The 57,671-nt window shown below is 56.5% G+C and carries 55 protein-coding genes (1 of these 55 running past the window's edge); 38 read left to right on the top strand and 17 right to left on the bottom strand.

The features are described from left to right. The 6 genes from mihF to CIK74_RS17760 all read left to right on the top strand — a co-directional run. Positions 1–16: the 3' end of an integration host factor, actinobacterial type gene (gene mihF / locus CIK74_RS17785; protein ID WP_096257752.1), read on the top strand. The gene continues 320 nt to the left of window position 1, outside the view; the window shows 16 of its 336 coding nt (coding positions 321–336); its start codon lies off the left edge, out of view; it ends in the stop codon at positions 14–16. Between the two features lie 3 nt (positions 17–19). Further along, positions 20–583: a guanylate kinase gene (gmk, locus tag CIK74_RS17780; RefSeq protein WP_096257751.1), complete on the top strand. Its 564-nt coding sequence runs from the start codon at positions 20–22 to the stop codon at positions 581–583. Beyond that, a complete protein-coding gene (rpoZ, locus tag CIK74_RS17775) occupies positions 576–854 on the top strand; it encodes a DNA-directed RNA polymerase subunit omega (RefSeq protein WP_096257750.1) in 279 nt (92 codons plus the stop codon). Before gmk ends, rpoZ begins: the two co-directional genes overlap by 8 nt. Before the next feature lie 81 nt (positions 855–935). After that, positions 936–2,159 carry a bifunctional phosphopantothenoylcysteine decarboxylase/phosphopantothenate--cysteine ligase CoaBC gene (gene coaBC, locus CIK74_RS17770; RefSeq protein ID WP_170947950.1) on the top strand — a complete coding sequence of 408 codons (1,224 nt, stop codon included), beginning with the start codon at positions 936–938 and terminating at the stop codon, positions 2,157–2,159. Positions 2,160–2,236: 77 nt separating this feature from the next. Further along, entirely contained in the window at positions 2,237–3,442 is a 1,206-nt protein-coding gene (metK, locus tag CIK74_RS17765; protein WP_096257748.1) for a methionine adenosyltransferase, read from the top strand. A gap of 8 nt (positions 3,443–3,450) precedes the next feature. Further along, positions 3,451–5,412, top strand: coding sequence for a primosomal protein PriA (locus CIK74_RS17760; RefSeq protein ID WP_096257747.1), 1,962 nt, complete (start codon positions 3,451–3,453; stop codon positions 5,410–5,412). A gap of 7 nt (positions 5,413–5,419) precedes the next feature. Here the strand turns inward: CIK74_RS17760 and CIK74_RS17755 are convergent, their stop codons facing one another. Together CIK74_RS17755 and CIK74_RS17750 are read right to left on the bottom strand one after the other, a co-directional pair. Continuing rightward, positions 5,420–6,286 carry an alpha/beta hydrolase gene (locus tag CIK74_RS17755; RefSeq protein WP_096257746.1) on the bottom strand — a complete coding sequence of 289 codons (867 nt, stop codon included), beginning with the start codon at positions 6,284–6,286 and terminating at the stop codon, positions 5,420–5,422. 10 nt (positions 6,287–6,296) lie between these two features. Further along, positions 6,297–7,250, bottom strand: coding sequence for a sugar-binding domain-containing protein (locus CIK74_RS17750; protein WP_229677130.1), 954 nt, complete (start codon positions 7,248–7,250; stop codon positions 6,297–6,299). Between the two features lie 162 nt (positions 7,251–7,412). Here CIK74_RS17750 and CIK74_RS17745 point away from each other — a divergent pair, with 162 nt between their 5' ends. The 3 genes from CIK74_RS17745 to glpK are packed head-to-tail and all read left to right on the top strand — an operon-like array spanning position 7,413 to position 11,416. After that, positions 7,413–9,092 (top strand): glycerol-3-phosphate dehydrogenase/oxidase, encoded by a 1,680-nt coding sequence (locus CIK74_RS17745; protein ID WP_229677129.1) that lies wholly within the window; start codon positions 7,413–7,415, stop codon positions 9,090–9,092. 54 nt (positions 9,093–9,146) lie between these two features. Continuing rightward, a complete protein-coding gene (locus CIK74_RS17740) occupies positions 9,147–9,878 on the top strand; it encodes an MIP/aquaporin family protein (protein WP_170947946.1) in 732 nt (243 codons plus the stop codon). A gap of 17 nt (positions 9,879–9,895) precedes the next feature. Further along, entirely contained in the window at positions 9,896–11,416 is a 1,521-nt protein-coding gene (gene glpK / locus CIK74_RS17735; protein ID WP_096257744.1) for a glycerol kinase GlpK, read from the top strand. 116 nt (positions 11,417–11,532) lie between these two features. On the opposite strand, the gene CIK74_RS17730 is transcribed toward glpK, so the two are convergent. Then, a complete protein-coding gene (locus CIK74_RS17730; protein WP_096257743.1) occupies positions 11,533–13,293 on the bottom strand; it encodes an HNH endonuclease in 1,761 nt (586 codons plus the stop codon). 317 nt (positions 13,294–13,610) lie between these two features. On the opposite strand from CIK74_RS17730, the gene leuS reads away from it, so the two are divergent. From leuS to holA, 5 genes are read left to right on the top strand one after another with little or no spacing between them, the layout of a single operon-like run. Then, on the top strand, positions 13,611–16,100 hold the full coding sequence (gene leuS, locus CIK74_RS17725; protein ID WP_170947944.1) for a leucine--tRNA ligase: 2,490 nt from the start codon (positions 13,611–13,613) through the stop codon (positions 16,098–16,100). Positions 16,101–16,109: 9 nt separating this feature from the next. Then, positions 16,110–17,042, top strand: coding sequence for a DegV family protein (locus tag CIK74_RS17720; protein ID WP_096257742.1), 933 nt, complete (start codon positions 16,110–16,112; stop codon positions 17,040–17,042). Between the two features lie 21 nt (positions 17,043–17,063). After that, positions 17,064–17,693: a ComEA family DNA-binding protein gene (locus CIK74_RS17715; protein WP_096257741.1), complete on the top strand. Its 630-nt coding sequence runs from the start codon at positions 17,064–17,066 to the stop codon at positions 17,691–17,693. Next, positions 17,690–19,960 carry a ComEC/Rec2 family competence protein gene (locus CIK74_RS17710; RefSeq protein WP_096257740.1) on the top strand — a complete coding sequence of 757 codons (2,271 nt, stop codon included), beginning with the start codon at positions 17,690–17,692 and terminating at the stop codon, positions 19,958–19,960. Before CIK74_RS17715 ends, CIK74_RS17710 begins: the two co-directional genes overlap by 4 nt. A gap of 34 nt (positions 19,961–19,994) precedes the next feature. After that, positions 19,995–20,987: a DNA polymerase III subunit delta gene (holA, locus tag CIK74_RS17705; protein ID WP_096257739.1), complete on the top strand. Its 993-nt coding sequence runs from the start codon at positions 19,995–19,997 to the stop codon at positions 20,985–20,987. Here the strand turns inward: holA and CIK74_RS17700 are convergent. The 3 genes from CIK74_RS17700 to CIK74_RS17690 all read right to left on the bottom strand — a co-directional run bounded on the left by CIK74_RS17700 (position 20,984) and on the right by CIK74_RS17690 (position 22,558). Then, positions 20,984–21,466 (bottom strand): SRPBCC domain-containing protein, encoded by a 483-nt coding sequence (locus CIK74_RS17700; RefSeq protein ID WP_096257738.1) that lies wholly within the window; start codon positions 21,464–21,466, stop codon positions 20,984–20,986. The genes holA and CIK74_RS17700 overlap by 4 nt on opposite strands. A gap of 94 nt (positions 21,467–21,560) precedes the next feature. After that, positions 21,561–21,821 (bottom strand): 30S ribosomal protein S20, encoded by a 261-nt coding sequence (gene rpsT, locus CIK74_RS17695; protein WP_096257737.1) that lies wholly within the window; start codon positions 21,819–21,821, stop codon positions 21,561–21,563. A gap of 170 nt (positions 21,822–21,991) precedes the next feature. Continuing rightward, entirely contained in the window at positions 21,992–22,558 is a 567-nt protein-coding gene (locus tag CIK74_RS17690; RefSeq protein WP_096257736.1) for a type II toxin-antitoxin system PemK/MazF family toxin, read from the bottom strand. A 112-nt stretch (positions 22,559–22,670) separates the two neighbouring features. Between CIK74_RS17690 and lepA the strand changes: the two genes are divergently transcribed. Both lepA and hemW read left to right on the top strand, forming a co-directional pair. After that, a complete protein-coding gene (gene lepA, locus CIK74_RS17685) occupies positions 22,671–24,515 on the top strand; it encodes a translation elongation factor 4 (protein ID WP_096257735.1) in 1,845 nt (614 codons plus the stop codon). Then, a complete protein-coding gene (gene hemW / locus CIK74_RS17680) occupies positions 24,516–25,745 on the top strand; it encodes a radical SAM family heme chaperone HemW (RefSeq protein WP_096257734.1) in 1,230 nt (409 codons plus the stop codon). A 16-nt stretch (positions 25,746–25,761) separates the two neighbouring features. Here hemW and CIK74_RS17675 read toward each other — a convergent pair whose 3' ends face one another. Next, positions 25,762–26,163: a DUF4870 domain-containing protein gene (locus CIK74_RS17675; protein ID WP_096257733.1), complete on the bottom strand. Its 402-nt coding sequence runs from the start codon at positions 26,161–26,163 to the stop codon at positions 25,762–25,764. An 89-nt stretch (positions 26,164–26,252) separates the two neighbouring features. Next, entirely contained in the window at positions 26,253–27,122 is an 870-nt protein-coding gene (locus tag CIK74_RS17670; protein WP_096257732.1) for a DUF3097 family protein, read from the bottom strand. 125 nt (positions 27,123–27,247) lie between these two features. Here CIK74_RS17670 and hrcA point away from each other — a divergent pair, with 125 nt between their 5' ends. Genes hrcA through CIK74_RS17655 form a run of 3 tightly spaced genes read left to right on the top strand, consistent with a single transcriptional unit; the run spans position 27,248 to position 30,216 of the window. After that, positions 27,248–28,261: a heat-inducible transcriptional repressor HrcA gene (hrcA, locus tag CIK74_RS17665; RefSeq protein WP_096257731.1), complete on the top strand. Its 1,014-nt coding sequence runs from the start codon at positions 27,248–27,250 to the stop codon at positions 28,259–28,261. A gap of 51 nt (positions 28,262–28,312) precedes the next feature. Further along, entirely contained in the window at positions 28,313–29,440 is a 1,128-nt protein-coding gene (gene dnaJ, locus CIK74_RS17660) for a molecular chaperone DnaJ (protein WP_096257730.1), read from the top strand. Positions 29,441–29,442: 2 nt separating this feature from the next. Beyond that, complete coding sequence (locus CIK74_RS17655) at positions 29,443–30,216, top strand: 16S rRNA (uracil(1498)-N(3))-methyltransferase (RefSeq protein ID WP_096257729.1); 774 nt, start codon at positions 29,443–29,445, stop codon at positions 30,214–30,216. 73 nt (positions 30,217–30,289) lie between these two features. On the opposite strand, the gene CIK74_RS17650 is transcribed toward CIK74_RS17655, so the two are convergent. Then, a complete protein-coding gene (locus CIK74_RS17650; protein ID WP_096257728.1) occupies positions 30,290–31,102 on the bottom strand; it encodes a GerMN domain-containing protein in 813 nt (270 codons plus the stop codon). Between the two features lie 398 nt (positions 31,103–31,500). Between CIK74_RS17650 and CIK74_RS17645 the strand changes: the two genes are divergently transcribed. From CIK74_RS17645 to era, 4 genes are read left to right on the top strand one after another with little or no spacing between them, the layout of a single operon-like run. Further along, positions 31,501–32,526, top strand: a complete 1,026-nt coding sequence (locus CIK74_RS17645) for a PhoH family protein (RefSeq protein ID WP_096257727.1) — start codon at positions 31,501–31,503, stop codon at positions 32,524–32,526. Then, positions 32,526–32,999, top strand: a complete 474-nt coding sequence (ybeY, locus tag CIK74_RS17640; protein ID WP_096257726.1) for an rRNA maturation RNase YbeY — start codon at positions 32,526–32,528, stop codon at positions 32,997–32,999. The genes CIK74_RS17645 and ybeY overlap by 1 nt, the downstream gene beginning before the upstream one ends. 3 nt (positions 33,000–33,002) lie before the next feature. Next, positions 33,003–34,295 (top strand): hemolysin family protein, encoded by a 1,293-nt coding sequence (locus tag CIK74_RS17635; RefSeq protein WP_096257725.1) that lies wholly within the window; start codon positions 33,003–33,005, stop codon positions 34,293–34,295. Next, positions 34,285–35,247: a GTPase Era gene (gene era, locus CIK74_RS17630; protein WP_170947942.1), complete on the top strand. Its 963-nt coding sequence runs from the start codon at positions 34,285–34,287 to the stop codon at positions 35,245–35,247. Before CIK74_RS17635 ends, era begins: the two co-directional genes overlap by 11 nt. A gap of 254 nt (positions 35,248–35,501) precedes the next feature. Here the strand turns inward: era and CIK74_RS17625 are convergent, their stop codons facing one another. After that, positions 35,502–36,116 (bottom strand): DUF4286 family protein, encoded by a 615-nt coding sequence (locus CIK74_RS17625; protein WP_096257724.1) that lies wholly within the window; start codon positions 36,114–36,116, stop codon positions 35,502–35,504. Positions 36,117–36,696: 580 nt separating this feature from the next. Between CIK74_RS17625 and leuA the strand changes: the two genes are divergently transcribed. From leuA to CIK74_RS17610, 3 genes are all read left to right on the top strand, one after another. Continuing rightward, positions 36,697–38,436 (top strand): 2-isopropylmalate synthase, encoded by a 1,740-nt coding sequence (gene leuA, locus CIK74_RS17620; protein WP_096257723.1) that lies wholly within the window; start codon positions 36,697–36,699, stop codon positions 38,434–38,436. A gap of 309 nt (positions 38,437–38,745) precedes the next feature. Next, the gene (gene recO / locus CIK74_RS17615; protein WP_096257722.1) at positions 38,746–39,495 is read left to right on the top strand and encodes a DNA repair protein RecO; all 750 of its coding nucleotides are present in this window, start codon (positions 38,746–38,748) and stop codon (positions 39,493–39,495) included. After that, the gene (locus CIK74_RS17610) at positions 39,492–40,298 is read left to right on the top strand and encodes an isoprenyl transferase (protein ID WP_096257721.1); all 807 of its coding nucleotides are present in this window, start codon (positions 39,492–39,494) and stop codon (positions 40,296–40,298) included. Before recO ends, CIK74_RS17610 begins: the two co-directional genes overlap by 4 nt. Here the strand turns inward: CIK74_RS17610 and CIK74_RS17605 are convergent. After that, positions 40,295–41,332 (bottom strand): alpha/beta hydrolase, encoded by a 1,038-nt coding sequence (locus CIK74_RS17605; RefSeq protein WP_205738305.1) that lies wholly within the window; start codon positions 41,330–41,332, stop codon positions 40,295–40,297. The two genes, CIK74_RS17610 and CIK74_RS17605, sit on opposite strands and share 4 nt — an antisense overlap. 61 nt (positions 41,333–41,393) lie before the next feature. Here CIK74_RS17605 and CIK74_RS17600 point away from each other — a divergent pair, with 61 nt between their 5' ends. After that, the gene (locus CIK74_RS17600; protein ID WP_096257720.1) at positions 41,394–42,458 is read left to right on the top strand and encodes a quinone-dependent dihydroorotate dehydrogenase; all 1,065 of its coding nucleotides are present in this window, start codon (positions 41,394–41,396) and stop codon (positions 42,456–42,458) included. Positions 42,459–42,820: 362 nt separating this feature from the next. Here the strand turns inward: CIK74_RS17600 and CIK74_RS17595 are convergent, their stop codons facing one another. Next, complete coding sequence (locus tag CIK74_RS17595; RefSeq protein WP_096257719.1) at positions 42,821–43,414, bottom strand: DUF3043 domain-containing protein; 594 nt, start codon at positions 43,412–43,414, stop codon at positions 42,821–42,823. Positions 43,415–43,483: 69 nt separating this feature from the next. On the opposite strand from CIK74_RS17595, the gene CIK74_RS17590 reads away from it, so the two are divergent. The 6 genes from CIK74_RS17590 (at position 43,484) to CIK74_RS17565 (ending at position 49,502) form a co-directional block, all read left to right on the top strand. Next, complete coding sequence (locus tag CIK74_RS17590) at positions 43,484–44,893, top strand: dipeptidase (RefSeq protein WP_096257718.1); 1,410 nt, start codon at positions 43,484–43,486, stop codon at positions 44,891–44,893. Positions 44,894–45,027: 134 nt separating this feature from the next. After that, positions 45,028–45,402, top strand: coding sequence for an iron-sulfur cluster assembly accessory protein (locus CIK74_RS17585; RefSeq protein ID WP_096257717.1), 375 nt, complete (start codon positions 45,028–45,030; stop codon positions 45,400–45,402). Positions 45,403–45,615: 213 nt separating this feature from the next. Further along, the gene (gene coxB, locus CIK74_RS17580; protein ID WP_096257716.1) at positions 45,616–46,506 is read left to right on the top strand and encodes a cytochrome c oxidase subunit II; all 891 of its coding nucleotides are present in this window, start codon (positions 45,616–45,618) and stop codon (positions 46,504–46,506) included. Positions 46,507–46,511: 5 nt separating this feature from the next. Beyond that, entirely contained in the window at positions 46,512–48,230 is a 1,719-nt protein-coding gene (gene ctaD / locus CIK74_RS17575) for a cytochrome c oxidase subunit I (RefSeq protein ID WP_096257715.1), read from the top strand. 2 nt (positions 48,231–48,232) lie between these two features. Next, complete coding sequence (locus CIK74_RS17570; RefSeq protein ID WP_096257714.1) at positions 48,233–48,634, top strand: cytochrome c oxidase subunit 4; 402 nt, start codon at positions 48,233–48,235, stop codon at positions 48,632–48,634. An 85-nt stretch (positions 48,635–48,719) separates the two neighbouring features. Then, positions 48,720–49,502: a GntR family transcriptional regulator gene (locus CIK74_RS17565; protein ID WP_096257713.1), complete on the top strand. Its 783-nt coding sequence runs from the start codon at positions 48,720–48,722 to the stop codon at positions 49,500–49,502. A 128-nt stretch (positions 49,503–49,630) separates the two neighbouring features. Here the strand turns inward: CIK74_RS17565 and CIK74_RS19110 are convergent, their stop codons facing one another. After that, entirely contained in the window at positions 49,631–50,062 is a 432-nt protein-coding gene (locus tag CIK74_RS19110; RefSeq protein ID WP_240520583.1) for a hypothetical protein, read from the bottom strand. A 414-nt stretch (positions 50,063–50,476) separates the two neighbouring features. Here CIK74_RS19110 and CIK74_RS18600 point away from each other — a divergent pair, with 414 nt between their 5' ends. Both CIK74_RS18600 and CIK74_RS17550 read left to right on the top strand, forming a co-directional pair. Next, complete coding sequence (locus CIK74_RS18600; RefSeq protein WP_141392997.1) at positions 50,477–50,971, top strand: hypothetical protein; 495 nt, start codon at positions 50,477–50,479, stop codon at positions 50,969–50,971. A gap of 230 nt (positions 50,972–51,201) precedes the next feature. Next, positions 51,202–51,522: a metalloregulator ArsR/SmtB family transcription factor gene (locus tag CIK74_RS17550; protein ID WP_240520582.1), complete on the top strand. Its 321-nt coding sequence runs from the start codon at positions 51,202–51,204 to the stop codon at positions 51,520–51,522. A 1,454-nt stretch (positions 51,523–52,976) separates the two neighbouring features. On the opposite strand, the gene CIK74_RS17540 is transcribed toward CIK74_RS17550, so the two are convergent. Continuing rightward, positions 52,977–53,717 carry an SDR family NAD(P)-dependent oxidoreductase gene (locus CIK74_RS17540; protein WP_240520581.1) on the bottom strand — a complete coding sequence of 247 codons (741 nt, stop codon included), beginning with the start codon at positions 53,715–53,717 and terminating at the stop codon, positions 52,977–52,979. Between the two features lie 119 nt (positions 53,718–53,836). Between CIK74_RS17540 and CIK74_RS17535 the strand changes: the two genes are divergently transcribed. The 3 genes from CIK74_RS17535 (at position 53,837) to CIK74_RS17525 (ending at position 55,460) form a co-directional block, all read left to right on the top strand. Further along, a complete protein-coding gene (locus CIK74_RS17535) occupies positions 53,837–54,241 on the top strand; it encodes a helix-turn-helix domain-containing protein (protein ID WP_096257709.1) in 405 nt (134 codons plus the stop codon). Positions 54,242–54,608: 367 nt separating this feature from the next. Further along, a complete protein-coding gene (locus CIK74_RS17530; RefSeq protein WP_096257708.1) occupies positions 54,609–54,953 on the top strand; it encodes a hypothetical protein in 345 nt (114 codons plus the stop codon). A 24-nt stretch (positions 54,954–54,977) separates the two neighbouring features. Beyond that, positions 54,978–55,460, top strand: a complete 483-nt coding sequence (locus tag CIK74_RS17525) for a hypothetical protein (protein ID WP_141392996.1) — start codon at positions 54,978–54,980, stop codon at positions 55,458–55,460. 604 nt (positions 55,461–56,064) lie between these two features. On the opposite strand, the gene CIK74_RS17515 is transcribed toward CIK74_RS17525, so the two are convergent. The 3 genes from CIK74_RS17515 to CIK74_RS17505 form a co-directional block, all read right to left on the bottom strand. Continuing rightward, complete coding sequence (locus tag CIK74_RS17515) at positions 56,065–56,481, bottom strand: hypothetical protein (protein ID WP_096257705.1); 417 nt, start codon at positions 56,479–56,481, stop codon at positions 56,065–56,067. Between the two features lie 282 nt (positions 56,482–56,763). Beyond that, the gene (locus CIK74_RS17510) at positions 56,764–56,979 is read right to left on the bottom strand and encodes a hypothetical protein (protein WP_096257704.1); all 216 of its coding nucleotides are present in this window, start codon (positions 56,977–56,979) and stop codon (positions 56,764–56,766) included. A 292-nt stretch (positions 56,980–57,271) separates the two neighbouring features. Further along, a partial coding sequence (locus tag CIK74_RS17505; RefSeq protein ID WP_205738304.1) for a hypothetical protein occupies positions 57,272–57,671 on the bottom strand: 400 nt, incomplete at its 5' end.

The raw sequence follows: 57,671 nt of genomic DNA, 5'->3' as shown, positions 1-57,671 counted from the left end.
AAAAACGAAAGTGTAGTCAATGACCGCTGCGTCGGTAACTGTACTAGCCGGCCCCACGGCTGTAGGTAAGGGCACCGTCTCTACCTACATCCGAGATAACTATCCTGATGTCTGGCTTTCGGTCTCGGCCACAACCCGAGACCCACGGCCAGGCGAAGAGGATGGAGTTCATTACTTCTTCGTCGGGCCTGAAAAGTTCCATCAACTGGTCGATGGCGGTGACATGTTGGAATGGGCTGTGGTGCACGGGCAGAATAGCTACGGGACCATCCGTTCCACGGTTGACGACGCGGTGGCCAATGGCAAGAAGGTCCTGCTGGAGATCGATCTGCAGGGTGCACGACAGGTTAAAGAGACGTTGCCTGAGGCAAAGTTCGTCTTTTTAGCCCCGCCAACTTGGGATGAATTGGTGCGCCGACTGATCGGCCGTGGTACCGAAACGGCCCAGGAGCAGCAGCGTCGCCTAGAAACCGCTAAACTAGAACTTGCGGCGGAATCAGAATTCGATGTCACCATCGTTAACGATGATGTTTCACGCGCCGCCGAAGAGCTTGTGGCCCTTATGGGCCTGAAGAATGACTAAAGGGAGTCCTGTGTCCAATCTAGAGGGAATCATTAACCCATCGATCGACTCGTTGCTTGAGACCAACGACTCGAAGTACGCGCTGGTGCTCAACGCATCAAAGCGCGCACGTCAGATCAACGCTTACTACGCGCAGCTAAATGAAGGCCTGTTCGAGTATGTTGGTCCATTGGTTGAGACCAAGTTGAACGAAAAGCCACTGACCATCGCATTGCGCGAACTGGACAGCCAGCTGCTCAAGGTCACTCGGGCTGAAGTTACCGAAGACTAATATGAGAGATGGCGCCCCGATCGGGCGCCATCTTTTTTCTTTAACCACCAGGTAATAAATCACCAAAGGATATTTCGCGTGTTGCGTATCGTTTTGGGCGTCTCGGCTGGGATCGCCGCCTACAAGTCCGTGTTGTTGCTGCGCCTGCTCAAAGAGGCCGGGCATCACGTCGACGTCATCCCGACCGCGAAGGTCGAAAACTTCGTTGGCAACGCCACCTGGGAAGCCCTGTCGGGCAATCGCGTGACCTCCAACGTTTTTGACGCGGTCGAATCGGTGAACCACGTGCGCTTAGGTCAGCAAGCCGACCTGGTGCTGATCGTGCCGGCGACGGCGGACCTGATGGCCAAGGCGGCGGCGGGGATCGCCGATGATTTATTGACCGGCACGCTGCTAGCGACCCGGGCCCCGGTAGTGATGGCTCCGGCAATGCACACCGAAATGTGGCAACACGAGGCCACCCGCGCCAACGTGGCCACCTTGCGCGCACGCGGGGTGACCATCATCGAACCGACTAGCGGGCGGTTGACCGGAAAAGACTCCGGACCGGGGCGACTTCCAGAACCCGAAGATATTTTTGCGCAGATCACCCCGTTGCTCAGCACCCCGATCCTGGCCGGCCAGCGAGTGTTGATCACCGCCGGCGGTACTCGCGAGCCTTTGGACCCGGTGCGCTTCTTGGGTAACCGTTCCTCCGGCCGCCAAGGTGTGGCACTGGCGCAGGCCGCCCGTGATGCCGGCGCCGAGGTGACGTTGCTGGCCACTCACCTCGAAGTTGCCCCACCGGCTGGGGTGCGTCTGGTGCATGCATCGAGCGCGTTAGAGTTGCGCGCGGCGGTTTTCGCCGAGGCTCCAGGTCACGATGTGCTGATCATGAACGCCGCGGTGGCCGACTTCCGCCCGGCAAACATCGAAAATTCGAAGATCAAAAAGCGCGACGAACACTCCGCTCCGGTGATCACCTTGGTGCGCAATCCAGACATTCTGGCCGAGATTGTGCAGGCACGTGCGCAGGATGCGACGCTGCCCTCACTGATCGTCGGGTTCGCCGCCGAAACCGGTGACGAGCAGGGCAGCGTGCTGGACTACGGGCGCTCGAAGTTGGCGCGTAAGGGCTGCGAAATGCTCGTGGTCAACGAGGTGGGCGCGCAGCTGACCTTTGGACAAGACACCAACAGCATTCAGGTGCTGTTTGCCTCGCAGGCTCCGAGTGTGCAGGCTACGGGAAGCAAACTCGAGGTGGCCCGGGTGGTCATAGAGCAGATCGCCAGCGCAATAATCGGACATCCGCACGTCACAAAGTGAGCCGCACCATATGGTGTTTGGTCACGTAACGTCGCAACTAAAGCCAATCGGTCGGTCAGACCAGATAGAGTAAAAAGGTGACTTCAACTACCCCCGAACTTCGTCTTTTCACCTCGGAATCCGTTACCGAGGGACACCCAGACAAAATTTGCGACCAGATCTCGGATGCGATCCTCGATGCCATGCTGGCGCAGGACCCGAACTCTAAGGTCGCCGTCGAAACGCTGACCACCACCGGACTGGTGCATGTGGCCGGCGAGGTGACCACCAACGGCTACGTAGAGATCCCCGAGATCGTGCGCAGTACCATCCTGGACATCGGCTACGACTCCTCGGCCAACGGCTTTGACGGGGCGCGCTGTGGTGTGTCGGTCTCGATCGGACAGCAGTCCCAGGAAATCCACGACGGCGTATTCAACTCGCTGGAAGCGCGTGAAGGTACCGCCAAGGACCCCCGCGATATGCAGGGCGCCGGCGACCAGGGCCTGATGTTTGGCTACGCCTCGGATGAAACCGATTCGCTGATGCCTACCCCGATCTTCTTGGCTCACCGTCTGTCCGAGCGACTGACCCAGGTGCGCAAGAATGGACGCATGCCGCTGCTGCGTCCGGACGGCAAGACTCAGGTCACTATCGGTTATGACGGGGACACACCGGTCTCCATCGACACCGTGGTCGTTTCCAGCCAGCACGCCTCGGAATACGAGTTGGCGACCTTGAAGGCAGACCTGCTCGAAGAGGTTGTCACCCCGATTCTTGAGCGTTCCAATCTGGACACCTCAGCCACCAACGTGATCCTGAACCCTTCGGGTCCTTTTGTGATCGGCGGACCGGTAGGCGATGCCGGGCTCACCGGACGCAAAATCATCGTGGACACCTACGGCGGCTTCGCCCGCCACGGTGGCGGCGCGTTCTCCGGCAAGGACCCTTCCAAGGTTGACCGTTCGGCCGCCTACGCGATGCGTTGGGTAGCGAAGAATGTGGTCGCCGCGGGGCTTGCTCGCCGCGCCGAGGTTCAGGTTGCCTACGCCATCGGCGTGGCTCGCCCGGTGGGTCTGTATGTGGAGACCTTCGGCACCGAAACCGTAGACCCGGCCAAAATCACCCGCGCCATCAACGAAATCTTTGACCTGCGCCCACTGGGCATCATCGAAGACCTGGATTTGCTACGTCCGATCTACCGTAAAACCGCCGCGCACGGCCACTTCGGACGTGACGACACCGACTTCACCTGGGAGCGTACCGACCGCGTGGATGCGCTGCGCAGCTGGTTTAACGCCTAGGACCTAGCGTGCAGCAAGACGCCCTCATATCAGCACCCGAGCCGGCCCGTATCAAGCGGGTTGCTCGGGTGCTGATTGATTCTTCCGTGCCACATCTGGACCGGCTCTTCGACTATCAGGTGCCCGAGTCGATGCTGTCCACCGCGGTGGCCGGCACACGCGTGAAGGTGCCTTTTGGGGCGCAACAACTGCCTGGCTTTATCACCGAGGTGCTTGAAGACTACGCCTCGCCGATCAAGCTCAAGACACTGTCTAAACTGGTCAGCGACAAGGTGGTGCTGCACCGCGAGGTTTATGAAGTCGCCGAACTAGTAGCACAGCGTTATGCCGGCACCGTCTGGGATGTGGTACGCCTAGCCGTCCCGGCACGCGCGGCCAAGGTCGAAAAGGAAAAACTGCAAGAGGTAGCCCCCACGCTGCCTGAGCATCCAAATCAGCTCGAACATTACGAGCTGGGTCCCGAGGCGCTCCAAGCCTGGGCCAACGGGGATACGCTGCGCGCGGTAGCCACCTGGGTGCCGAACTTTTATGGCTCGTGGCCCGGATTTTTGCTTGATGCCTGCCGTCCGGTGTTGGCCCGCGGGCAGCGCGTGCTCCTGCTGGTGCCCGACGCCAGCGATCTGGCTCGACTGGCCGAACACTTAGACGAGCACTTCGGTAAAGACAGTTATGCGCGGCTGCAGGCCGACGATGGGCCGACCCCACGGTACCGAAATTTCCTGCGCGCCATCGGCGGGCAGGTACAGATCGTCATCGGCACCCGATCCGCCGCGCAGTGTCATATACCGCAGCTGGGGCTGATCGTGCTCTGGCAAGATGCAGATCAATCCCACCGCGAACAGCGCGCGCCGTACCAGCATGCGCGTGAGGTGGCGTTGTTGCGCAGCACCCATAGCGATTGCTCGCTGCTCATTGCCTCACCTTCGCGTTCGGTCGAAGCCCAGCGCCTGGTGGCTACCGGATGGGCCACGGAGCTCAAGGTGCCCCGGGCGGTGCTGCGCGCGCAGACCCCGCGCGTGGTGGCTACCACCAATGACTTTGAAATGGAACGCGACCCGGTGCTTGCCCGTGCTCGGATCCCGTCGCTCGCCTGGCGTGAAGCAAGCAAGGCACTGGAAACCGGGCCGGTGCTGGTGCAAGTGGCGCGCACCGGTTTTATGCCCGCGCTGGCCTGTCAGGACTGCCGAACGTTGGCGCGCTGCCCGGCCTGTCAGGGTCCGTTACAACTTGGCGGGTCAACCCACCATATTTCCTGCAAATGGTGTGGTGAACAGTATCGCGAATACCGTTGTGCCGAATGTAATTCGCCACGGATCCGCGCGGCAAGCATTGGCGCGGATCGTACCGCGGACGAGTTGGGTCAGGCGTTTGCCAAGGTGCCGGTCATCTCTTCTACCGGGGCCAAACCGGTGCGCCGGCTGGAGCGCAAACCCGCGCTGGTGGTAGCAACCCCCGGGGTGGAGCCGGTGGTGGACGGAGGATACAGTGCCGTGCTGCTACTGGACGCGGACAAAATGATGGCCCATGACTCGCTTCGTAATACCGAGGAGGTGCTCAGCCGTTGGTTTAGCGCCGCCTCGTTGGCCTCGCACGATGGGGTAGTGGTGCTGACCGGCACGCCGAGCCCGGCCGGCGCGGCACTGGTGCGTTATGACCCGGCAAGTTTTGCCGAGCGTGAATTGGGGGAGCGTCGTGAACTGGGACTGCCTCCGGCGGTACGAAGCGCCGTGGTCTCCGGTCCCGGCGCCGAACGGCTAATCGCTGCCATGGCACCGCAACTGCGTGAAAAGCTGGCGGTGCACGGTCCGACAATTCTTGATGGCCCGCCGATCGAACACCGCTACGTGCTGTTCTTTTCCTACGCCGACGGGCACCTAGTTACCACCTCGCTGCGAGCCTTGCGGGCGCGGATGTCCGCGGCTAAAGATCCGGTAGTGACCATCGCGGTGGATCCCGACGAGGTGCTTTAACCCGAGATTAGTCCGGCAATTGCTGCAGAAATTTGTCGATCGCCGCCGCCGTGTCGCCGGCCTTTTCGTAGTGAATCAGGTGTCCGACGTTCCCCAGCATGACTAGCCGCGCGTCGCCAAAGCTTGCACGGAGCTTCTCTTGGGTTTCCGGGGTGCCTAACTCGTCGAGCATGCCGCCGACCAGGAGTACCGGAATGTGAATATCTGCGCTGTATTCGCCCACGGTGTGCGCGATAGATGCCTGATATGCCTGCGCAAGGGTTACTCGTGAATGAAAGCCACCAAAATAGGCGCGGTGCTGTTCGCGCACGTACTGGCGCACGGCGCGGTCTTTACTCTTGGTCATCACCACGCTCATTGCGTCGGAGAATAACTCCGAGCGCAGAACCGCCGAACCGAGGCGTTCGGGAAGTTTTGCGCAGACCTCGTAGTAAAATCCGGTGAGTTTGGCCATCAGTGCCTGCGAGGAATCCAACGCCAGCTCGGAGATCGGGTTCAGCAGCACAAGCCTGGAAAAGTGGCGTTCGGTAGCCAGCTTGGCGGCCACCAGCGAGCCAAAAGAATGTCCGAGCAAGATGGTGTTGGAAGGCAGGGCGAACTCGTCGGCCAACGTGGACAAGGCCGTCGCGTATCCGTCGACGTCATGGGGTAGGTCCATTGAGCTGGAGGAGCCGAAACCAGGTAGATCGGGCACGATGATGGTGTATTGCGGCAGCTGGTCCACGATGCGTTGCAGCCCATGATGATCGCCACGAAAACCGTGGATCGCAAAAATCGTTCCGGCGCTTGGCTTCCCGCTGGCCGGGTAACTGTAGACCTTGGTGGTGGATCCGTGCAGGGTATGGGTGGTGACCAGTTGGGTGCGTGGCGTCATGTATTTAACCCTACCCGTCGAGCAACGCCAGCGCGGTGCCCTCGTCGATGACCAGCTCGGTGATCAGCTTGCCATTCAGTGCCCCGCGGACGGCTTGTAATTTGCCGCGTCCCGAGACCACGCAGAAGCGTCTTGGGACCTTGCGTAGTTCTGCCAAGGTGGGGCCGGTGGCTCGAGCGTTGATTTCAATGTGCGCGTCGTCGCCGTTTTTGTCGAAAAAGACCGTCGCCACGTCGCCTACTACACCCATCTCACTGAGCTGTCTTGTCTCGGCCTTACTGAGGTAACCGCCGCGGTACACCTGCGAGGCGAGGTTTGAGTTGGCCGCTCCCAAGGAGAAGACCGCCAAATTCATTTCGCGTTGGATATTCAGCACACGATGTATGGAGGTTTCCTGCCACATCGCCTCGCGGGTGCTGGCCTTGTCGAAAAATGCCGGGACCGGGAACTGTTCGGTGCGGGCGGTAAAGGCTTGGCCGAAGCGGGTCAGGATTTCGCTGGCGTAGCGCACCCCGCTGGAGACCGGGTTGGCCGCCCCGTTTAGTTGCACGACCACCGAGTCGTGGGTGGGGTGGCCGGTCAGTGCCGCGGAGACGGCCTGCATGGTTTGGCCCCAGGCGACACCGATGGTCATTGAGGAGGACACGATCGTGCCCAGCAGATAGGCGGCATGTGCCGAGACACGTTGGAGTAGTTCGGTGTCATCCATCGACCCGTCGGTGGGTACTAGATGCACGTTGATCCCGTATTTTTCGGCTAACTGGTTGCTGACTAATGCCGACAGGTTAGCCGAGGGGTTGATCTTCACCGAGACCATTCCGGTGCGTTTGGCGTGGGCGAGCAGGCGAGAGACCGTGGATCGGGAAACGCCAAGTTCACGGGCGATCACTTCCATCTTGATGTCCTGCAGGTAATACAACTGTGCGGCGCGTAAGGCGTCCTTGGCTTTGGGGTTCGTATGCACGGATGTGTCAGGATTTGGCAGTTTATAGGGGCCGTTCCCGGGGGATATCTGCATCAATCAGACCATTTCTGCACGTTTGTGCATTTCGTTTGACCGTTTTGTTCCATGGTGACAAGACTAACTGTTGACAGACACCAACAGTCAAAAAAGGGGCATGTAATCGTGAATCGGGACCAGCTAGAGCAACTACGTGCACGGCCAAAGGCGCGGGTGCTCGTTGTCGGCGGTGGCATCAACGGTGTGGCGACTTTCCGCTACCTCGCGATGCAGGGAATCGATGTGGCACTGGTGGAGCGCGGCGACTACTGCCAAGGAGCCTCCGGGGCAAGCTCACATATGATCCACGGTGGGATCCGTTACCTCGAAAACGGTGAATTCCGCCTCGTCCACGAGTCGGTTCAGGAACGCAACTCGTTGCTGGAGATCGCTCCACACTACGTGAAGCCATTGCAGACCACGATCCCGATTTTTTCCACGTTCTCCGGCATGCTCAGCGCGCCGATGCGTTTCTTAACTCACAAGTCCGGCAAGCCGACCGAGCGCGGTGCGGCGCTCATTAAAGCCGGATTGATCATGTACGACGTGTTCGCCGGCATCGGCGGACGCAACACCCCATGGCACAATTTTAAAGGCACCAAGGCGGCCCGCAAGGATCTGCCCGAACTGCGCGAGGACGTCAAATACACCGCCACCTACTTCGACGCGTCGGTGCACAATCCCGAACGCCTAACCCTCGACGTACTGCGCGACGGTCTGGGTGCCAGCGATCAGGCGCGCGCTAGCAACTACGTGGAGCTAACCACCGTCACCGACGGCACCGCGACGCTACGCGACGTCCTGACCGGCGAACAGTTCGACTTTGAAGCCGAGGTCATCATCAACGCCACCGGCGCCTGGGTGGATCTGACCAACGCCGAGCTTGGTAAAAACACCAAATGGACCGGTGGCACCAAGGGCTCACACATCGTGCTTGATCACCCAGAGCTGCTGGCGGCGACCGGAGGACGTGAAATCTTCTTCGAAAACGAAGACGGTCGCATCGTACTGATCTACCCAATGCTTGGCCGGGTACTGGTGGGAACCACCGACCTAGAACACGACATGCGTGAACCAGCGGTGTGCACCGACGAGGAAGTCGCGTACTTCTTCGATTTGATCGGCCAGGTGTTCCCGCGGATTTCCGTGAGTGAAGAGCAGATCGTCTACAAGTTCTCCGGTGTGCGTCCACTGCCGAACCACGACGACACCGCCCCGGGCTTCGTCTCCCGTGATTACCAGGTGAAGGAAACCCGGCTGACCGATTCCACCATGATGCTTTCACTGATCGGTGGCAAATGGACCACCTTCCGCGCGTTGGCTGAAAACCTCGGAGGCAAGGCATTGGCCTTCCTTGGCGAGAGTGAAAAGCACAGCACGCAAGGTGTGGCTATTGGCGGCGGTAAAAACTTCCCCACCAATGAGGGCCAGCTGGCCGCCTGGTACGCGGCCCGTGAGGACCGTGCTCCGCATGCGCGGCTACGCGTCCTGCTCGAGCGTTATGGCACCGGAGCGGATCGGGTGCTTGCTGAAGTTGGCGAGCACGAAGAGCTGCTGACGCACAGCAGCGAACTGTCCGTTCAGGAACTTTCCTACCTGGTCGCGCACGAACAGGTCGGCCGCTTGATCGACGTGTTTATTCGCCGCACCAACCTCGCCTTCCGCGGGTTGGTCACCAAAGATTTGGTCACCGAGGTCGCCTCGCACCTCGCGGAACCAATGGGCTGGGATCAGACCCAGACCGCAGCCGAGATCGACCATTCGCTCTCGGTCCTTGCAGAAAGCCATGGGGTCATCCTCGCGTAACCTGCACCGGCCGGCGGTAGGTTGCCGCCGGCTTTCGAAACCACTAAGAGGTCAATGTTGTCCACTCACGTGTTTCTTGCCGAATTAGCCGGCACTTTCATTCTCATCCTCATGGGCTCGGGCGTATGCGCCAACGTAGCACTCAAGGGAACCCTTGGTAGCGCCGCCGGTTGGCTGGCGATCAGCTTCGGATGGGGCCTTGGTGTTTACTGCGGTGTCTGGATCGCCGGTATTTCCGGTGCGCACCTGAACCCTGCGGTCACCCTTGGGTTGCTGATCAACCCGGACGCCGCCGAATATGCCCCCGGTGTTGCCAAAACATTCGCCAACACCATGCTTTATTTCCTCGCTCAGCTTGTGGGTGCGTTCCTCGGTGCCGTTGGTACCTGGTTGGCTTACAAAAAGCACCTCGACGACAAGCAGAACGCCGGTAACCAGTTGGGCGTATTCGCCACCGGTCCTGCGATCCGCTCCTACGGCTGGAATGTGGTCTCCGAAATCTTCGGTACCTTCGTGCTCGTCTTTGTGATTGCCGGTTTCGGTAAGACACCACATGAGCTTGGCCCGCTAGCGGTCGCGTTGCTCGTGGTGGCCATCGGTCTATCCCTTGGTGGAGCGACCGGTTATGCAATCAACCCAACACGTGACCTCGGTCCACGACTGGCACACGCTATCCTTCCTATCAAGGGCAAGGGATCATCGGACTGGGCCTACGCCTGGGTTCCGATCGTTGGTCCTGTCATTGGTGGTCTACTTGGCGGCGTCGGCGCCGGCTTGCTGTTCTAGAAAGAGAGATGTGAATCATGAGTGAAAAATATGTTATCGCCATCGACCAGGGGACGACTAGTTCCCGAGCCATCGTCTTCGATCACGCCGGCGAGGTAGTCTCGGTCGGTCAGCTCGAGCACGAGCAGATCTTCCCGGCCGCCGGCTGGGTTGAGCATGATGCAGCTGAAATCTGGAACAACATCCGCGAAGTTATCGGCCAGGCGCTATCCAAGGCGAACCTGACCCGACACGACATCGAAGTAGTTGGCATCACTAACCAGCGTGAAACCGCCGTGGTGTGGGATAAGAACACCGGCGAACCGGTGTACAACGCGATTGTTTGGCAGGATACCCGTACCCAAGAGATCGTTGACGAACTGGCTGCCAATGGCGGAGTAGATCGTTACAAGGACCGGGTAGGACTGCCGCTGGCAACCTACTTCTCCGGAACTAAGATCAAGTGGATTCTGGACAACGTTGAAGGTGCACGCGAACGCGCCGAAGCTGGAGAATTGATCTTCGGCACCACCGATAGCTGGGTGCTATGGAACCTGACCGGTGGCATCGACGGTGGCGTGCACGTCACCGACGTAACCAACGCCTCGCGCACCTTGTTCATGGACCTGAAGACTCTGGCCTGGGATGAAGAAATCCTTGCCGACTTTGGTGTGCCGGTATCGATGATGCCGCAGATCCGTTCCTCCTCCGAGGTGTATGGCACCGTGGCTGGCAACCAGTTGCTACGCGAAGTGCCTGTGGCCGGCATTTTAGGTGACCAGCAGGCAGCCACCTTCGGACAGGCCGCGTTCACCGCGGGTACCGCGAAGAACACCTATGGCACCGGCTGCTTCTTGATCTTCAACACCGGCACCGAGATCGTGCATTCGTCCAACGGGCTGCTGACCACGATGGCCTACAAGCTGGGCGACGCCGCTCCGGTCTACGCGCTGGAAGGCTCTATCGCGGTAGCCGGTTCCCTGGTTCAGTGGCTACGAGACAATATCGGCATGATCGCTACCGCTCCAGAGATTGAAGAGCTGGCGGCCAAGGTCGATAACAACGGTGGCGTGTACATCGTGCCTGCTTTCTCCGGTCTCTTCGCACCTTATTGGCGGGCCGAAGCACGTGGCGCGATAGTGGGTTTGACCCGCTTTGCGAACAAAAACCACATCGCCCGTGCCGCCTTGGAAGCTACCGCATTCCAGACCCGCGAGGTGCTGGACGCAGTCAACGCCGACGCCGAGGTACCGCTGACCGAGTTGAAGGTCGACGGTGGCATGGTGGCCAACGAGGCATTGATGCAGTTCCAGGCCGACATTCTTGGGGTGCCTGTGGTTCGTCCAAAGGTCACCGAAACCACCGCACTGGGTGCCGCCTATGCGGCCGGGCTCGCGGTGGGCTTCTGGAAGGACCTTGGCGAACTGGAATCGAACTGGTCTGAGGACAAGCGGTGGGAGCCGGCGATGGAGGACGCAGAGCGCGAACGCAGCCTGCGCCTGTGGAAGAAGGCCGTGACTCGCACCTTTGACTGGGTGGACGAAGACACCAAAGCTTAGTCAGCCTCACCACGCACAAACGCAGACCTCGAACCCATGAGCAAAGGGTTCGGGGTCTGCGTTTTTTTCGGTGCCGGCCGGTGGGGGATTGGGGGTCGGCGGGCACGGTCTGCTGGTTAACTTTCCTCGGGTGAACCAGGCGGATCAGTTGAACCAGATGGATCGGGTGGAGCTACAGGTGCGGCCTCATGATCGGGCGCATCGCCTAATTGCAGGGCTCCCCAATAGGTGTTGCGCCGAGGTTTTTGCTCAGGGTCAAGATGCGCTGGCAGGATCACGTGGGGTAGGCCATCGACATCGACGATTTTAATCTGATCCACGTGGCGACTGTGGTGCCCATCGGGACACAATCCTGCCCCGGACTGCACGCTGGTAGTACCACCGTCGGCCCACGAGCGTTGATAGTGATCAATTTCTACGTGATCTGGCGGTGTAGTGCAGTCGGGCACGATGCAGCCGCGATCTCGGGCTAACACTGCCGCCCTGACGTACCCCTCGTGATAGCGCCTGGATCGACCTAGATCTAGTGGTTGGCTGTTGCCGCCTAGGACAACCGGAATGATGTTGGCTTCGGCTAACGTTCGTCGAAGTTCTCCAGGCGGTAAGTGCACCCCATTTGAGGTGACGGCGTGGGCTTCGGCGAGATTCTGTAGGTCACTTAGCCACATGTAAACAAAGATGCGTGGAATGACTGGTTTGATTTTGCCTCCGCTGGCAGGCGAGGTGAGGATGGCCATGAAGGCGTTCAGTGCGCGCAGCTCGGAAGTCACCGTCTCTTCGTGATTGCCCGTTGGTTCGGGCTTCGTGGTGCAGTTCGGGGTGCCATCGGCTTCAGATTGCTTGTCCGCCGGCTTAGCCCATGCGGGCATCGGGGTCTCGGGCTGTAACCATGTTGGGGTGCTGGGCGTTGCCGCGGGATGCGCAACTGGCTGCTGCGCTTTGGTTTCTGGCGACGGATCAGGAACGAAAGCGGCAGGCTCTGCGGTTGCGTGACGTGCGGCCTTGCCCGCTTGGGTGCGCCAGTCTGCGGATTGCACGCGGATCGAACGGATTACCTGAGCGTGGGCGGCCAAGGTGCGCAGGGTGAATTCATGAACGCCGTCGATGACCGGGCCGATGAATAGGCCCAGCGCCGGTGGTTGTTTTTCGCAGTGCAGTTCCTTGTAGATCCCGATCCGGGTACTGATCTCCTTACTCGCGGCATTGGGACCAAGCTGCGCTAAGGCGCGTGCGGCGTGGGTCTCTAAGAGTTGCCCGTCGGTGTCCCTGGCGGTGAGCTGCGCCGGTGTGCCGTCGAAGGTGGTGTCTTTGGGTTCGAGTTTTTCAAGTCTGCGGGCGGTCACCGTGATGCTGCGTCGGTTTGCGCCGCCGTCGGCATAGAGCCTGGCCAGCTGGGGCATGCGTGGTTCACAAGACTCGCCCTGGGCGGTGCGCCGGCCGATGAGCAGGTGGGCGTCGTCGATGCGCCGTTGTGCCTCGAAATAGTTCAGTCCTAACCAGGAGGCCAGCAAGTCCCCGGCAGATTTGTAACAGGTTCGGCCCACAGCGAGTTGCGGTTCACCCTCCAGAATGCAGGTGCCGGCGCGCAACTGATCGAAGCTTTCAAGGCTCAGCGCGTGTGCGCCGCTGAGCTCCGCATCAAGGGCGGTGGCCAGTTGTTCGTGGTGGATCTGCTGGGCGAATTTTTCCACGAGGTCGCAGTAGGCAAGCACGAGGCGTGGATCGCGATGCTGATGCACTAGCTGGCCAATGGCGGTGAACAGGGCCAGGGTCAGGGAGCCTAAACGCAGCATCATGTCACCGGTGAGCTGCGTCCCGAGCTGAAGCGGGGCGGCGCACAGGGTGTGCAAGGTGGCGATGAGCGCTGGCGTGTTCATGAAGCTATTCTTGACCCGGTAGCGAGGTGTGGGGCCATGGTGGGTGCCGGCTGTGGATAATCGCGCGCGAATTCATCGGACACCGGCGCGAGGGTTGTGAGCGATGACATTGGCTCGGTGGTGGAGCGAGCATTTCACGGATGCGCCGTTGCGAGTTGAACTGCGATAGAATCGGCGTATGCATTTTCAGCGCAACCTAGGCTAAGCACGGCCAATGGCCGTACCCCCGAGTGGTGATTTGGGGGCTTTTGTTGTGTCTGGACCCGAACCAAGTTTTCCGTCAGGAAATTTTTCCGCAAGTGTGTGAGAAGAGCTCAGTGACATCATCGACGAACGAACCCAGAACCTACGATTTTAAGGACCTCGAGTCCAAGTGGCTACCGGTATGGGATGAACTTGAAGTGTTCAAGCCCGCCGATGACGGCAGCCGCGAGCGTCGCTATGTGCTGGATATGTTCCCGTACCCCTCCGGTGACCTGCACATGGGTCACGCCGAGGCTTTTGCTATGGGCGATGTGGTGTCGCGTTACTGGCGGTTGCGTGGCTATGACGTGATGCATCCGATCGGCTGGGATTCCTTCGGCCTGCCGGCGGAAAACGCCGCTATTAAGCGCAATGCGCACCCGGCGGAGTGGACCTACAAAAACATTGACACCCAGGCGGAGAGCTTCAAGCGTTACGCGATCTCCGCCGACTGGGATCGCCGGTTGCACACCTCGGATCCGGAATACTACCGCTGGACCCAGTGGCTGTTTAATAAGTTTTACGAAAAGGGCTTGGCCTACCGCAAGGACCACCCGGTGAACTGGTGCCCGACGGACCAGACCGTGTTGGCTAATGAGCAGGTAGTTAACGGTGCCTGTGAGCGTTGTGGCACCGCGGTGACCAAGAAGAGCCTGAACCAGTGGTACTTCAAGATCACCGATTACGCGGATCGTCTGCTTGAAGATATGGACGGGCTCAAGGGTCACTGGCCTGAGCGCGTGTTGCTGATGCAGAAGAACTGGATCGGCCGTTCCGAGGGCGCCCAGGTGACCTTCGGCATCGCCGCGCAGGATCAGTTGGAAGAGGTGAAGATCCCGGTCTTCACCACCCGTCCGGACACCTTGTACGGTGCGACCTTCATGGTTGTTGCCGCCGACGCCGCGCTGGCTGGCGAGCTGGTCACCGATGAGCACCGCGCCGCCCTGGAAGAATACCAGGAGCAGGTTAAAGCGCTCTCCGAGATCGAACGTCAGTCTTCGGAACGTGAGAAGACCGGCGTGTTCTTGGGTCGTTACGCGATCAATCCACTCTCTGGCGAGAAGCTGCCGGTCTGGGCCGCGGACTATGTGCTGGCCGATTACGGTACCGGTGCAATTATGGCCGTGCCCGCGCACGACCAGCGTGACTTGGACTTTGCTCGCACCTTTGACCTGCCGGTGCGCGTGGTCGTCGAAACCGGTGAAGAGGATCCGGCAGTTTCCGGAACCGCGACCACCGGCGAGGGCCAACTGATCAACTCCGGTGAGCTCTCCGGTTTGACCAAGACCGAGGCCGTCGCGAAGGCGATCGAGATTGTTGAGGCCGCCGGCACCGGTGAGCACACGATCAACTACCGGCTGCGCGACTGGCTGCTCTCCCGCCAGCGCTTCTGGGGTACCCCGATCCCGATCATTCATTGTGCCGACTGCGGTGAGGTCCCGGTTCCCGATGACCAGCTACCGGTACGCCTGCCAGATAACCTGCGCGGCGAGCAGCTCGCTCCGAAGGGCACCAGTCCGCTGGCTGCCGTCGAAGAGTGGGTCAACGTGGACTGCCCGAAGTGTGGTGGCGCCGCCAAGCGTGACACCGACACCATGGATACCTTTGTCGATTCCTCCTGGTACTTCCTGCGTTTTGTTTCCCCGCACTACACCGAGGGTCCTTTTGACCCGCAGGCCGTGCGCGATTGGATGCCGGTAGGCCAGTACGTCGGCGGCGTGGAGCACGCGATTTTGCACCTGCTCTACTCGCGCTTCTTCACCAAGGTCATTTTTGATCTGGGCTTGATCGACGTGGACGAACCATTTAGCGCGCTGCTGAACCAGGGCCAGGTGCTCAACGGTGGCAAGGCGATGAGCAAGTCGCTGGGCAACGGTGTTGACTTGGGCGAGCAGCTGGACAAGTTTGGTGTGGACGCGGTGCGTCTGACGATGATCTTCGCCTCCCCACCGGAGGACGACGTGGACTGGGCCGATGTGTCCCCATCGGGCTCGCAGAAGTTCTTGGCGCGCGCCTGGCGTATCGCCCAGGACGTGCAAAGCGCACAGGGCGTGGATTACACCACCGGCGAGAAGTCCTTGCGTCAGGTCACTCACCGCACCGTGCACGAGGCCGCTCAGCTGCTGGACTCGGGCAAGTTTAACGTGGTGATCGCCAAGACCATGGAATTGGTCAACGCGGCGCGTAAAACCATCGATTCCGGTGCCGGCGCAAGTGACCCTGCGGTACGCGAGGCGGCGACGGTCACCGCGCAGCTGCTGAGCATGTTTGCGCCATACACCGCCGAAGATATGTGGTCCCAGCTGGGCTACGAGCCAAGCGTCGTAAATAGCGCCTGGCCGCAGGTTGACGAGTCGTTGCTGGTTGATGACACCGTCACCGCCGTGGTGCAGATCAAGGGCAAGGTCCGCGCGCGCTTAGAAGTTCCGCTGGACATTTCCGAGGACGATCTGCGTGCGCAGGCTCTGGCTCACGAAACGGTGATCCGCATGCTCGATGGCAAGGAGCCGCTGAAAGTGATCGTCCGTGCGCCGAAGCTCGTGAATGTGGTTCCGGCACCGTAGGCTCAACCCATGAGCGAACGCACAAAGAGTCCACGCGCGGGCTGGCTGCCTAAATGGCTGGCCCCGCGTGGGCTTTCGCGTACCCGGATCGGCGTGGTCACCGACTCCGCCGCCTGCCTGCCTAGTAGTTTGCTGCAAAGCGCCGACTTCGCCTGCGTGAATATCCCCATTATCGTCGACAACCATGTGCACGGTGATGATCTGAACGCGCTGATGATGGGCCTGGCAATGGGCAAATCGGTGAAGACCTCACGCCCAGCACCGGGGGAATTCACCCGGGTTTACCGGCAGTTGCAGGATGCTGGTTGTGAGTCAATTATCTCTATTCACATGTCCGGTCAGCTTTCGGGCACGGTGGACGCCGCCCGGCTGGCAGCAAATGATGTTCAGCTGCCGGTAACGGTGGTCGATACGCGTACCGTAGCGATGTCCCAAGGTTTTGCCGTCGCCGATGTGCTGGCCGCCCGGCAGGCCGGTGCGCCGCTCGAAATGTTGGCCCAGATCGCGCGTTCGGCCACACAAAATTCTGTCTATTTTGCGGTGCCCAGCCTAGAGCAGTTACGCCGTGGTGGGCGGATCAGCACGATGTCCTCGGTGCTTGGTAATCTGCTCAACGTTAAACCAATCCTGCACATCGATGATGGGCTGATTCAACCCATTGAAAAGCCGCGTTCTTTTGCTCGAGCCCAGGCTCGTCTCGTAGCGCTGGGTACCGACGCGGCCAGCAAGGCTGCCGGGCCGGTGCGCATCGGAGTGATGCATTTTGGGGCCGCGGAACTGGCCACCGAGGTGGCCAACGAGCTGGCTTCGCTGAGCGAGGAGCCGGTGCAGATCGAATCCTTACCCGCAGTGCTTGCCGCGCATACCGGGATTGGGGTCCTTGCGGTGGCCGTCGGGCCACTGAATCCACAGCCCGACACCGCGCAGCGCACCAACGACTAACTTTGGCGCAAACTGTGGCTCATGGGGCGCCACGACTTCTTCTCTAAATTTGCGCCACGGCCGACCCGTTTGCGCTTCGCCGTGTCGCGCGTGGCCGCGCTCGTATTGGTGCTTGTGGTGCTGGTTTGGGTCGCCTTCTCCATTATCTTTGCTCCACCACCGGCAGCCGAAGAATTAGAAGCAATCCCGCTGGTCGCCGATCCGCAACATCCTGCCGCGACCCAAGCGGTCAACATGATTACCGTGCATGTGGTCGGTGCGGTCAAAAAACCCGGAGTGTATGAACTAGCCGAGGGCTCGCGCATCATCGACGCCATTAATAAGGCCGGTGGGATGAGCAAAAAGGCTGCTCCCGAACTTCTCAATCTGGCGGCCAAACTCACCGACGGGCAACAAATCATCTTGCCCGGTGCCAGCAGCAGCTCTCCGGCCGAAGCTACGAAAGCCCCCGGCGCCGGCGCGAAGATCTCCTTGAACCAAGCCGACGAGCAAACGCTGATGACCTTGCCCGGGATCGGTCCGGCGTTAGCCAAACGCATCATCGACTTCCGCACCAAGAACGGCCCCTTTACCAGCGTGGAGCAACTAGACGCCGTCTCCGGTATCGGGCCGGTACTACTGGGTGAACTAACCGAGCTGGTGGTCCCATGAAAACGGATTTTCGGGGTCTGTGGGTGCTCGCAGGGGCGTGGCTGACCGCGTATTTGAAACCGGCCTTGCCAGTAATGCTGGTGGTGCTGGTGGTCTTCTTCGTGATTCTGGCATTTTTACTGCGCCAGCGTCACGACTCCCCCTCGTCGGCCCCCTGGTTTACCGGGCCGCTCTTATTGCTTTTAGCCGCGATCAGCGTCAGCGCGCTCGGCTCTGGGAACAATGAATGTTTATTGCCCGGCGAAGCCGAACAGCAACGCAAGGTGATCATTGCCTTCGACGGGCAACCCAGACTTGGCGCAGACGAGGTCAGCCAAGGAGCTGCGCAGATACTCAAATACTGGCACGAAGAACAATGGGTTAGCTGTCCTATTGAGGTGTATCTGAGCGTACCCTACAGTCTCGAAGTCACCGCCGATAACTTTGAAACAATCCTTGCTCTGCAAGCCACCGATTCAAACGGCTCGTTTGCCTGGTGGGCTCGAGCGCAGAGTCAGCCGGTAGTTCTCAGTTCGCAAGATCCTAACGCCGCCGATTACCTAAAAACACGGTTTGCATCCAGCTTGCAAGGTCTAAGCCATGAAGCTCAGGGGCTACTGCCTGGAATGCTTTATGGGGATCGCTCGGGGCAGAGCGAAGAGCTTTCGACAGCTATGAAAAATAGTGGCTTGAGCCATCTGACCGCGGTCAGCGGTTCAAATGTGGCGTTGCTCGGGGCGATGGTGTTGGTGCTCCTGCGACTTTTTACCGTTCCCAGAATCCCTGCCGCCATCTTGAGTATCGCTTTTTTGGGGTTGTTTATTTGGTTTGTGGGGCCAGATCCCAGCGTACTTCGGGCCGGACTGATGGGAATGATCGCCACCATTTCGTTGCTGCTCGGCCGTGGCAGGGGATCGCTGGGCATCCTAAGCTTGTCCGCGACGATCTTGCTACATCTGGATTCCTCGCTCGCGGTAGATCCGGCATTCGCATTATCGGTGCTGGCAACACTAGGTATTATCGTGCTGAGTCCGGCGCTCACCGAGATTTTCTCGCGTATTTTCCCGCCATGGTTTGCACAGCTCACCGCAATTTGTTGTGCCGCCCAGTTCACCTGCCTTCCGGTGATTATCGCGTTGAACTCAAACTTTAGTTTGTACTCATTGCCGGCGAACCTCGTAGTTGCCCCATTATTGCCGCTGATCACCACCGTCGGGGTGCTTTGTTTATTGCTGTGTACCGCTTTGCCGGGTCTAATACAGGTGCTGGTGTGGGTGCCTGGGCTACCGGCCGGGTGGATCGGGAAAATAGCGTTATGGGTGGTCGAGTTACCTGGTGCTTCGCGCCCGTGGCCAGCGGGCGTTGCCGGTATCAGTCTGGCTATTGGATTCTCTGTCGTCTTCACCGTATTACTTGTGACCGGCCGTGAAAGTGAACATCTGGCCGTGCACCGAGTCGCTGCCGGAGGCTTGACCGTAGCATTGGTGGCGATGTCTGCGATTGTTGTGCCGGCGACCTTGTTCTATCGTCCCGATCTTGGCGGAGAATGGAACGTTGCAATGTGTGATGTCGGGCAGGGGGACGCTTTTATGATCCATACCGGTCCAGGAGAAGCCTGGCTGCTGGATTCGGGCCCGCCCGATGGGGACGTGGAATCTTGCGTGAAACGATTAGGAATCACGAAGCTGTCCAAGGTGTTTATTACCCACGAGCATGCCGATCATTTTGGCGGAATACCTGAAATTGAGGCTTCCGGAATCGAGATCGGCGAGCGACTAGTGTCCTCTGGTTTTGGTCCGGATCTCTGGCAAGGTGCGCAAGCTATCGCACCGGGGGATAGCGGGGGCAGCGACGTGGTGCGGTATCGGGTGATCGGCCCTGATGAGGTCAGTGCGCGCTATGCAGAGCCCAATGACACTTCTTTGGTGATCGTCTTCGACTTTATTTTGGATGGGGGAGTAGTCAGCTTCTTTACTGCCGGAGACTTAGAAGAAGCTGCGATGCACCAGTTGCTGGCGAGCCAACCACAACCACCGGTACAAGTGCTCAAAGCATCGCATCATGGGGCGAAAAACGGTGGAGTCGAAGTCATCGAGAAGCTCAAGCCTCAAGTGATTTTGGTGTCCGTGGGCGAAGACAACTCATACGGTCATCCACATCAAAAAATTCTTGACGCCGCAAAACACGTTGGCTCAAAAGTTATCAGGACGGATCAGGAAGGTAGTGTTCTGCTCACATTCGAAGCGGACAAGGTGCTGGCCAAGGCGATTGGAGCTGTAGTTCGGTAGGATCAAGGTACCGCACGACGCATAAAGGAGCTCGATGGCACGCGCGCAAGCATCCCCGGGAATATCGTGGAGGGATTTAACTCCTCAACCACTGATCCTACTGACCGGATCCGAGCAATATCTGGCTTCCCGGGCGTTCGAACTATTGCGTAGCCAAGCGGCAACACGCGAAGACATTCAACATACGCGGCTCAACGCGGCCACCTATGAGCCCGGAGAACTATTGCTTGCAACGAGCTCCTCGTTGTTCTCTAGCGCCAATCTGGTCGAAGTCCATGACCTCGCCAGCATGAATGAGTACTTCCTCAAAGACGCCTTGAACTACCTCAAAGATCAGGCCCCAGAGAACGTGCTGATTCTGCATTATTCAGGTGGCACTCGAGGCAAAAAATTATTGGACGCCATCAAGGCTGCCGGAGCGCTGATCGTCAATTGCCAACCGATCAAACGAGACGCTGAAAAAATCGATTTTGTGCAGGCCGAGTTTAAGTCCGCCAAACGCCGAATCACTAATGATGCGGTGAAGTCGTTGGTTGCAGCGGTGGGTAATTCGCTGGCAGAGCTTGGATCGAGCTGTCATCAACTAATTCAAGACACCACTGGGACCATCGACCAAGAAGTAGTGGATCGCTATTACGGCGGACGTATTGAAGCGACAGCCTTCAAAGTGGCTGATGCGGCGCTGGCAGGAAATGCGCAGCTCGCCTTAACTACCCTGCGTCATTCGCTGGATACCGGAACTGATCCAATCCCAATTGTTGCAACGTTGGCGATGAAAATTCGTCAATTGGCTAAGGTGCTGGGTGTCAATGAGCCTGCGGCATCGTTAGCTTCAGAACTTGGTATGGCGCCGTGGCAGGTGCAGGCTGCACAGCAGCAAGCCCGCGGGTGGAAGCGTGCGGATGTTGCCTTGTGCATTGAAAATATTGCGCAAACGGATCGCATGGTTAAAGGTGGTGGCCGTTCTCCAGGTTATGCCTTAGAACGTGCCATCTTGTTCATTGCGTCCAAGGCCCCGCAACGTTAGTTCGCCTGCTTGGCGTCTGCGGCTAATTTCTCGTAAAAGGACCAAAAGTCTGTCATTGGACGAGGTGTCCCGCAGAGTAGATCTTCTAGATACTGCAGGTGTGCCTGCCATCCGGTCAGATAATTAGTGGCTTGATCCGACAGCTGACTGTGTACGAGTGATAACTTGGTACCCGTTGAGTTGCCGGTGAGTCGTAATTCCAGCATTGAAAGGTTCTCGTCGGGGAACTTCCAAGTCATGATCAAAAGTTTCCCTGGTTCGCACCGTTGGATTAGGCAAGTGCACCAGTAGTCTGGGGCGTGTTGAATTTCCACAACCTGTCCGACTTCGAAGTTAGCCAAGCGAGGTTCGCCAAGCCACTTGCTTAGCTGGGCACCTTGAGTCCATGCGTGCCATACCTGGTCAGTCGTGACCGGAAACTGCCAGTGATGGATGACCGAGGAGTTCTCGGATCCGATCCAGCTATTGAGTTGAGGCATGCTCACAGGCTAGCGCACGGATGAAAATGGCGGTTAAAACGCAAGATCCCCGAATCCCAAAGGATTCGAGGATCTTGCTGAAGTTTAGCGGTGCTTAGAGGGCGTTAACCTTCTTGGCGATTGCCGACTTACGGTTAGCAGCGTTCTTCTTGTGAAGAACACCCTTGCTAACTGCCTTGTCGAGCTTCTTGCTAGCCAAACGCAGTGCGTCAGTTGCCTTCTCCTTGTCAGCGGTGGCGACTGCCTCGCTGACGTTACGGATAAGGGTCTTGACCTCCGAGCGGACTGCTACGTTACGTAGACGAGCCTTTTCGTTGGTAAGGTTACGCTTCTTCTGGGACTTGATGTTTGCCACTTTAATAAACTCTCTCGTTTATCGTCAAATACGGTCGGTAGAGGGTTCATCCTTCGGGCCATCGACTGAGCGGTGTGGGGCACCTATGGCGACCCAAAGGGGGCGTGTCACCCAACCTGCGTGACACACAAGAATTAACTCTAGCAGAATGGCCGTCTAACAACTAACGCTTAGCGCTGCTTGTTTAGGGTGTTCACCACATTGTTAAAACGCTGCTCATCAAGGAATGCACCCTCACGACGCACCGAACTTTGGCTGAGTCGAATAATTCGATCTAGCTTGACCTCGCTGGGCCGCCGTTCCCGATCCCAATCACCGGTACCGATATCCATGTAGTCCGAATTTCGGTGGCCCTCAAAATTCTTGTCCTTGCTGGTCAGCATCAAGCCTAGGAGCCACTTTCCATCGCGTCCGATAATCAATACCGGGCGGTCCTTGCCTTGGCTGTGATCTTCCTCGTAAGGAACCCAGCCCCAGACAACCTCACCGGGATCTGCTTGGCCGTCAAGATTCGGGTTGTACTCGTAGTGCACGGTGCCTCGAAAGTCTCCGGGATATGCAGAACCGGGCTGAGTAGCTGAGCCGTTGGATGCTGCTTGCGGATGCCGAGATCGGCTTGGTGCCTGAGTTGGCTGACGGGTAGTAGTTGTGCCGGTTGCTCCGTTGCTACGTGAGGAGTTAAAAAGTTTAACCGCACGCAGTGCAAGGGAAAGAATCTTCTGTGCATTCAAAGCCATGATCGACAAACTATCAGGGCGCGCGCTTCCAAATAGGTAGTGACGCGTAAATCATGACAGAATGGAGCCTAATTCCGCGTAAATTCTTAGTTAGTAAATGAGGTCTGTTTAGGTGTCTCCATTGGCCCGCACCGCCCAGGTGCCAGCCGCGACCGATCCGTCGCTCATCCGTAACTTCTGCATTATTGCCCACATCGACCACGGTAAATCAACCTTGGCCGACCGCATGCTGCAGTCCACCGGCGTGGTTTCTTCGCGCGATATGAAGGCCCAGTATCTGGACCGCATGGATATTGAGCGCGAGCGCGGTATCACCATTAAATCGCAGGCAGTGCGCATGCCGTGGGAAGTCGACGGCGTGACCTATGCGCTGAATATGATCGACACGCCAGGACACGTTGACTTCACCTACGAGGTTTCGCGCTCCTTGGCAGCCTGCGAAGGCGCCATTTTGTTGGTTGACGCGGCCCAAGGCATCGAAGCGCAGACCCTGGCTAACCTTTACTTGGCTATCGAGAGTGATCTGAACATCATTCCGGTGCTAAACAAGATCGATTTGCCTAACGCCCAGCCGGAAAAGTATGCCTTAGAATTGGCTAACTTGATCGGTTGCGAAGTTGAAGACGTGCTGAAGGTCTCGGGTAAAACCGGTGAAGGCGTAGAAGACTTGTTAGACGAAGTAATCAAGCAGCTGCCTGCGCCTAAGGGCGTGGCTGACGCTCCGGCTCGAGCAATGATTTTCGACTCGGTGTATGACACCTATCGTGGTGTGGTTACCTATGTTCGTGTGGTTGACGGCATGCTTCGTCCGCGCGAGCGTATTCAGATGATGTCCACCGGCACTACTCACGAACTACTTGAAATCGGCGTTTCAGCACCTAACCCGGTTCCGAGTAAAGGCTTGGGTGTGGGTGAAGTAGGCTACCTGATCACCGGCGTGAAGGACGTCCGCCAGTCCAAGGTTGGCGATACGATCACCAATAGCATCAAGCCTGCCACCGAATCTTTGGGCGGCTATGAGGACCCGAAGCCAATGGTCTTCTCGGGCTTGTATCCGATGGATGGCAGTGACTACCCGGCGCTGCGTGATGCGTTGGATAAGCTCCAGCTCAACGACGCTGCACTGGTTTATGAACCAGAAACGTCGGTAGCACTAGGCTTCGGCTTCCGTGTTGGTTTCTTGGGCCTTTTGCACTTGGAAATCACCCGTGAACGCTTGGAAGCCGAGTTTAATCTCGATCTGATTTCCACCGCTCCAAACGTGGTGTACGAGGTCATGCGTGAAGACAAGGTCATGATCACCGTGACCAACCCATCGGAGTTCCCAGAAGGCAAGATTCTTGAGGTTCATGAACCTCTGGTTTCTGCGACTATCCTTGCACCAGCTGAATTTATTGGTTCGGTGATGGAACTGTGCCAGGGCCGTCGTGGCACGTTGCGCGGTATGGACTACCTCAGCGAGGAGCGCGTAGAAATGCGCTACACCTTGCCACTGGCGGAGATCGTGTTCGACTTCTTCGATCACCTCAAGTCCCGCACCCGCGGATATGCCTCCTTGGATTGGAAGGCCGACGGCCAGCAAATTGCTGACCTAGTCAAGGTCGATATCTTGTTGCAAGGTGAGCAGGTCGACGCTTTCAGTGCGATCACCCACCGCGACAAGGCCTACGCATACGGTGTCATGATGACCGGAAAGCTGCGTGAACTGATCCCGCGCCAACAGTTTGAGGTGCCAATTCAGGCAGCTATCGGCTCACGCATTATTGCTCGTGAATCCATTCGAGCTATTCGCAAGGACGTGCTAGCCAAGTGCTACGGTGGCGATATTAGCCGTAAGCGCAAGCTGCTTGAAAAGCAGAAGGCCGGTAAGAAGCGTATGAAGATGGTCGGTCGTGTGGAGGTTCCGCAGGAAGCCTTCATCGCCGCCCTATCCACTGGTGAAGAGAAAAAGAAGTAAATGCCCTCAGTTTTGCCTGACGGCGATCCGGCTCCGGCCGATGGTCTGCTCCCCGCATTATGCTCGCACAATGCGCAGGAGCGGACCATGTCCTTCTACGTGCATATTCCGTTTTGCACTGTGCGTTGCGGTTATTGCGACTTCAACACCTATACAGCGAAGGAACTTGGTTCTGGCTCCAGCCAGGCCAGCTATGCTGCCACGGTCAGCCAGGAAATCAGTTTCGCCCGCGGCGTGATGGACAAGTCTGACATTGCGCATCGCGAGATTGAAACCGTATTTTTCGGGGGTGGCACCCCGACCTTGCTACCCGCTAGTGACCTTGTTTCGGTATTAGGACGCATTAGCAGTGAATTCGGGCTCAAACCCGGTGCCGAGGTCACCACCGAGGCGAACCCCGATTCGGTGACCCGTGAAAGTCTTCAAGAGCTTAAAGATGGCGGATTTACTCGAGTCTCCTTTGGGATGCAGTCTGCAGTTCCCCATGTGTTGGCGGTCCTAGAACGTACCCATGACCCCAAGCGCGTTCCACAGGTAGTTCAGTGGGCACGCGAGGTGGGCTTGGACGTGAGCGTGGATTTGATCTATGGAACGCCGGGGGAGTCGGTGGAGGACTGGCGTGCCAGTATCGAGGCGGCGCTATCCTACGAACCTGATCATATTTCTGCCTACGCGCTCATCATCGAAGAGGGAACTAAACTGGCGGCGCAAATTCGGCGCGGACAGGTTCCTAATATTGATGATGATGATCATGCCGAAAAGTATCAGCTAGCCGATGAGATGTTCGCTGCAGCCGGTTACCAATGGTACGAAGTCAGCAACTGGGCCAAGGGTGACGAGCATGCTTGTCGTCATAACGTTGCGTACTGGCAAGGTGGTGACTGGTGGGGCGCAGGCCCTGGAGCGCACTCGCACGTGGGCGGATTGCGCTGGTGGAATGTGAAGCATCCTGCCGCTTACCAACAGCGTGTCGACGGTGGCATCTCTCCGGGACACGGTCGCGAGTTCCCTGACGCCGAAGCAGTCCAGTTAGAGCGAACGATGCTCCTGACCCGACTCAGCAGCGGAATGCTTATCGCAGAGCTTGATGAGCATGGCCGGAAGGCTGTGGCAGGTTTAATCGCCGATGAGTTGATTGATCCGAAAGCTGCTTTTGCTGGATCTGTGGTGTTAACGCAACGAGGCCGGCTCTTGGCCGACCTGGTTGTTCGTGAGTTGTTAGATTTCTAAAACATAGAAAAGTTAGTTACTTCATCAACCGCAGGTTAACGAGATAACGGTATGGGCGTCCCTTATTGACCTGAATGGCGGCATGGGCGCCCATTAGCGTCATGTAGACCCACAGTGCCACGGTGAGTACAGCGAAGATCCAACCGATGCCCGGGATCAGGGTGAGCACGTTCAGAATGATTGCCAAGATAGTCAACGGGAACGTGAAGTTGAACGCTTCCTTTGACTCCTGAGAAGTGAAGGGCCCGCGGTCGCGGTACACCGCAAAGATGATGGCCGCTGGGATGCAACCTAGTATGGCGCCGAAGTGCGACATCATTGCCCATTGGCGGTCCTCGGAAGGAGACAAGGGTAAAGCTGAGACCTTGGAACCTTCGAAACGTGAATTCTCCGGCGGTACGGTCTTGCGTGTTGTCACGTGGCTCTTCCTTGTCTCGATAGGGTGATGCTCCAATTCTATCGAGGTTCTAGCGATGTAAAGGCCAACCCGCCCTGAAACTCCAACTATTAGTCAATCGTTAGGAAACCGTAATCTTCACTGGTGAGGAAATCGATCAGCTCCTCAACCTTGCCTAACAGCTGTGGTTCTAGCTGAGAATAGTGGTCAACGTGGGAAAGGATGCGTTGCCAGCCCAGACCAATATCCTCTGCTGTGGAGTGTGGCCAACCGAACTCCCGTAATATTCCGGTTTTCCAGTCGGTGCCGCGCGCAATGACCGGCCATTTCGTAATATTAAGCGCCGAGGGTTTAACCGCCTGCCAGACATCGACGTACGGATGGCCCAGGATCAGCACATGTTGCGCTGCTCCGGGGACCCGCATTGCTTCCTTGACGATGTGTTCTTCTTTGGTTCCAGAAATAAGGTGATCCACTAGGATCCCCAAGCGCCGTTCCGGTGAAGGATTAAACGCTCGGATTGCTCCGGCAAGATCATCAACTCCGTGTAAGGGCTCCACCACAATGCCTTCAACGCGCAGGTCATGGCCCCAGACTTTTTCGACCAACTCTGCGTCGTGTTTACCTTCGACCCAAATACGACTGGCCCGGGCGGTACGAGCTTTCAGGTCAGTGACCGCACGAGAACCGGATGCCGAAACTAACTTCTTAGGTGCTGCCGCTTTAGGCTGCGGTTCTACGATCTCGACCGGTTCTCCTTCGAGCAGGAATCCGAACCCGGCCTGGAATGAACGTGTCTTGCCGCGACGGTCCTCCAGCACGATGACACGCATTCCTCCGGACTTTTCGGTGCGAACCACTTCACCGACCCATCCGCTGTCCACGTCTTCCAATAACAAACCGACGGACACCGGAATTTGACGCAGTTTTTTGGGTGCTGGTGCACTGAGGTCTTGCGCTCCCCAGGAGTAATTGGACACGTACTGCCTTTCGCTGTGATCGAATACGCTCGAAATCCAATGCTAGCAACCGATGAACGTATTAGACTTGGCACTTGATAGGTTCGAGTGCCAAAACCTTGCGTGGTTTCATAGGAGGTGTTGAGGTGAGTGAGTTTCGACGGCTAGACGTCTTGCGCGCCATTGTGGAGGACTACGTCCAGTCGCATGAACCAGTTGGGTCCAAGGCATTGCTCGATCGTCATAACCTCGGAGTCTCCGCGGCGACGATCCGTAACGACATGGCATTGCTGGAAGAAGAAGGGCTGATCGCGGCTCCGCACACCTCTTCAGGGCGTATTCCCACGGAGAAGGGCTACCGCCGTTTTGTTGATCAGATAGGTGAGCTGAAGCCGCTGTCTAGGGCCGAACGCGAAGCGATCAATAAGATCTTAGATAGCTCCCAAGATCTCGACGAGGTACTCCATAGCACCGTTCGGTTGTTGGCACGCCTGACAAACCAAGTCGCCCTAATTCAAGTGCCACACTATGACACTGCGTCGTTGCGAAATTTGGATCTTGTGGGATTAGGCTCCGCGCAGGTGTTGATGGTGATGATTGCCTCTAATGGGACCGTAGATCAGCGAATGATCTCGACCGCGAGAGCTTATAGCGACGAGGAACTGCACGCGCTGAAGCTGACTTTGCTTAACGCTCTGGGCGGAAGGCAACTTGCTGAGCTCGTGGGAAGCCTAAAGTTGGACACAGTCCCGCCACAGCTTCACGAAGATCCTTTGTTCGAATCGATCGTCGATAGCTTGCAGGAAATGGCACGAGCCGCGAATGCACAGCGCATCGTGATGGCCGGTACTGCTAATCTGGCGCGTTCCTCGGGTGACTTCCCGCTGACGCTGACCCCAGTTCTGGAAGCCTTAGAAGAGCAGGTAGTTTTGCTTAAGCTATTTTCCGAGCTGGAAGCTGACTCACGTGGTGTAGCGGTGACCATTGGTACCGAACATCATTACGGACAGTTATCCGATGCAACGGTGATTGCCACAACCTATGGTTCGGACGCACGTAGCAAACTGGGCGTACTTGGACCGACCAGAATGAATTACCCTTCATCGATGGCATCGGTACGCGCGGTAGCGCGCTACCTATCGAAGATTTTGACGAATTAGTTTTCGTCGCCACTAAAATTTTTATTTTTACGAAAGGACACGGCGAATATCGTGAGCTCGCATTACGAGACGCTGGGTGTTGCTAAGGATGCGACCCCGCAGGAAATCAAGAGTGCCTACCGCAAACTGGCACGCAAGTTGCACCCCGATGTGAACCCCAGTGAAGGTGCTGCTGAGCAATTTAAGCTGGTCACCCGCGCCTACGAGGTCCTTTCAGATGAAAAGAAGCGCGCCAACTTTGACGCGACCGGGGACCTCAATGGCAACGGTCAGCAAGGTTTCGGTGGTGGCGGCGGTCAGAACTTCGGTGGTTTTGGCGATATCTTCGAACAGTTCTTTGGCGGGGGACAAGCCCAGGGGCCGGCCTCACGTACGCAGGCTGGCCGCGACGCGCTGATCACCATCACCATTGATTTGGAAGACGCGGTCAAGGGCACCGTCTACCCGCTGGAAATGGAAACCGCTGTTACCTGTAAGGCCTGTGACGGTTCATGCTGCCGCCCAGGCACCAGCCCGGTCACCTGTGAAACCTGCCATGGTGCGGGTCAGATCCAGCGGCCGGTGCGTTCCTTCCTCGGACAGATGATGACCGTTGAAACTTGCCCTGCCTGCCGCGGGTTCGGTACCACTATCCCTGATCCATGTAATGAATGTAATGGTGAAGGCCGCGTGCGCGAGCACGTGTCGAAGTCGCTGAATATTCCTGCTGGTGTTGATTCGGGAACCCGAATTCAGCTCCGTGGTCAGGGCGAAGCCGGTCCTGGTGGGGGACCGAACGGTAACCTCTTCGTTGAGGTTGATGTTCGTCGCCACAAGGTGTTTGAGCGCGCACAAACCGATCTGCATGCGAAGATGACCATTCCTATGACCGCTGCCGCCTTGGGCTGTGAACTGAAGCTTGAAACCTTCGATGGCGAGCAGCAGATCAATGTCGAGTCCGGTGCCCAAGATGGGGATACCATGACGCTTCCAGGCCTTGGTGTACCACGCCTACGCGGTGGCAAGCGTGGTGACGTAATCGTGCACTTGCAGGTGGAAACCCCAACCAAGTTGGATGCTGCACAGCGTGAGCTGCTTGAACAGCTCGCAGAACTTCGTGGGGAAAAGCTCACCTCGGGTCGCGTTGAGCAGTCCGGCGGGATGTTCTCCCGGTTGCGCGATAAGTTGAACCAGCGCTAACCATGAGCAATCACAGCTTTGTGATCTCCGCGGAGCAAGGTGCACTAGCCCTGGTGGGGGAAACTCTAGAACTCACCGGTGCTGAAGCCCATCATGCGGTGGCCGTGAAACGTGTGTCTTCCGGCGAAGAGCTTGATCTGCTCGATGGTACCGGTTTGCGTTTGCGCGTTAAAGTGTTGGACGCGTCCAAGGAGTTGTTGCGCGTCATCGTGCTTGAACGTTTACAGGAAGTTCCTCCGGCACACCGAATTGGACTGGTTCAGGCTTTAGCTAAGGGTGACCGTGACCTGCAGGCCGTGGAGTCAGCCGTGGAGCTCGGTGTGTTTACGGTCCGTCCGTGGCAGGCAGATCGGTCCATCGTGCGATGGAGCGGAAGTAAGACCGAGAAGGCAATGGCTAAGTGGCGTTCGCTAGTGCGTTCGGCGCAGAAGCAATCACGTCGTGCTTTTGAACCTGAAGTCTTGGAACCGGTTAATACCAAGACTCTGAGTACCCAGATTCGCCACTTGTGCGAATCCGGTGAGTTAGTTTTGATTCTTCATGAGGCAGCACAACTATCTGTCGCGCAAGAAACGCAGAACTGGCTAAGCCAGGCGTCCAAGCAGGCCGGTGTCACCTTGGTGGTCGGACCCGAAGGCGGTATAAGTGACGCTGAGCTTGAACAGTTTGTTGCTGCTGGTGCCCGCCCAGCCTTGCTAGGGCAGCATGTCTTGCGTGCTTCGACCGCAGGACCTGCAGCCTTGGTCCTGGTTCGGCACCTGCTGGGTGAGTTGTAAACCGTTAAACAAAAAATGTTCAGTACAACCAAGTGGTTGTGCTGAACATTTTTGTGGCTCAACGAGCCGAAATTTACTTGATGGTGAACTCACTGGACACCGAAGCGATTTTCTTCGTGGACCCGTTTTCCTGTCCCCAGAAGGTCAGCTTGTAGGAGCCCACTCCTAGTTGAGTGGTGAAGCTGAATGAGCCATCTTGTTTGATCGACGATGCTTCGATAGCCTCAGCAGCGGTCAACACGGTCAGCTTGCCTGTTTTGTCCTTGCTTTCCAGACTGTAGTAGACGCCGTCGGTAAAGTTGGCGGTTCGCCCGGAGAATTTGATTTGCCCGGCCTTATTCGTGGCGCCAAATTGCGGATCGATAATCCAAATTGGCGCCATGAAGCTTGCATCTCGTTCGTATGAATCTGCGAGTCGTAAGTCTCCGAAAACCGTTGCATTAGCTTGACCGTCAACCAGGATTTTTACCTTCGGAGGCAATGTGCCAATGAACAGACCCGCGTTAGAAGCGGCAGCGGTTGAAGTGAAGACTAGTTGCTGAATGCTGCGCTCGGACAGTCCGCGGTCGAGTTTAGCGCTGAAGACCTTAGCCGGAAGATCAAGGGTAATGACGTTTTCCTTGTTCATGGACACGCCAACTTCGCTTGATGGTTTCAGATGTGTGTACCACTCAGGATTTACTGACTTTTCATTAAGCAGGTAGGAGATGGAATCTCCAATGGGCTCACCAGTCATATTTTTTGCAGCGTATTCACGGTAGAGATATACGCCAAGATCCGTGTTTTCTAGCCAATAGATAGGCAACCGGTCAATTGATGAATGATGTTCAACCGAGTCGCTTGCAGCGGGTAGGGACAGCGACGTGGCGGTCGAGCTAATCGGCATCTGGTGTGATTCCTCGCGCGAAGCAAGACCACAGCCGGCTGCCGCGACGAGACTTAGGCTGACTCCAATAACGGCAACCCGCTTTGAAACCATTCTCGTGAATCTACCCTGCACTACTTACCAATCCGTTGATCAATCGTTTAACGTCGGGGCATTAAATGCCCTGACGCTCAAATAGTTTGGCACACGAAGCTGAGCAAAAAAGCGGAAATCTGGCGTTTCGACGCATTCTTAACCAAATCTATACCTTGGCCACCAGTGATACTTAAGAAACACTTCAGATGCATTGAGCCCTTGCTCATGGCGAAAATCTTCCCGAAGGCTGACCGTCATGGATAGACTGTAAGGTACGAGAACGAACCATCGCCAAGCTTTATAAAAGGGGCACTAAGCACTGCATGCAGGTTGAACATAATAAGGTACCGGCCGAGTCAGACTCCGCGTCCATGACCATCACCTTCGAGACTCCCGAACTTATGGTCGCGACGCTAGGTCCTAGTGATGAATTATTGCGCATCCTGACAGGTGCTTATCCTTTGGTGCAGTTCCGCCCTAGCGGTGCCACCTTGACCTTGATCGGCGAACCTATCCAGGTACGTAAAGCGCAGCGGGTTACCGAAGAAGCACGGGCCTTAGCCAGCCGCGGTTCGCGGATGAGCGCAGATACGATCGAGCAAATCATTAAGATGCTCTCTGCCGGCGGTGGTGATACACCCACCGACGTGCTGGGCCTGAAGATCCTTTCTGGACGTGGCCGATCGATTCGACCTAAGACGCTGAATCAAAAAGGTTATGTCGACGCGATCGAGGACAACACCATCACCTTTGGTGTGGGTCCAGCCGGTACCGGTAAAACTTTCCTTGCGATGGCCATGGCGGTGGCAGCCTTGCAAGCCAAGGAAGTGAGTCGAATTATCTTGACCCGCCCGGCGGTAGAAGCGGGGGAGAAGCTAGGCTTCCTTCCCGGAAGCTTGACCGAAAAAATTGACCCGTACCTGCGTCCGCTTTACGACGCTTTGCACGAGATGATCGACCCGGAGACCATTCCGCGTCTTATCGAAGCTGGAACGATTGAGGTGGCCCCGCTCGCTTACATGCGCGGGCGCACACTCAATGATGCATTTGTCATTCTGGACGAGGCGCAGAACACCACCAGCGAGCAAATGAAAATGTTCCTCACTCGTTTGGGCTTCGGATCCAAAATGGTGATCACTGGGGACGTGACTCAAGTGGATCTGCCAGGAAACGCGGTCTCCGGATTAGCCATGGTCATCGAAGTGCTCGAAGATATTGATGACATCAAGCTGTGCCGGCTGGATGCCGGGGACGTGGTGCGTCATCGACTGATCGCAGACATTGTCACGGCTTATGACCGTTGGGATACCAAAAAACGTGAACAACACTCTCGGGGACGGACCAAGTAATGAGCGTGGAAGTAAACAACGAAACCGACTATGAGGTGGACCTGCACGATGTGCAGAAACTCGCCGACTCGATTACCGAGGTGATGTTCATCCACCCGGAAACCGAAGTTTCTATCGTCTTCATTGATGAAGATGCGATGAGCGAATTGCACGTGGAGTGGATGGACCTAGAAGGTCCCACCGACGTGATGAGCTTCCCCATGGATGAACTTCGGCCAGGTTCCGAAACCGCTCCGTCGGAAAGCGGGATCTTAGGCGACATCGTGATCTGCCCAACCATCGCCGAGGCTCAGGCGAAGGCTGGCGGGCATGCGGTCCATGATGAGATTTTGCTGCTCACCACTCACGGCATGTTGCACCTGATGGGCTTCGACCACGAAGAACCAGAGGAAAAGGCCGAAATGTTCACCCTGCAGCGCCGACTACTCGAAGGCTACACCGGCCGCCCAGCACCGAAAGAAACGGTGGAATAGCCGGTGGGCGCAGTACTACTCATTTTGGCATTGGTCTTCATGGCCAGCGCCGCAATTTTAACGGCCGCCGACTCAGCTTTCTACGCATTGTCGCGTAATGCGGCCGAGCGGTTGCGCAGCGAATCAGACTCAAAGTCGCTGAGTCGCATCCTTGACGACACCGAGTCCCACGCCCAAGCAATCCGCTTCTGGCGTATCTGGTTTGAAACCGCCTCCGCGGTGGCGGTAGCCCTACTGGCGGCCCGCTGGATCGAAAACCTCTGGCTAGCCGGACTACTGGCCACCGTGGTGATGGCGGCCATCGGTTTTGTGCTGGTGAGCGTGTCACCTCGGCGTTATGGACGTTCCAATGCTCGCAACGTGGTTCGTACGACGGCACCAATGGTGCGCCTGTTGCGCCTATTATTGGGTCCGATCACCAATTGGCTGGCCAGCATCGGTACCGCGATGAGCCCGGGAACGGGTAACGACGAAGACGGTTACCTTGGCAAAGAACGCCTACGCGACATGGTGGATCGCGCCAGCGAAGGCGAAGACCTTGACGAAGAATCTGCCGAACTAATCTCCTCGGTAATGGACCTGGAAGAAACCAACGTGCGTGCGGTCATGGTGCCGCGCACCGACATGGTGGTGCTCACCGGGGAACACACGATTAACAGTGCGCTGGAACTGTTTATGGCCTCCGGCTATTCACGGATCCCACTGATCGGCGAAGATACCGACGACATTCAAGGCATCATCTACCTCAAGGACGTGATCTCCGAGATCCACGGCCTGCAGCAGGCGGAGCGTCTGGAAGATCTGGCCCGGCCGGTACGCTTTGTGCCCGAATCAAAAAATGCCGCAGACCTTCTTCAAGAACTGCAGCAAGAAGCCATTCACCTCGCGGTGGTGATTGATGAGTATGGTGGCACCGCCGGGTTGGTCACACTTGAAGATCTGATCGAAGAGATCGTCGGCGAAATTGACGACGAATATGACCGCTCACGTAACGAGATCATCGAGAATCCAGACGGTTCGCTGTTCGCCATGGCCTCGGTGTCCATCGATGATGTGGCAGATCACTTCGACGTGCTGATCGATGATGAAGATGTTGACACCGTCGGTGGGTTACTCTCGAAGGTGCTGGAATCCGTTCCAGTACTCGGCTCCACCGCCGATGTTCACGGACTGCGGCTGACCGTGGTGGCCCTCGCGGGTCGCCGAAACCGTATTGGCAAAATCCATGTAGAGCGTCTGGAAACGGACGCATCCGACCATAATGAGAACAACGAGGTATCCGCCGATGAGCGATAACGAGAAAATGATGCCCACCAGTGGCTGGCCCGAGAACTTCCGTTCGGGTTTCACCTCTTTTGTGGGACGCCCGAATGCCGGCAAATCGACGCTAACCAACGCGCTAGTCGGCCAGAAAGTCGCGATCACCTCGGCTAAGCCGCAGACCACGCGGCACACCATCCGCGGTATCGTGCACCGCGAAGACGCCCAGCTGATCCTGGTTGATACCCCCGGCTTGCACCGTCCGCGCACCTTGCTAGGTCAGCGCCTCAACGACTTGGTCGCACAGACGCTATCTGAGGTGGATGCCATTGGTTTCTGCTTGCCGGCCAATGAGAAGATCGGCCCCGGTGACCGCTTTATCGCCACCCAGCTGGCGCAATTGCAGCGCAAGCCAATCATCGCCCTAGTCACCAAGGCGGACCTGGTTGACCGCGAACAGCTCGCCGCGCAGCTAATGTCGGTGGCCGAACTGGGTGTGGAACAGTTTGGCGAAGATGGTTTTGCAGCCATCATCCCGGTTTCCGCAGTCAAGGAATTCCAGGTTCAAGAGGTCGCAAACGTGCTCGTGGAGCACCTGCCGAAGGGCCCACCACTGTACCCGGACGGTGAACTCACCGACGAGCCTGAGCTGAAGATGGTCGCCGAACTTATTCGTGAGGCTGCCCTTGAAGGTGTACACGACGAGCTGCCACACTCTTTGGCTGTAGTGGTCGAAGAAATGATCCCACGCGAGGGACGCAGCGAAGACAAGCAGTTGATCGACATTCACGTCTCGTTGTTTGTGGAACGTTCAAGCCAGAAGGCGATCATCATCGGCAAGGGCGGATCACGCCTGCGCGAGGTGGGATCCAACGCGCGCCAGGGCATTGAAAAGCTTTTGGGTACCAAGGTCTTCTTGGACCTGCACGTGAAGGTTGCCAAGGACTGGCAGCGCGACCCGAAGCAGCTTGGCCGTTTGGGCTTCTAAGCACAGCCTGGCATGAGCCGCCGGCCCCCGGATCACCTCAGCTCGAGGAGATCCGGGGGCCGGTTTTTTAGCCGGCCGAGGGTGGCGGATACCGCAAAAAACCATAACCTGACTGGGCTTCGTGTGCCGGTGTGTGGCGAGCTGGGCGCACGTCCCGTTGTTTCACCGTGTTTAAGCAGCGCGCCAAGACGCAACTGCGTAGCCTGGCTCGGAGTGCTTACCCGCGTGCATCAGTGTCTCGTCTGTGCGAGCCGCTAGCGCAGTCGCTTGAGCATGAGCCGACGTGGTTTGACGAACTTCTGGTGGATCCGATCGCGCCACGGCGTTGCGACGGCATCACGCCACGCATCATTGCCGTGCACGTCTTCACTGCTCAAGTCATAGCCGGCGAGATATCGCGGGGAGCCATCGGTCCGGCAGCGGGCTGCGTGCGCGGTGCCCGTGACCGCGGCCAGGCGCGGCAGGTGCTCGCGATCGAACCACTGGTTGAACTCGTCTTCGTCATCTACCGGGATGTCCGTTTGTGACGTGTAGTGCCAGGGTTGGAGCCCGCCCTGTGCTGCGTCCCCGATCGAGAGCAGAGCCTGTAGACGGCGAAGACGGAACGCCTGGGTGGCATTGTCGCTGGTCCCTAGGAGCCTGGCCAGGAACGCCGCCGGGTCACCCGGGGTGCCCAAATCACTCACCTGTTGCCGGGAAACGTAGATCCACGTTTCGCGCTCCGAGATGGCGGTGAGGATATCGACTGGCACCTCTGGTACCGCTTGCCGCGCCCGACGCGCGTCTGCCTCGGTCCACCGTAGCCCCGGGATCTCAAATAGCAGGGTTTGTTCGGCGGGGTCCGGCGCTCCGGTTTGGTTCAGGTCCAAGGGAATTTCCTTTCTAGGATGGGTTACTGTCTGCGATGACATCCTGTTCACCCTATCGAGTGAGCCTCCTGGATTGTCCGAGGTGGTTCAGGCGCCTTCGGCGAGGTGGCGGATTACGTCGGCGGCGGAGCCTGTCAGGGCGTTGCGCCATCTGGGTGCAGATCGGTGAACCCTTTGCGTAGCGATCGGGCCGGCCGCCACAAGCCCGGCAATTCCTGCCCTGATGATGATCGTCTTCATCCGTTGCCTTCCTCAGCCTGGTTGCCCCGGCCGGTGTGCAATTCGCCCTGAGCTCCTATTGTTCGCGCATTTCACCCGAAGTGTCCATGGATATCGAGCCGATCCCGAGGATCGCTTCCCCGCCTGATGTCCACTATTTGACACAATTGAGTAGCAAATCACGGTGCTCAACAAACCGGTGTTATGCTCAAAATGTGCATTTCGAGCTTCTACTTCTAATCTGCCGCTGCGAGGATCCAAGAGACCGTTAGTGGTCAATTCGGCCGACCTTCTCGCCGCGGAGTAGCTCACGTCTGGCCCCACACAACTAAGCACCAACATTGTCTAGGGGATAACCGAAATGCAGAACATGCAAAAATCTTCGAACATGCCAGTCCACAAGTATGTTCCATTCCAGGATCAGATCGAAGTCAACCTTCCAGATCGCACCTGGCCAGATAAGTACATTACGAAGGCTCCACGCTGGTGCGCGGTTGACCTGCGTGATGGAAACCAGGCGCTCATCGACCCGATGAGTCCAGAGCGCAAGCACAAGATGTTTGACCTGTTGGTCCAAATGGGTTTCAAGGAAATCGAAGTCGGTTTCCCTTCCGCTTCGCAGACCGACTTTGACTTTGTCCGTCAGCTGATCGAACGCGGCATCCCTGATGACGTCACCATCCAGGTGTTGACCCAATCCCGCGAACACCTGATCGAGCGCACCTATGAGGCGCTCGAGGGCGCCAAGCAGGCAATCGTTCACCTGTACAATTCCACCTCGATCCTGCAGCGCGAAGTTGTCTTCCGCCAAGACGAGGATGGCATCGTTGATATCGCGGTACAGGGTGCACGCCTGTGCAAGAAGTACGAAGAGCAGCTGACCGGTACCAAGATCACCTATGAGTACTCACCAGAGTCCTACACTGGCACCGAACTGGCATTCGCCAAGCGAATTTCCGAGGCTGTAGCCGAAGTTTTGGAAGCCAGCCCGGAGAACAAGATGATCTTGAATCTGCCGGCCACCGTAGAAATGGCTACCCCGAACGTGTACGCGGATTCGATCGAGTGGATGCACCGCAACTTGGCGAACCGTGACTCGATTATCTTGTCGCTGCACCCACACAATGACCGTGGAACCGGTGTTGCTGCCGCTGAGCTGGGTTACCTGGCTGGCGCGGATCGCATCGAAGGCTGCCTGTTCGGCAACGGTGAACGTACCGGCAACGTCGACCTGGTAACCCTGGGCATGAACATGTTCGGTCAGGGCGTGGATCCACAGATCGATTTCTCCGATATGGACCACATCCGCCGCACCGTCGAATACTGTAACCAGTTGCCAGTTCCAGAACGCAGCCCATACGGTGGCGACCTGGTCTTCACTGCTTTCTCCGGATCCCACCAGGATGCGATCAAGAAGGGCTTGGAGGCGATGGGCGCAAAGGCCACCGCCGCGGGCAAGGAACTGAACGATATGGTCTGGGCCGTCCCATACCTGCCGATCGATCCGATGGATATTGGTCGTTCCTACGAAGCAGTGATCCGCGTGAACTCACAGTCCGGCAAGGGCGGTGTGGCTTACCTGCTGAAAAACGATTACAACTTGGATCTGCCACGTCGTGCGCAAATCGAGTTCTCCGGAGTAATTCAGAAGAAGACCGAAACCGAAGGCGGCGAGGTTTCCTCGTCCACTATTTGGAACGTCTTCCAGGACGAGTACCTGCCAGTCAGCGAAGACTCTGGATTGGATGCCTGGGGTTATTACCAGATTGCGTCGGCGACCGCTGCCTCGGCCGAAGACGGAAGCTTCCAGTTGGACGTGAAGCTGATCATCGATGGGGTAGCGCATGAGCGTAGCGCCCAAGGCAACGGTCCCTTGTCCGCTTTGGTCAAGATGCTCAACGACGATGGAGTAGACCTGCGCGTCTTGGACTACACCGAGCACGCAATGAGCGAAGGCGGCAACGCGCGTGCTGCTTCATTTGTTGAATGCGCCGTCGGCGATCGCATCCTGTGGGGCGTGGGGATGGACACCAATACCAACATCTCGGCTCTGAAGGCAGTGGTATCTGCCGTCAACCGCGCGATTCGCGACGCTGCTTAGCTACCTACCGCAAGCATCAAAATGCCAGGAACCCTTTGGTTCCTGGCATTTTTGTTTTCCGCTGACGCGAAAGAGAGCCACGATCCCTTTAGTTCGCCTCTGCGCTCGAGAACGATCAGGATGAGGAACAGACCGACAGCCGTCAAAAAGTTCCATGGGGTTGGTGACTGGCGAAGCCAACCATCCGGCACCTGGTTGCGTGCGAGAAATACCCGGCGTGGACTCCGACGTAGCCACTGGCAGCGCTGAGCGAAGGATCCACGGTGGTGAATTGCGATTTTTCCAGTTTCAAGTGGGAGAATTGAAGACGTGTCACGTTCCGGCTTTGCTTCACGCAGTTACCACACCCGTGGGTTAGTGCTGCGTACCCATAAACTGGGCGAAGCAGATCGCATCATCACCCTGATCACTCCCAAGGGACTGGTACGGGCGGTGGCCAAGGGCGTGCGCCGCACTTCATCGCGGCTCGGCGCCACCTTGGAACCATTTATGGAAGTTGACGCGCTGATCGTGATGGGGCGAAATCTTGATGTCGTCTCGCAGGCTCAGCTACGCCATCCTTATGGGCAACAGCTAGTGAGCGACTACACGAGTTATACGGTGGGTACGGCGATGGTTGAAATTGCCGAGAGACTGCTCGAAGCCGATGCGGATTCCACCGGCAAACAGTACTTGCTGCTTCATGGTGCTATCGCGCTGTTGTCAAAACATCGGGTTGATTCCGGAGCAGTCCTTGACTCCTACATTCTCCGGGCGCTTTCTATTGCTGGTTGGGCTCCGTCATTTACCCACTGTGTTAAGTGTGGGAAGCCTGGTCCGCACGAAGCTTTGCACGTCCAGTTGGGCGGAGTGGTGTGTGCCGACTGCCGGCCTCCGGGATCTTTGGCACCCCATCCGATTACCCTTGGTTACCTACAGGCGTTACTCACCGGCGACTGGGACTCGGTGGCTGAAGCCGGACCGCGAGCCAAAAAACAGGCAGCCGACATTGTTGCCAATTACCTGCAGTGGCACCTGGAGCGTGCCGTGAAATCGCTGAAACACGTGGAGAGAACATGAGCAAGCTTCGCCCGATTACCGGCCGACCTGGTCCAGCCAAGCCTTACCCGCACCCGGATAACCCGGTGATGCCCAGCATCCCCGCAGCCTTAGTGCCTGAGCATGTAGCGATCGTTATGGACGGCAACGGACGTTGGGCCAATCAGCGCGGATTGCCTCGCACCGAGGGGCACCGGGCCGGCGAAGCTGCGCTGCTGGATGTGATGGCCGGAGCGGTGGAGCTGGGAATCAAGCATGTCTCCGTCTACGCCTTCTCCACCGAGAACTGGAAACGAAGCCCCGAGGAAGTACGTTTTCTGATGGGATTCTCACGAGACGTGCTGCGGCGCCAGCGCGATACGCTCAACTCGTGGGGAGTGCGAATTCGCTGGTCTGGTCGCGAACCGCGATTGTGGAAGTCGGTGATTAACGAGCTGCGAGCCGCCGAAGAACTGACAAAAGATAATCTCGGCTGCCAGCTGACCATGTGTGTCAACTATGGTGGGCGAGCCGAAATTGGTGATGCGATGTCAGCGATCGCGGCAGATGTTGCCGCCGGCAGGTTGAAGGCTTCCTCGGTAGGAGAGAAGACTTTGGGCAAGTACCTCTACGCGCCGGAACTGCCAGATGTAGATCTTTTCTTGCGTACCAGCGGCGAGCAGCGTACGAGTAATTTCCTGCTGTGGCAGTCAGCGTACGCAGAAATGGTGTTCCTTGACCAGCTGTGGCCCGATGTAGACCGTACTACGCTGTTTACCGCCGTACAGCAGTATGCACAACGCGATCGCCGCTACGGCGGAGCCGTAGACAAGCCAAAGAGCTAGCGCTTGCGCTGGAACATCTTCAGCCACAATGTGAGATCTCGATAGGCCGCGGCCCTGGTTGGTTCTGCAGAGGTGAACACGTCGTGCATGGCCCCAGGGATTTGTGACAGAGTGACAAAATTGCCCAGTTTGATGGCCCGCAAGCGGGTCTGCTGCACATCGATCACGGAGTCAGAGTTCTGCATAATGGGGGAGTAGTTGGTACTCAGATGCGACGCATTTGAACTGAGCACCAGAATTGGTTGGGATAGATCCAAGCCTTTGGCGACGAGGGCGTGCCCATCGAGGATGGTTTTCATCCAGGCGGTAGTTGGCTGGAATGCGTAGCGCGGCCGCCACAGCCGGTGGATGTCCCACTCGCCGACTCCTTGATCACTCAATGAATGCCAGTAGTGATCGCGTTCGGGCAGCACGAGTTTGCGCCGCCCGTTATTACGACCAATAGCTTCCAGGATCCCGTGCATGGGAACGCGTAAAAATGCAGTTCCTTGGAATTCCAGCCAGGGGGCATTGAGCACTAAAGCTTGGACACGGGCTGCGGTACGAGCTAACCAAAGGGTGAGGATCAGTCCGCCCTGGGAATGTCCTTGAGCAATGATCGGGAGATCTGGATGTGCTGCGCCGAGTAGCACCATGGAGGCGTCGAGTTCTTCGTCATACACTGCCAGGTCATCGACGTAACCTGGTATTTCATGCTCTGCGCGGAGGCTGCGCCCGTAACGACGTAGATCAAGCGCGTAGAAATGATAACCGCGAGCATCCCAAAATTCTGCAAGCTCCCGGTTGTAGAAATAGTCGCTCCACCCATGCAGGCTCAACACCACTCCGTTGTAGCGACGCGGCAGCAAGGTGCGCCAGCCCAGAGGCTTATAACGAACTAAGGTGCCGACGGCCGGGCCTTCATCATCAACACCGAAGTCCAAGGTCGTGTATTCGAATCCTTCACCTAATGGATCCGGGACCCATTGACCGGGTTCTGTGGTGTCGGTGAAATCCGGCCATTGCCCGCTGGATGAGTACGTTGAGCCCTTCATGTCTTGAAGCATACCGAGATCAAGTTGTCTGTTTGGGGATCTTCGCGGGAAACTATTAACCATGCGCATTTATCCTCTGGTCTTCAAGCATGTTTTCACCAAGATGGATCCTGAAAAGGCCCACTATTTTGCTTTTGATGCCATCAAGCTCGCGCAACGCGTGGGTTTGACCAAGGCAGTCCGAAAGTTTTTTGCCCCTGACCCCAAGCTTCGTCGTACCGTGATGGGGATTGATTTTCCTTCGCCGTTTGGTCTGGCGGCAGGGTTTGATAAAGGTGCCACCGGAATTTTGGCGCTCAGTGACATCGGGTTCGGACATGTGGAGATCGGTACCGTCACCGGTCAAGCCCAGCCGGGCAATGAGTTGCCTCGGCTATTCCGCTTGGTCGAAGACCGCGCAGTCATTAACCGCATGGGCTTTAACAATGAAGGCGCCGAAACCGTAGCGGCACGCGTTGCTACGGCACGCCAGCAGCTGAAGACCGACTACACCGGAACTCGCCCGGTAATCGGTGTGAATATTGGTAAAACTAAACTGGTGGAACTCGAAGATGCCATCGGCGACTACCTTGAATCGACCCGCCAGCTGGCAAACCATGCAGATTACCTAGTTGTTAATGTCTCCAGTCCCAACACCCCGGGCTTGCGGCTGTTGCAGAGTGTTGAGTCATTGCGTCCGCTGCTACGTGAAGTGGGAGCGCTGGCCGATCAAGTCGCCGGGCGTCACCTGCCATTGCTGGTGAAAATAGCACCCGACTTGAGCGACGAAGATGTTGCCGATGTTGCGAAATTGGCAACCGAGCTCAATTTGGACGGAATTATTGCCACCAATACGACTATTACGCGCGACGGTCTAACCAGTGACTCTGCACGAGTGGAAGAAATCGGTGCCGGTGGGCTCTCCGGAGCACCGTTAAAACGTCGTTCATTGCAGGTATTGCGCCAACTACGTGAGTTGGTTCCTGCCCAGATGACGTTGATTGCCGTTGGTGGCGTGGAAAATGCTGCCGACGTAAAGGCGCGCCTGGAGGCGGGCGCAGACTTGGTTCAGGGTTACACCGCCTTCCTCTATGAAGGTCCTTTTTGGGCTCGTGCGATTAATAAGGAACTTGCCCGCAGCCTGTAGGGCAGCACCGTGGAAATAAACGATCCCCTGAAACTTGGTTTCAGGGGATCAGTCGTTTAACCGGCTAATCGTTGCCGGGGGAGAAACAAAACGCCTAATGGACGCGGTGAGCCGATGTGGTGGGACGATCGTGGCACCAGATCAAATCCTTGTAGGCGCTGCATTGGACCTTGTATCTCGCATTACAAAGGAATTCAGTACGTACAGGGAAGGCATCAAAACATAAATATTTTAAACCTTGTGAAGACAAATACAAATCTATAACATTGTGTAGAAGACTACTGGTTAATGCCCACTGCGTTTTCGAGCATTAAGAAGGGCGGACCCGCTGGGGTCCGCCCTAGACGATTTGGACTGCGAGACTAGTCGATATTTGCGCCGCGCTTAACCTGCGGCTTAGGAAGACGTAGCTTGCGGAACTGCATTCCGCGCATTGCTGCATACATGCGTAGTCCACGGTCCATCGACCCGAACTTGGCGACCAATCGACGCTTGAGCAGTATCGTGGTCACAATCAGTTCGATGATCACCAGAGCGATAACGACCCAGAGTGCACCCTGGACGTACATTTGCACGCTGAGATTCTGGTTGAAAGTCAGTGACAAGATCAAGAAAGCGAAGATCACGAACATCATGAATTCACTGAACATCCAGCGGGAATCGATGAAGTTGCGGGCATAACGCTTCTGCGCGCCCTGATCACGTGGCATGAGGTAGCGCTCGTCGCCAGTTTCGTTAGCGATACGCAAACGATTCTGCGCTTCGATACGACGCTGGCGATCGGCTTCTTTCGCGGCCTTGCGATCGGTGGGCACCAGCGGACGCTGGCGGCTAGCCTGCTGTGCGCTGCGCTTCGGGGTCGGTCCGGTCTTGCGGCCGTCCGTTGTTTCAGGAGCCGAGGCTGTCGGCTCTACATTTGCGGGGGATTGAGAGTCATCTTTTTTACGTCCAAACACGCCCCTATCCTACCGGGTTGTTGGCCACCTAGTGACATTGGCAACCGCGGTCATTGCTAGGCTGAATACATGACAATTAATTCTCCAGTCGACAGCTCAAACCATGGCGTCGATGTTACTGCCCTAAAAAGTCATGTCGAGAAGAACTTTGAGAAGATCCTCGAAGAGCTCAGCTCACTGGTCGCCATTCCCGGCGTTGCTTGGGAATCATTTGATCCGGCAAATCTGGAACAGAGCGCCGAAGCTGTAGCCGCTCTTGCCCGCGATGCCGGAATGGATTCCGTTGAAATTCTCCGTGAAGCAGACGATAACGGTGTCATGGGCGCCCCTGCGGTGGTTGCTCGCCGCAAGGCGGCCCCCGGCAAGCCGACCATTTTGCTCTACGCACATCATGACGTGCAGCCTCCGGGAAATGAGGAGGACTGGAACACCCCAGCCTTTGAAGCCACCCGAGTAGGGGAGCGGCTTTACGGCCGTGGGGCCGCTGATGACAAGGCCGGCATCATGGTTCATATTGCGTCATTGCGCGCGGTACTGGAGTCCGTGGCGGACTTCGGCGTGGGCGTTAGCTACTTCTTCGAAGGCGAAGAAGAAGCCGGCTCGCCATCCTTCCGGAACTTCCTCGAGGCGCATCAAGAGAAACTCGCTGCCGACGTGATCATCGTGGCCGATTCATCAAACTGGGCGGTGGGGACCCCCGCGCTGACAAGTTCGCTTCGCGGTATGGCCGCCGCAGAAATCACCGTCCGCTCCCTGGGGCACGCAGTGCACTCGGGCATGTTTGGTGGTCCGGTACTCGACGCTCCGATCCTTGCGGCAAAGCTAATCGCTTCGTTCCATGACGAAAATGGTTCCGTCGCTGTTCCAGGCCTGGTGGCCAATGACAGTGCAGAAGTCGACTTCGATGAGGCCGAGTTCCGTCGTGATAGTTCCGTGCTTGACTCGGTACAACTGGCAGGCACTGGAAAGATCACCGACCGTTTATGGAATAAACCAGCGCTGAGCGTCATTGGAATGGATATGCCCAGTGTTGATCGCTCGTCAAATACCCTAATTCCGCAGATGCGCTTTAAGGTCTCGATGCGTTTAGCACCGGGACAAGAGCCACAACAGGCACTGGCTGCGTTAGAAGCACACGTGAAATCGGTGGATCTACGCGGTGCCGAGGTTCAGTTTGTCGCCACCGAGGGTGGGAACGCCTACCAAGCAGATCTTGAAGCTTCGGCCAATGACACTGCGCGTTGGGCGCTCGAGCAGTCGTGGGGAGTTGAGCCGGTCAGCATGGGGTTAGGCGGATCTATTCCATTTATCGCCGACCTACTCGACGTATTTCCACAGGCGCAAATATTGGTCACCGGCGTGGAAGATCCTGATTCGCGAGCACACTCGGCTAACGAGTCGCTTCATATTGGGGACTTCCAGAAGGCGATTGTCGCCGAGGCCTTGCTTTTGGCACGGATTAACTCGACGGGACTATGAACCGCGTCATATGACGAGAAGATCAAAGAGCATTTTTGGTCCTCGCGACGTAGTATTGAATCAAGAAATGATGCCGTTTAGCCCGATGCACTTCGGGATGAGCGCGTCACATCAAACAGTATGGGAGGAAAATCATGACTGTAGCCGTTGACCAGACCACTGGTGACTCAACCGAGGTGCCAACCCACGAGGTGGAAATTTCCGACGTGGCTGCGCAGAAGGTACGTTCACTTCTTGAGCAGGAAGGTCGCGACGACCTTCGTTTGCGTATCGCCGTTCAGCCTGGCGGCTGCTCTGGCTTGATTTACCAGCTCTACTTCGATGAGCGCATGCTTGAGGGCGATCACGTACGCGATTTTGATGGCGTAGAAGTAGTTGTCGACAAGATGAGCGTGCCGTACCTCTCGGGCGCTTCGATCGATTTTGAAGACACGATTTCCAAGCAGGGGTTCACCATTGATAACCCTGCCGCATCCGGATCTTGTGCCTGCGGAGATTCCTTCCACTAGGCCACAAGGAACTAACGCCGCTGTTTAAACGTTGAAGAAATTTCTCGTTCAAACAGCGGCGTTTTTCGGTATTCTGGGGTCGAAGAGGGTAAGCTCTACAGTAAGTAGTAAAACTATGTTTCCCCTTCGTGAGCCACCTCACCGTGAACTCGTTTAACCGCGAGGTGACTTATGAAGACCACATTCTGCACCAACAAAGAGGAAGGGCCGTCTGTGAGTTCGCAATACCGAACCGGCAGTCGCGGATCTGCTAAAGCTAAAGTTATTGCTTTGGTCGGCGCCGGCGCATTGCTGCTGACGGGATGTACAGCGGAGGCTAAACGCGGGTGGCTCCCAAACGTGGAGCGCGACACCACGAACCACACTGGAGCAATCCAGGATCTATGGGTTCACTCCTGGATCGCCGTAATCATTATCGGTGTGATGACTTGGGGCCTGATGCTTTGGTGCGTCGTGGCTTACCGCCGTCGTAAGACCGATACTGGCTACCCGCGTCAGCTCAGCTACAACCTGCCATTGGAGATCTTCTACACGGCCATTCCTTTGGTCCTTGTTTTGGTCTTCTTTAGCTTCAATAACACCGTTGAGAAGTCAATCAACGCACCCGTAGATTCCGAGGTCGTCGTTGACGTCCGCGCGAAGCAGTGGTCGTGGGACTTCAACTACAACTACGAGGGCCAGAAGAAGTACTTCGCTGGCGAACAGGCTCACCTGAACACGGATGGCTCGGCAGGCGTTGAAGAAACATTGCCTACCCTGTACCTACCTGCAGGTAAGTCGGTAACTCTCGTGCTTAACAGCCGCGACGTTATCCACTCGTTCTGGGTTCCAGCATTCCTTCAGAAGCTGGACATGATCCCAGGCAAGACCAACTACATCTACCTGACTCCACAGGTTGAAGGTACCTACGCTGGTAAGTGCGCCGAGCTTTGCGGCGAGTACCACTCGGAGATGCTCTTCAACGTTGAGGTCGTCAACGACGCCGAGTTCAAGGCCCAGCTTGCCAAGATGGAAGATGGCCACATTGGCGAAGAATATGACCGCCAGCCCAACAAGGTTAACTCCGTTGTTGTGGAGCACGGCCATGAAGAGGGAGGAAAGTAGTCACTATGACAACGTTTGAATACGCTACCGACGACGTCAAGTCGATTGCCCCATCTGTCGTGCCGATCTCAAAGGGTCGCCTCTTCGTCGACTACATCACGACGACTGACCACAAGAAGATCGGGTACATGTACCTGATCACCTCGTTCATCATGTTCTGTATCGGTGGCGTCATGGCGCTGCTGATTCGTGCTGAGCTGTTCGAACCAGGTATGCAGATCCTGCAGACCAAGGAACAGTACAACCAGCTATTCACGATGCACGGCACCGTTATGCTTCTGATGTTCGCAACTCCGCTCTTCGCGGGTTTCGCCAACGTCATGATGCCCCTGCAAATCGGTTCCCCAGATGTGTCCTTCCCACGTCTAAACGCGTTGGCCTTCTGGTTCTTCTCCCTGGGTTCGACCATTGCACTCGCTGGCTACCTCACCCCTCAGGGTGCTGCTAGCTTCGGTTGGTTCGCTTACGCGCCACTGTCGAACACCACCTTCTCGCCGGGCATCGGCGGAGACCTCTGGGTCTTCGGTCTTGCACTGTCGGGCTTCGGTACCATTCTTGGCGCCGTCAACTTCATCACCACGATCATCTGCTTGCGCGCACCTGGTATGACCATGTGGCGTATGCCGATCTTCACCTGGAACATCTTGATCACCTCGATCTTGGTTCTCATGGCTTTCCCACCGCTAGCAGCAGCGCTGTTCGCACTGGGAGCCGACCGACGCTTCGGGGCGCATATATTCGACCCGGACAACGGTGGTGCGGTTCTGTGGCAGCACCTGTTCTGGTTCTTCGGTCACCCTGAGGTTTACATCATTGCGCTACCGTTCTTCGGTATTGTCTCTGAAATCTTCCCGGTCTTCAGCCGCAAGCCAATCTTCGGTTACAAGGGTCTGGTCTTCGCGACCATTTCCATTGCTGCGCTTTCGGTTTCCGTCTGGGCTCACCACATGTACGTGACCGGCTCGGTGATGTTGCCATTCTTCGGCTTCATGACGATGTTGATCGCTGTTCCAACTGGCGTGAAGTTCTTCAACTGGATCGGTACTCTATGGCGAGGTTCGATTACTTTCGAAACCCCAATGCTGTGGAGCATCGGCTTCATGATCACCTTCCTGTTCGGTGGCCTGACCGGTATTATCCTGTCGGCTCCGTCGCTTGACTTCCACGTTTCGGATACCTACTTCGTGGTTGCTCACTTCCACTACGTGGTCTTCGGTACCGTTGTGTTTGCAATGTTCGCCGGATTCTATTTCTGGTGGCCAAAGTGGACCGGCAAGATGCTCAACGAGCGTTTGGGCAAGATCCACTTCTGGCTCCTGTTCATCGGCTTCCACGGAACCTTCCTCATCCAGCACTGGTTGGGTGTTATGGGTATGCCACGTCGTTACGCTGACTACATGCCAGAAGATGGCTTCACCGCCATGAACCAGGTTTCGACCGTGTTCGCTTTCATCTTGGGCATGTCGATGATTCCGTTCTTCTGGAACGTTTGGGTTACTCACCGCAACGGCAAGATGGTTGAAGTTGACGATCCTTGGGGCTTCGGCGCATCGCTGGAGTGGGCAACTTCTTGCCCACCACCGCGTCACAACTTCCACTCGATTCCACGTATCCGTTCCGAGCGCCCAGCGCTTGATCTGCACCACCCAGAACTGAGTGGCCGCGCTACTCCTACTGCTGGTGCCGCAAAGATCTTCGGACCGGCTGACCAGAAGGACCTGTAAAGATGAAAGTTGAATCCTGGATCTTCCTGGGTGGAATCTTCTTCTTCACCCCTATCGCGGTTGTCTACGGTTACATGACTAACTGGACCGAATGGGTTGGCCTGTTAGCACTGCTAATGTTGGTTGGCTTGTCCGCAATGGTTGGCGGCTACCTGTACTTCACCGCAAAACGTGTTGGTCCTCGTCCAGAGGATCGCATTGATGGCGAAATCCACGAGAGCGCCGGCGATGTTGGACTGTTCGCACCGTGGAGCTGGTGGCCACTGGTTCTTGCCAGTGCCGCAGCAATCGGCTTCCTTGGCTTAGCCCTTGGATGGTGGGTTATGTTCATCGGTGTTGGACTGTGTGTTATCGGTCTTGTTGGCTGGGTTTACGAATACAGCCGCGGCGATCACGCTCACTAAGTAGTTCTCCTAGCGGGGTGACAAGTTTTTTACTTGTCACCCCGCTAGCATTTTAACTAGCACTACCGTGTCCAAGGAGATCAACATGCGCTACTCACCGACGCCACCGGTCACCGGCACGATCGATGCCCAGAGCAAGACCAGTAAGTACCGACAAATCCGCGACATCCTCAAAACGCACGCCCGTGAAGCTTGCAAGCCGGGATACAAGCTCCCACCAGAACGCGAACTTGCCACGCACTTCGGAGTGGCTCGGAAAACTATTCGGCAGGCCATTGACGCCTTGGTGGACCAACAGGTTCTCAAACGTGTGGTGGGTATTGGCACGTTCGTCGTTCCAGAGAAAATGGACCTGCGAGTTCGTCTGCACTCCTATTCCGAAGATATGATGCGTCGCGGCATGGTTCCAGACGCTCGCGTCCTCGAATTTGACGAGGTGAAAGCTTCCCCGTACCTCAGCACCCAACTTATGGTCGAGGAGGGAGCTGGCGTAGTCCGCTTTAAGCGCTTGCTACTTGCCGACGGCACACCGATGAGCTTGGATGAAAACTACATGCCTGCGGACCTGGTACCCGGCTTCGTTGACGGACCACCACCCTCGAAGCTGTACCAGGCGCTCCACGAGCGTTACGGCATTCTCCTTGAATGGGGCGAAGACCAGGTGGAAAGTACGGCCGCCAGTAGTGCACAAGCTTTGCTGCTGGGTGTCGAGCAGGGGTTTCCGCTCCTGCAGATCACTCGCTATGCGTATATTGGCGAACGCCTGGCCGACTACTCAGTCTCGCTGTACCGTTCGGACCGCTACAAGCTCTTCGTCCCGCTTCAACGGCTCGGAACGCGCACTCCACGATATACAGAGAATTTCTAGCCTTAGAAGCGGTCCTGCAGTGCGCCAGTAATACTAGGGCTGATTTGGTCATCAATGAGCTTTGGCGTTCATTACGGACCTTGAGCGCCGGTGTTCAGGTGCAAGAGGTATTCGGGGGACCGTTCCCGCTAGTTTACGTCGCACCAGCGGGGTGTTAAATGTAGTTTGACCCCGGCCTTGGGGGCCAGCGGTACAGCGGTTGGCGCTAAGCCTGTACTCGCGGTCCGGGTCTGCGCTTCATCCGGTGCAAGAGTCTCTGCACTCCTTGGCGCATCAGTGACCACTGGCTTTGGCCAATCAGGCGTTCGGGCGCAGGCGGCGGTAGAGCGTCGAACGACTCCACCCGACCAAACATGCGGCTTCTTCGACGGTGCGTCTCTTTGTGCGAGTTTGTCCGCGATCGCTGTCGGGTCGGAGAACGGCCGTAGCTTCCTCATCCCGGGCCGCTCGATTGCACTGCGGCTGACGGAAGTCATGTCGGCGAACACATCGCGTTTTTGCACCCCCGCGGCAACCAGAGCATCAAGTTGCAAGGCGGCGTCTTGGCTCGAAGTGCTCACTTGTGTGTATCCCAAATATCTCACTTGCTCAGTTTGACTCAGAACCCCTAGGCAACAAGTTGCTAAGACGCTTTACGATGGGACGACTTTACGAGACAAAACTTGGCCTTATTATCCAAGTAATTGAAGCGACAAGTTTGATCTCAGGGAAGTGTCTCAAAAAGCATTAGGTTATTGGGACAAACGGAGCTGCGCAATCCACAGTCACCTGGACGCAATGTAGAACTGCCACTTAAGCGCCAGGTGACGATAACCGCCACGCATGCAGGATTAAAATTTCCGATGCCTCTTTGAATGCGTGAATTTAGTTGAGGGTGGTGCTCAATGTCGAGAATTGAATTGAGATGGGAAGACTGTCCGCAAAAATACATTCGAAGAGTTTGCTTTTATCTGAGCAAAGGATAATCTTTCCTCATGAAAAAAAGCATCTTTGGAGCAGCTTCAGGAATAGCAATTGCCATTCTTTTATTGAGCGCCTGCACCAGTAGCTCCACTTCGGAGACTGCTGCGCCGGTAACAACTCCGGACAATTCGTCCACGTCACCCAGTTCAACTGTCTTGGATTCAGCAGGGGTCTATAAGAGACATTCGGAATCTATTCAGCGCCTCTCTGCGGGAAATCAAATACTGAGCGAGGTGGAAGGTAACGGATCAGTTCAACTAACCATCGGAGAAGTACCTGACGGATTTGATTCGGTCGGATTCATCGTCTCCTGCGAAGGCTCATCGTCTTGGGACATCGCATTAAGTAGCGAAACTAATATTGGGGGCAGTGACTGTGGAGACGATGCCGCTGCCGAAACTAGCCTTTCCATCCTGCGTAAAGAGCTAGATAACCAAGAAGTGCGCCTCGAGCTCCGCGAGAAAGTCAAAGTTTGGGCCACGGTCTTTGCTACTAATGAGCAATAACGTTTAAGGGTTACGATTCTCATCTCTAAAAGACGCACATCGGAGTAAAGGGCGCGGTTCAGAAATAATCACGCTCCCACTAGGGAACTTAGTTTTTAGAAATGCTGTCGAGGGTTTTTCGCTGAGCAGTCCTATGGCAAAGTCCTCTACGGGTCTTTACCGGTAGAAGAAGGTGAACCCAAATTTCATTATTTAGCATATGTGCTATATTGCTAAATATGATAGACGCAATGTCCGACGTATTCACTGCATTAGCTCATCCCACGCGACGGCAAATTCTGCAAGACCTCAAGGATGGCGAGCTAGCTGCCGGAGAGATTGCTTCACGCTTCCAAGCCACCGGGCCGACCATATCCCGCCACTTAGCTGTCTTACGCCATGCAGGACTCGTCACCGAACGGCGTGATGCCAACCGGATCTTGTACACCCTCGGTGAGGAACGCTTGGCACACTCTGTCGGAGACTTTCTCTCTACCGTTTGTCCGGAGCAGATCGTATTGCGTGAAGTGCGCAGACACAAAGATGGTCGCGTGAGCCAGGCGAAGACCTAAATGGCGTTTTCATCGCTCATTACACCTTGGTACAAGCGCACCTCAGCCCGATCTGGCTGGGGCCACGAACAACCGGGCTCAGTCGCTCCGACGTCGATTCTGGACTATGAAGCACCTGTTGTGGCAGGGCTGGTTGCCCGTTCACGTGAACTAGCGCCATCGCACGAAAATATTGAGGTGCTCAAGGCGGCGCACTCGATTATCAGCAATGAAATACGGGCTGTTTACGCCTTAGAAGAGAACACGCCTGCTTCGCGCACATTAATCCGCGGATATGGTTCTTGTAGTCAACGATTGGCGCTATTAGAAAGCGTTGCGCGTTCCCTCGGTGTATGCACTCGGGTGCGTATTTTGCTCATCGATCGATCTTTTTGGTATGCACGTTTTCCCCGCCTCGGCTTTGTCCTTCCAAATCGCATCTTGCTAGCCTGGCCCGAGTTCAATATCGATGGCTGGCACCCCGTGTCCGAGTTGTTCGGACCAATTGGCTGTCGAGGAGGGTCCCCTTTCGTGAATCAAGGCTCCGAAACGCTTTTCGAGGCCGTAGGGCGCTGCGCGGTCAATTGGGACGGCCGGAGTAGTAGCGATCCATATGACCTTTCACGCTTTGTCCGCGCCGACTGCGGCTACTTCACGGACAGAGATCAGGCCTTTCAGCAACTTGGTCAAACTCTGTGCGCACCGTCACGCCTTATCGCAGACCCCGTACTGCGTCGAATTGAAGCCTAGAGCTGTTCTTCGCGTCCACAAATGCGCTCGGCATTGCTTTTACAATTACCGAGACCACCTGCGAGGGTAGCTCCGCTAGCGTGTAATTCTAGTCTTGCGCGCCCTTGAAACAGAGGTGCAGTGACAAGCGACATGAAGCGAAGCGTTCCATCGTTTAAGCATTAGAACACCGGCCGTCTCGGCCACCGTTCTTCTAGCGGAACCCAACGAACCGCCATTTAGAATTGCACTTTAGCCGCCAAATAATGTCAACAGTCACAGTATGTTTTTCCGAAATATCGATGTCACGTAAACGACCGTTTTTGGTGTCTGTATAAGGTCCCTTCACCGGGCGTTTTCTCGGGCGGGGTATATGGGAATCTGAAATCTTTGGAAACTCGGAGTTTCGAAAATTTACCAAGTCAACGGATCGAGTGTCCCGTATAAAGACTGTCTTACGGGATGGTTTTAGATGCTAATCCGGACAGGCCCCTATCGGGACGACGCCATTGACTCGGTACAAAAAGAAATGCTCTATCTGGTTCATATGCGGGAGGGCCCAATCGATCTCGTTCCGCTGTTGCTTGACGCGATTCGATCGGCCACCGACGGGTCGCCTGAGAGAGAGTTTTGCTCACGCCTCATGAAACCTGGATCCGCTTCCCGCGGCGCACCACCAAGCCCGACCACACTCTCACCTGATCGAACTCGACGGTGTTGTCCACTTACTTATACGTTGCTGCTGTTCATACCGCTACGACAAGCTCTGGGTAGGCCTGCTCGACGGCACGGCGCTGGACATACATGTCCCAGTAGAGTCCAGCGAGAGTATCGGGGTGAACTGTCGGGAACGTGGTGGCAGCCTCGGCGTCACCGGGGAATCCCTGGTCGGCGAGGGAGTCGCCACTTGTAATGAGGGCTCCGATGGTGAGGGTACCTGCGTAGACCCCGGTGCCTTCAAGCTCACCATTGAGGGAATAGAGATAGTTGCGCATGGCAGCCATGGCCGGTCCGACACCGCTGAGGAAGGGAATCCCTGTTGCGGAGGAAGACCCATGGGTTACAAGGATCGCACCGTTGCCACGTTCGATGAGCTCGGGGAGGACCTGACGAACGATTTCCACGGGGGTGAGCAGGAACAGGCGCACATATTTTTCCAGAGCTACAACATCTAGCTGTGCCGCGGGGACAAACCCTTGGTCGGCTGCGCTGGCCGGACCATATTCAATGACGTCGATACGGCCGAAACGCTCACGGATGCCGGCAATCAAGGCGGGAACCCGCGCAGGGTTGGAGAGGTCGGCAGTGAACGGAACCGCTTCGATACCGTCGGCCTTCAACAACTCGGCGAACTCGAGAAGTGGCTCTTGGCGCCGTCCGACCAGGGCCACCCGGAAACCTTCACGGCCGAAGCGGCGGGCCACCGACGCTCCAAGGCCGGGGCCGGCCCCGAAGATAACAATGACGGGCGAGATGTTAGATGACATATATATACTCCGAAGGACAGTGACGCGTTCACCGTTGTGAACACATTAGGTAGAAGGATGCCAGGCATCGAAATATTCCAAACTTACGGTACCCACTATTTAGTAAGTACTATGAGGGTATGCCTCAAACAGGAGAAAAACCTCACCAGTCCATGCTGTCAGTCCCGGCTGACTGCGCCACCCGTGCTGTTCTGGGTCATGTGACGAACAAGTGGGGCACGTTGATCCTGCTCGCCTTGTGGGGCGGTACGCTTCGGTGGAATGAGCTCAGGCGCGCCTTGGACGGTGTCAGTGAGAAGATGCTGTCCCAGTGCCTGCAATCCTTGATTTCCGACGGCTTCATACTGCGTGAACAGAAGCCGACCATGCCACCGCATGTAGAGTACTCGCTGACCAAAGTAGGACGAGAAATCACGGAACTCCTCGTCCCGCTCTTTGAACGTATCGCCTTCCATACCGGGGAACTGACAGAGCTCACCCCGCCGACCGAAAACTCCCCAAGTCCGCATCACACCAATGATTGACGTCTAATTCGATGGCTCCCTTATAGCAATCAGAGAACGCCCGCTGATGGAAGAATACGACCGAACATAGGCAAGGACGCCATGTGCGGAAAAGCTTCTCAACCGGAGCCACCCGTCCCGTAGAGCGTTCCGCTAACGGGCTACACCTACAGGTGATCCAAACAGCGTAGTGAAAATCTTGGGGTTCGGATTAACACTTTATATCCTTGCGGTGCGCCTATTTGCAGAATGTTTCATCGGGACGAATCGTTATTGCTTCGATACGTGCATCGTCGTTTGAACGTCGTAATTCTTCGGCTGATGAGGATATGTTTTAAGTTGCAGATAGCATTTGCACTACCTGTAACTTTCAACATTCTGAGGACAAATGAAAAAGACTCTCTCGGCGACTATCGCCATTGTTAGCGCTTCACTTCTCGCGGGCACGATTTTCGTAGCACCTGCAATGGCAGCGCCGACTCAACTTGCTCCTTCTCCCGCCGAGCTTTCTAAACTTTTTGGAGCTCAAGAGTGGCCTAGTTTCGAAGAAATTTCGAAAAACCTCAGCAGTGCTGAACTAGAGCTCATCGAGTCCGGTGTACCAGCGATCATTTACCAGGAGGTTGAAACTGGGGAAATCATCACGGTCGAAAAATGGGTTCAGAGCAGAACCGACTTTGCACATCAGTCCCCATGGTTCGTTGCCACGGAACAACCAATTAACGGCTTATAATGATGGATCCGTGTAAGGGTGCGTGTGAAAGTTCCAAAGATAGCGAACGATAGAACTGCTTCGCCTTGGTGGGCGAAACTATTGGGCGTGGTCATCTTTGCGGTAACAGTTGGATCTTATACTCCGTCAATGCTGAGTGGCTCCACGCAGCCTATTCTTATTGCCTTCGTAGTGATTGGAACCTACGTCTCCATTGGGGTGATCGTTTCATTCAGCTTTATAGGCGTGAAGGACAAGCACGTTTCTCTTGGGTTGTTCCCTTTTGGGGTGAGACGCTTTTCCTATCCGAAGATTTCAAAGGTCGAATATGTTGAGCATGTGGACACTTCGGATTATCTCGGCGGTGGGTGGAAGCTGGGGCAGGACCGTTCCACTGTCATCTTATGGAAATCCGGTCCAGCGTTAAAGATTGAACTGACGAGCGGAAAAAGATACATAGTTCAAAGTGATGGAGCCGCGATGCTGGTTGAAGCAACAAAGAAAAAGATCGCCACGAGTGGCTCGTGAAAACATCAGCGGTATGAAGAACCTCATGGGGTTCCCCGCTACGGGACGGACTTTGACTTGATTCCGTCGGCAAGCTGAAATCCAGTTGCTATCTGGTTCCGCTCGCCCTTAGCGTACGATTTTTCCGTTTTCCGCGGCGACCCCTAGGTGTCCCGCAGAGGGTTCCTCTACTGGGACCGGTCGAAACATCATTTAGGGCTAATACCAAACGCCAAATATTGATACCTCATCGGTCTAGTCGGCATTGGGGTTGTTTCCGAATAAACGTACAAGAGCTGTTTTTCGCGGAGCGCCGAACGGTTTCTCGGGCTCGGAGTCTAATTCTGCGAACAGTTCGAAGGGCCGCCCATTGGCGTGCTCCTCCACCCAACGGAGTGCCTCTGACACATCCTGCACCTCAACCAGCACAAAAGCATCTAAGTTCCATCCGTATCCAGCACGAGGTTGTTCCCAAAAATTGACTCGATAGCAGGGCGAATCATTCGAGTCGCGTGGTTCAGCGTGAACTGTTTCTATGGCGCGCATGGGACCAATATACAAGCATGCATCAGTACGCTATTGGGTAATCCTGTCGCCCTAGTTGCCTTCGACCACGGATACTTTTCTACAGATAGGGAACCACACAGTGGTTTCTACCTAAGCGCCATTCCAGGCCATCCACATCGATTATGACGAGAGGAATAAGATCCTTTCGAAACATGCGTCTGCGCTGTTCGATATGAGCTCCTCCTTCAAGATAGACGCGGGTAGCAATGCACAGTCTTCGAAGGTCATCTTCTTTATCCTCTTTCACGTCCCCATAGTCGAACATAGTTGCACCTACCATCAACTCGGGAATCCAGACATCCACCCACTCATAAGTGGCCCGGAAAATAGCTGTGCGTTCAGTTCCTAACGTGGAATCCACTCGGACAACGTGCAGATACCCGTCGTCTAGAGAATCCTCGGGTTTTACGATGAAATTCTGATTAAAGGTTTGAGCAGTAATTCGGTAGAGCATGGTTTGGATGTCAATGGTCACGCTCAAAGCCTCTCACGCAATGCGTACGATTCTTTACCTTGCAAAAACCGGAATCGATACTTTCCAGAACCGATCGTATTTGGTGTCCCAGTCAAGGTTCCCTTTCGGGTAGGCGACCGCAGCGCAGCGGTCGTTGGACACCATCGTGGCCGTCTTCGGAAATGGTAGGGGTGCTTTCTGGTTCAGCGGGAATGATTTTTCAGGGTGTCGTTGACTAGCTTCTCGGCTCCGAGCCGTTCTCTGGCGTGGGGATGGCTCGAAGCCGGGCGTCAAAGATGCGGATCAGCCCTTCCACGAACTCACCTTCGGGGTTTCCTTCGTCAAGTCCGCCAGACTCGGGGGCGTAGATGATCGCGGTGCCGGACTCGTCGAGTTTGCAGTCAATGTCAACAGCCCGGAAGAGGCATAGATCTTGGCCATTGCCTCGCGGCCAGACACGTCACGCAGTCTGGGAACGATTATGGTGATTTCTTCGGAAACGTGGTCTTCGCTCTGCATCGGGGCTCCTCGCAAGCAACTCAGAAATAGGGGCTCTCTGCCACACCTTTTGGGACAGCATACTTCTGAAGGATATCGGGACGCCTGGAGCATTGGTTGGCACGAAGCGCCGCACTGCGCTGGCAAGGCCCTGCCACACCGAGGATCATCCGAACCGTCTCACTCAGCGTTCCTCCTAACTGGCCGACTTACCGGTCACCCGATATTCTATTAGGGCAACTCTTTTACGTAACCCCGCCGAAACTCAGGGGAGTCGCTTTACGTTTATTCCTCACGGAGTACCTGTAATTGCTCAGCTGGCATTGGAATCGGCTTCTGCGATGGCGGCTAGAACTGAATCTTCCACACTCAACATCACGCAGTTGTCCCGATGGTTGAAGAGGTGTGTAGTAATTGTCCGACCATTTGCCTCCCAGATGCAGGGTGGCGTCTCTTCGTTGTCCCATGGACGATTCGGTTCGCCGAAGAATTCGGTGAGTTGCATCCTTAGTTTGATGAACCCGCTTTGAGCAGCTGGATCGGCTGATTCTTGAGTGCCGTAGAGGTGGACGGACACACCTAGAAACTCATTGTTATAGGTGCCCCACGAACCCGGTATTTTTCCGTCGAGGCCGATATCCAGCCCAGTCATCTGGTGGGGAGATGCATTGGTCTTTAGCTCGTGCCGGCTCACTGATTTGATTCCGAGCTGT

Source organism: Glutamicibacter sp. BW77 (genome assembly GCF_002332285.1).
Taxonomy (GTDB): domain Bacteria; phylum Actinomycetota; class Actinomycetes; order Actinomycetales; family Micrococcaceae; genus Glutamicibacter; species Glutamicibacter bergerei.
This window is presented reverse-complemented; position numbering and strand designations above follow the sequence as displayed.

Coding starts and splice junctions, on each gene's coding strand:
- CIK74_RS17690 (WP_096257736.1), bottom strand. CDS start 22,558: ATGGCTTTGAATGCACAGAAGATTCTTTCCCTTGCACTGCGTGCGGTT.
- CIK74_RS17510 (WP_096257704.1), bottom strand. CDS start 56,979: ATGCAGAGCGAAGACCACGTTTCCGAAGAAATCACCATAATCGTTCCC.
- CIK74_RS17740 (WP_170947946.1), top strand. CDS start 9,147: ATGTTGTCCACTCACGTGTTTCTTGCCGAATTAGCCGGCACTTTCATT.
- CIK74_RS17550 (WP_240520582.1), top strand. CDS start 51,202: ATGTCCGACGTATTCACTGCATTAGCTCATCCCACGCGACGGCAAATT.
- CIK74_RS17645 (WP_096257727.1), top strand. CDS start 31,501: ATGCAGGTTGAACATAATAAGGTACCGGCCGAGTCAGACTCCGCGTCC.
- era (WP_170947942.1), top strand. CDS start 34,285: ATGAGCGATAACGAGAAAATGATGCCCACCAGTGGCTGGCCCGAGAAC.
- leuA (WP_096257723.1), top strand. CDS start 36,697: ATGCAGAACATGCAAAAATCTTCGAACATGCCAGTCCACAAGTATGTT.
- CIK74_RS17700 (WP_096257738.1), bottom strand. CDS start 21,466: ATGCCTCAACTCAATAGCTGGATCGGATCCGAGAACTCCTCGGTCATC.
- CIK74_RS17710 (WP_096257740.1), top strand. CDS start 17,690: ATGAAAACGGATTTTCGGGGTCTGTGGGTGCTCGCAGGGGCGTGGCTG.
- CIK74_RS17585 (WP_096257717.1), top strand. CDS start 45,028: ATGACTGTAGCCGTTGACCAGACCACTGGTGACTCAACCGAGGTGCCA.
- CIK74_RS17570 (WP_096257714.1), top strand. CDS start 48,233: ATGAAAGTTGAATCCTGGATCTTCCTGGGTGGAATCTTCTTCTTCACC.
- CIK74_RS17605 (WP_205738305.1), bottom strand. CDS start 41,332: ATGAAGGGCTCAACGTACTCATCCAGCGGGCAATGGCCGGATTTCACC.
- CIK74_RS17730 (WP_096257743.1), bottom strand. CDS start 13,293: ATGAACACGCCAGCGCTCATCGCCACCTTGCACACCCTGTGCGCCGCC.
- CIK74_RS17715 (WP_096257741.1), top strand. CDS start 17,064: ATGGGGCGCCACGACTTCTTCTCTAAATTTGCGCCACGGCCGACCCGT.
- CIK74_RS17655 (WP_096257729.1), top strand. CDS start 29,443: ATGAGCAATCACAGCTTTGTGATCTCCGCGGAGCAAGGTGCACTAGCC.
- CIK74_RS17590 (WP_096257718.1), top strand. CDS start 43,484: ATGACAATTAATTCTCCAGTCGACAGCTCAAACCATGGCGTCGATGTT.
- glpK (WP_096257744.1), top strand. CDS start 9,896: ATGAGTGAAAAATATGTTATCGCCATCGACCAGGGGACGACTAGTTCC.
- rpoZ (WP_096257750.1), top strand. CDS start 576: ATGACTAAAGGGAGTCCTGTGTCCAATCTAGAGGGAATCATTAACCCA.
- CIK74_RS18600 (WP_141392997.1), top strand. CDS start 50,477: ATGAAAAAAAGCATCTTTGGAGCAGCTTCAGGAATAGCAATTGCCATT.
- ctaD (WP_096257715.1), top strand. CDS start 46,512: ATGACAACGTTTGAATACGCTACCGACGACGTCAAGTCGATTGCCCCA.
- CIK74_RS17720 (WP_096257742.1), top strand. CDS start 16,110: ATGAGCGAACGCACAAAGAGTCCACGCGCGGGCTGGCTGCCTAAATGG.
- CIK74_RS17540 (WP_240520581.1), bottom strand. CDS start 53,717: ATGTCATCTAACATCTCGCCCGTCATTGTTATCTTCGGGGCCGGCCCC.
- CIK74_RS17535 (WP_096257709.1), top strand. CDS start 53,837: ATGCCTCAAACAGGAGAAAAACCTCACCAGTCCATGCTGTCAGTCCCG.
- CIK74_RS17565 (WP_096257713.1), top strand. CDS start 48,720: ATGCGCTACTCACCGACGCCACCGGTCACCGGCACGATCGATGCCCAG.
- ybeY (WP_096257726.1), top strand. CDS start 32,526: ATGAGCGTGGAAGTAAACAACGAAACCGACTATGAGGTGGACCTGCAC.
- CIK74_RS17650 (WP_096257728.1), bottom strand. CDS start 31,102: ATGCCGATTAGCTCGACCGCCACGTCGCTGTCCCTACCCGCTGCAAGC.
- gmk (WP_096257751.1), top strand. CDS start 20: ATGACCGCTGCGTCGGTAACTGTACTAGCCGGCCCCACGGCTGTAGGT.
- holA (WP_096257739.1), top strand. CDS start 19,995: ATGGCACGCGCGCAAGCATCCCCGGGAATATCGTGGAGGGATTTAACT.
- CIK74_RS17755 (WP_096257746.1), bottom strand. CDS start 6,286: ATGACGCCACGCACCCAACTGGTCACCACCCATACCCTGCACGGATCC.
- CIK74_RS17600 (WP_096257720.1), top strand. CDS start 41,394: ATGCGCATTTATCCTCTGGTCTTCAAGCATGTTTTCACCAAGATGGAT.
- CIK74_RS17530 (WP_096257708.1), top strand. CDS start 54,609: ATGAAAAAGACTCTCTCGGCGACTATCGCCATTGTTAGCGCTTCACTT.
- hemW (WP_096257734.1), top strand. CDS start 24,516: ATGCCCTCAGTTTTGCCTGACGGCGATCCGGCTCCGGCCGATGGTCTG.
- CIK74_RS17610 (WP_096257721.1), top strand. CDS start 39,492: ATGAGCAAGCTTCGCCCGATTACCGGCCGACCTGGTCCAGCCAAGCCT.